Here is a 57,671-nt window from a genome sequence, read left to right as displayed (position 1 = left end):
GATCCTGTCCATCACCTCTACTGACTCCTCATGGCAGATTACGGGGGTGTGGGCTGCTGGGAACCACCGTGCGTTGGCCGTCTCCTCAACCACCGCGGGGGCGGGCACATACATCGGTCTGTGGGACGAGGAGCAGCCAGGCCCGGCGACCTGGCTGCACGCGCCCTCAACAGTCATTATCGGTTCTGCCGGCGCCACCCGCTTCGCCTGGGGCTCCGGGTCCGACGGACAGGAGGCCGACATGTACGCCGTCGCCTGGGACGGAACGGATCTAGTCGGGCTCGGCGAGGCGATCGGCTACTCTCGGCCAACACTGTCTCCCGATGGCGCCACCGTCCTGGTTCCGGCTAGCGACGGCATGACCGCGGCCAGCTGGACGGTCGCGTCGTTCTGACTGCAATCGGGAAATCGGCGCCGTCGATAAGGCCCGGGGCGAACCGACCCCGGGCCTAATCGACGATACGGGTCAGCGCCGACCGATGCCCACGTAGGTGAAGCCGGCGTCCTTCCAGGCCTCACGCGGCAGCGCGTTGCGGCCGTCAATGACAATGCGCCGGGCCACCAGCTCGGCCGCCTTGGAGGGGGCGAAGGCGGTGAACTGCTTCCACTCGGTGCCCAGCACGACCAAGTCGGCGTCCTTCAACGCCTCCTCGATGCTGCCGGCGATCTCGTAGGGCAGGCCATCGCGGTCGGCCAGGATCGGGCCTGCCGCCGGATCCATGACCACCACGGAGGCGGACAGGCCGACGAACTCCTGAGCCAGGTCGAGTGCGGGGGAGTTGCGCATGTCATCGCTGTCCGGCTTGAAGGCCGCGCCGAGGATCGCCACCCGCTTCCCTTCCAGCTCCTCGCCCAGCAGACGGCGGGCGGTGTCCACCACGGAGTGGCGCACGGCGTCGTTGACCTTGTCCACTTCGGCGAGGAAACCGAGCGCCTGACCGACGCCCAGCTCATTTGCACGTGCCTGGAAGGCGCGGATGTCCTTGGGCAGGCAGCCTCCGCCGAAGCCGATGCCGGCCCGCAGGAACCGCTTGCCGATGCGGTCGTCCAGGCCGATGGCTCCGGCCAGAGCGGTCACGTCGGCGCCTGCGGCGTCACAGATCTGCGCCATGGCGTTGATGAAGGAGATCTTGGTGGCCAGGAAGGCATTGGCGGAGATCTTCACCAGCTCCGCCGTCTGGTAGTCCATCACCAGCCGGGGCTTACCCGCCTCGATGATGGGGCGGTACAGCTCATCCAGGACCGCCTGGGCATCCGCCGCGGCCTGCTCATCGTCCGGCAGCCCGTAGACCATGCGGTCGGGGTCCAGGGTGTCCTTGACGGCGAAGCCCTCCCGCAGGAACTCGGGGTTCCACACCAGGGTGACGCCGGTGGGGGCGATCTGCTCGGCCAGGCGGGCGGCTGTGCCGACCGGCACGGTCGACTTGCCGGCGACGACCTCCACGCCGTCGGTGCACTGGCCCAGGTGCGGCAGCATGCCCGCGACGGCCGCATCCACGTAGGTGAGGTTGGCGGCACCGGTCTCCGACTGGGGGGTGCCCACGCCGATGAAGTGCACCTGCGCTCCGGCGATCGCCGCGTAGTCGGTGGTGAACGTCAAGCGGCCCGACTCGACGTTACGGCGCAGGATCTCCTCGAAGTCGGGCTCGAAGAAGGGCGCCCTGCCCTGGGACAGCCGCTCGACCTTGTGGGCGTCAACATCGACCCCCACCACCGTGTGGCCGAGCTCGGCCATCGACGCCGCGTGCACGGCGCCCAGGTACCCACAACCAATTACGGAAAGACGCATGCGGGCAGGCTAGCGGACGAGCGTCCGTTTTGGCAGCATGTCGGGGCGAGAGCGTGGTCCCACTTTCTGTCAGTTGGCCACACTCGCGGGGCCTGAGTCACGTTTGTGTGGCTGTGGCGACGTGACGAGTCGTGAACCCCTATGGTGAGCCAGTGCAACATGCAAAGCGTTGGAACAGCACCCCGGACGGTGGAGCTGACGCCGAATCACCGCTGCCGGTGGTCGGCACCGCAGGAACCACGGGGATTCAGCGGCTGGTGGTTGTGGGCTTCATCCTGTGTGCGGCGGGTCGCGCATTGCTGATACCGCTGTTCGGAAGCGTTGATGAGGTCAACCACCTCGATTACGCCTTCCAGCTGTGGCACGGTCAGTGGCCCGACTTCTTCGAAGGCCCGGTCATTCCGGGGGCCGGTCCCAAGACTCCGCTTTCGGTGCAGGCAGTTTCACAGCACCCGCCGCTCTTCTACCTGATCATGGCGCCTTTCGCGGGTCCGCTGACAGACTCCTTCGGAGTGCTCGTCGCGGGCCTCGCCGCTAGGGCGGTAAACGTGCTCCTGGGCGCTGCGGCGGTCGCAATGATCGGCTATGCCGCGCGCGTCGCCTTCCCCAAGAATCGCCTGCTCGCCCCGGTTGCGACGCTGATCGCGGCAACATGCTGCTCGATGCTGGGGGTTGCGGGAGCCGTGTACAACGACACGCTGGCGACTGCGCTGACGGCCGCCTGCATAGCGCTCACCTTCCAGTTCATCCGCTCTGGTCCTTCGCGGCGTCGCTGGATACTGCTAGCCGTGGTCTGCTGTGCGGCGCTGCTGACCCGACTGTCGTTGATGGTGGTGGTTGCCGTCTGCATGGCTGCGGTCGTCGCGGAGGGAATTGCGCGGGGAGCTGGTCGAGACCGCTGGGGGCGATGGACTTCGCTGGCCAACGCCGTCCTTGTGGGCGCATTGGTAGCGCTGTCGTCCGGCTGGTTCTACCTGCGCAACCTGCACCTGACCGGGACGATCACCGGTGGGCACCCGGAATGGGCGGCCGAGCACTTCAACACCGTTGCGGTCTCGGTCGGTGAGCTTGCCATGCGCCCCGAGACTTGGCAGAGACTGCTGTCGCTGTTCGTTCCGGTTCCCGCTCTGGGGCGGGTCGGCCTGCTGCTGATACTGGTGCCCGCTGCCTGCGGGCTCGGGGCAGGCGTACTGGCGATTGCCCGCAAACAGGTGACGAAGGCGGACATCGTCGTGGTTGGTCTGCTCGGCGTCGAGGCGGTCCTCATCGTGGCGATGCAGCTGAAGTACTCGGCCGGCGGTGGCGGCCTGCACCCGCGTTATCTGCTGCCGACGCTGCTTACGCTCGCGGTCGTGATGGCCGGCGGCCTGACGTGTTCACGCCGTCTGGCTGGAGTCGCCACCGGTGCCTGGCTCGCCGCATGGGCGGTGTTCTTTGTGCGCTGGTGGTGGCAGCAGGCGCAGCAGTTCTCGGCCAGTCCGGACGGAGGATTCCCGGCGTGGCCGGTGCCCGCGACGGTGCTGTTGTGCGCGGGGCTCGTGGTATGGACAGGAGCCGTGATCCGTATCGGCGGGCTAGGGCGATTCCGCAGCAGTACCACCGGGAAGTGATGTCCTGACGACGCCGCTGCGGGGCGCCGGTCACCACTTGGGTGACCGGCGCCCCGCAGCGAACGGTCACAGCTCGATGGTCGGCACGTAGGCGTCCAGGCGCTCCATGGAATTGGCCGGGGTGAAGCCGGTGGCCTCGATCTTGCTCAGGTCCAGGGCGCTCTTAAGCGGGCGGGGGGCGATGCCCTCCTGACCGGCGTAGTACTCGGCGGTGGATACCGGCGTGACCTCGTCGGCGCTGTGACCCACCAGCTCGAACACCCGCTTGGCGACGTCGCACCAGGAGACCACCGGCCCCTCGCCGGAGAGGTTGTAGGTGCCGAACTCGGCGCCGGTGCGCAGCAGGTGGATGATGCCGGCGGCCAGGTCCGTGGTGAAGGTGAGCCGGCCGGTCTGGTCGTCCACCACCTTCGGGGTGATCCCGCGCGCGGCCAGGGAGGCCATGGTCTTGGCGAAGTTCTTGCCGTCGCCCACGACCCAGGAGGTGCGCACCAGGTAGTGGTTGGGAGCGGCCTCGACGGCGGCGTCTCCGCCCGCCTTGGACTGGCCGTACACGCCCAGCGGGCTGGGGGCCTCTGCCTCCGTGTGAGGCTCAACCGTGCCGTCGAAGGTGTACTCGCTGGAGATGTGCACCAGGATGAGCCCGTGGCGGGCCGCCTCCCGGGCCAGGTTGGCCGGGCCGGTCGCATTGGCCCGCCAGGACAGGCGCCGGCCCTCGGCGGTCTCGGCGCCGTCGACGTTCGTCCAGGCGGCCGCGTTGATGATGATGTCGTAGGCGGACCAGTCCCAGGCGGCCATCGCGTCGGCGTCGGAGATGTCCACCTCCGGCAGGTCCACTCCGACGGGGGAGTAGCCGGCCTCGGGCAGCTGCTTCATCAGCTCGCGGCCGAGCTGACCCTTGCAACCGGTCACCAGCACGCGTGTCCCCGGCGCTGCGGAGGGGGCGGCGTCATCTTCGGCGGGGAAGGGGACGACGTCGGCCAGGCGCGGGTGGGCACGGTCCTTGTCGGACTGGATCGCCTGATCCAGCGGAATCGGCCACGGCACCGCGACGGTCTCGTCGGCGAGGTTGAGGAAGGTGTACTGGGCGTCGGGCGACCAGTGGTCGTTGACCAGGTAGGTGTAGGCGGTGTTCGGCTCCAGGGTCTGGTAGGCGTTGCCCACCCCCTTGGGGACGAACACGGCCACCGAGGGGTCGATCTCGGTGGTGTACACGGTGCCGAAGGACGGCCCCTCGCGCAGGTCCACCCAGGCGCCGAAGACGCGCCCGGTGGCTACCGACACGTACTTGTCCCACGGCTCGGCATGGATGCCGCGGGTCACCCCGACCTCGTCGTTGAAGGAGATGTTGTTCTGCACCGGCCCGAAGTCCGGCAGTCCCAGCGCCGTCATCTTCTCCCGCTGCCAGTTCTCCTTGAACCAGCCGCGGTTGTCGCCGTGCACGCTCAGGTCGATGCGCAGGAAGCCGGGGATCGGGGTGGTGTCAATGCCGAGCGGCTTGAGCAGTTCGATGCCGTCGGCGTCGGGAGCGGTGGGCGTGTCTGCGGTGTCGGTCATGGGACTCCATTTCGATTCGTGAGGATGCGGGTGGACGAGTGCGTCGGTATGGAATGGCGGAGCCGGGCGCACGACCCCACCGACTCCGGGTCAGCGGCGTCCGCGCTCGAGCAGATCGAGCAGGTACTGGCCGTAGCCGGACTTCACCAGGGGCTCGGCGCGCTCGCGCAGGCCGTCGTCGTCAATGAAGCCCATGCGCCAGGCGACCTCCTCCGGGCAGCCGATGTTCAGACCCTGTCGGTGCTGGACGGTGCGCACGAAGCTGGTCGCGTCTGCCAGGGAGTCGAAGGTGCCGGTGTCCAGCCAGGCGGTCCCGCGGGGGAGTACCTCCACGGTGAGGCGGCCGGCCTCCAGGTAGGTGCGGTTGACGTCGGTGATCTCGTACTCGCCGCGTGCCGAGGGCTTGAGATTCTTGGCGATCTCCACCACGTCGTTGTCGTAGAAGTACAGGCCCGGCACGGCATAGTCGGACTTGGGGTGGGCGGGCTTCTCCTCAATGGACATGGCCTTGAAGTCGGAGTCGAACTCCACCACGCCGTAGGCGGTCGGATCGGCTACCTGGTAGGCGTAGACGACGCCGCCGTCGGGGCTGGTGTGGCGGCGCAGGCGCGTGCCCATGCCGGGGCCGTAGAAGATGTTGTCGCCCAGCACCAGGGCGGCCGCCTGGTCGCCGATGAAGTCCGCGCCCAGCACGAAGGCCTGCGCCAGGCCGTTGGGAACCTCCTGCACCGTGTAGGACAGGCTCACGCCCAACTGGGAGCCATCGCCCAGCAGCCGGTGGAAGCTGGCCGCGTCATGCGGGGTGGTGATGACCAGGACGTCCTGGATGCCCGCGAGCATGAGCGTGCTCAGCGGGTAGTAGATCATAGGCTTGTCGTACACCGGCACCAGCTGCTTGGAGGTGCCCAGGGTGATGGGATTCAGTCGCGTGCCGGAGCCGCCGGCCAGGATGATGCCTCGCATGGGCACAGTCTGGCCCATCCACGGACCATTTTGCTGCATATGGGGTGGATGGGTTTTCGTGAATCCGCCCGGCGTGCCGATTCGCGGCCGCCTTGTCAGCTACCGTTGGCGCCCATGGAACGTCTTGACGGTGCGCGGCAGCGCTACGACTGGGGCTCGCCCGAGGCCATCCCCGAGTTCCTCGGCGTCGAGGCGGACGGCGAGCCGTGGGCCGAGCAGTGGTTCGGAGCTCACCCGGCCGGCCCAACCGGTGCCGGTGGCCGTACCCTCGCCGCGCTGATCGACTCCGATCCGCAGCGTCTGCTCGGCGAGGACGTGGTGCGGCGCTTCGGCCCCAGGCTGCCCTTCCTGCTGAAGCTCATCGCTCCCGCCCGGGTACTGTCCCTGCAGGTGCACCCCTCGCTGGAGCAGGCCGTCGAGGGGTACGAGCTTGAGAACGAGGCCGGTGTTCCCCTGGACAGCCCGGTGCGCAATTACAAGGACACCAACCACAAGCCGGAGATGGTGCTCGCACTCACCCACTTCGAGGCGGTTGCCGGCTTCCGGGCGCCCAGGCGGGCGGCTGAGATGCTGGCCGACCTGCACTCCCCGCTGGCGCGCCGCATGCGCCGCACCCTGAGGCTGAACCCGACCCGCTTCGGAATCCGGCAGGTGTTCACCGACCTCGTCTCCGCCTCCACTCGCCCGGATGCGGAGGAGATCGCCGCACTGGTGGCCGAGATAGATGACCGGCTTACCTCCGGCGCCTCCCCCTCGCGGCGGGTGGACGCCAACGTCATCAGCATGTGGCGATCATTCCCCGGCGACCCGGGCGTGGCCGCAGCCCTGCTGCTCAACCCCGTCACGCTGCGGCCGGGCGAGGCCCTGTTCGTGCCCGCGGGCTCCGTACACGCCTACGTAACCGGCATCGGAATCGAGGTGATGGCCTCCTCCGACAATGTGCTGCGCGCCGGGCTGACCACCAAGCACGTGGACGTGCCGGAGATGCTGGCCTGCGTGGACTACGTGGCGGCGCCGCCGGTGCGGCCCGCGCCCGAGTACCTGTCCCGCGCCACCCGCGCCTACTACGTGCCCGTGGACGACTTCGAGCTGCTGATGACCACCGTGGTTCCCGCGGACGGGCGCGTGCAGGTGCCCGGCCGCGGACCGCGAATCGTGTTGGCGACCGAGGGGAACACGACGATCACCACCCCCGCCGGGCAGGCGCGGCTGACCCGTGGACAGGCGTTGTTCATTGGCGCCGATGAGCGCACTCTTGCCGTCGAGGGCGAGGGCACGGTGGTCCAGGCGGACGTGCCCTAGTCGGCGTTGGCTCGGGCATCCCGTTGCACGCGGGAGCACCAGCGCAGAAATCTGAGCGAGCCGCTGCTTCCGCATGATTCCAAGGAAGAACTGCAGTTGACCGGGTTTGTCCCGACGGCTCCAGCGTGTCACTCTCTCCGGCAGAGCGGATTCTCCCCCTGGTGCGCACCGCGGCCCTGCCCGGAAAGTGCGTAGCCCTCTTCGGCGAAGCGGATTCGGTCGACGGTGAGCCGACCCGTCCTGCGTAAGCGCCGCGGTCGCCGCGGACGCTGTACGACCGTGGGACATTGCACGACCTTTGCATACTTGGCTCTCTTCAGGACGACCGGCTGGGCCATCCGCGCCACTTCTACCGATCTGGGCACGTAACTTCTACCGATCTCGGCGGTTTTTCTACCGATCTCGGTGATGGCGGGAACGGGCTAATGCGGCTCGCCGCACTCCTGGCGGGCGGCCGCCTGGACGAGGTCGGCGTCCGCGTCGGGGGAGACAAGCACCGCGGTCTGGCCGGCCTGCCACGCGGTGAGCACACCGCGCAGCGCCTCCAGGCCGGTGCGGGCCCGCACCAGCGCGGCGCGGTGGCCTGCCCCAGCTGTCGGCGCGCGCTCAGCAGTGCCGGGCGCATCGACCGGGTCGGCCAACTCGCCCAGGCCGGCGACGAGCGCCGCACGCGACACCTCCGTCGGCGTCCCAGCGCTCCCGGCTGGGTCAAGCCGAATCGCCGCGCGGGTGCTCTCGACCGGTTGGGCGGGGAAGGCGTCCGCGCGGGACATGACCTCGGCGACGCCGTCCAGCACCAGTGGCGGCAGCGTCCCGGGCCAATGCCTGGCCAGCGGCTCGCGCGGCACCAGCACCTGCAGCTCCGCATCTGCGGCCAGGCCGGTCGGTGTGAATGCCACCGATACGTCCGCGGGAGCGGCGAGGGCTGTTGGGGCTCCGGAAGTGGTGCCGGGATGAGGCGCGGCAGCGGGTTGGGGTGCAGCGCCGGCCGTCCCGTCGATGTCGTCCCCGGATCGTGCTGCGGCGGTGGGGTGGGCGGAGGTGAAGGTGACCGCCCCGCCGGCGAGCCAAGCCCCGCAGCACCAGGTCACTGTCCGCCAGTGCACGCCGAGGTCCAGGTGCACGAGCAGCCCCGCGGGGTCGGCGGTGGGAGCCTCCTCGGTGAGCAGGTTGGCGATCTTGCACTGCCACATGTGCAGCACATGGCCGGTCAGCTCCACGCGCTCGCCGGGCGCGTACCACACCAGCCACGGACGGCTCGCGTCGGCGGCGGATGGAAGCAAGTCGGCGAGCGAATCTGCGACGGGGCTGGTCACGGTCCGATCCAAGCAGAGGAGCACCCCTCGGAGCCAGTGCACAGAGACTTCACAGGCGATTGTCATGAAGATGTCGGGGCGGTTGCGCTGCTGCGTTCGTCTTCCCCGTGGCGAGCCGCGCCCCTGCGGGCGAAAGTGGTGGTAGGCGGGAGCGTGTCGGTGTCGGCCAAGGGGCCGTCGCAATTGAGTGAATATCCCGCACCCGGCTTGACTCGCGGCGGCTCACACCCGTGTAATTCTACGTAACCATCGTCCGTATCCTGAAGGGAAGCCATCGTGTGGAACATCCTCGGCGAAGGGCCGCTCGAGCGGTCCGACGACGCCGACGACGAGGCGCTCCTCCTTCTGCTCAGCGATGACGATCCCGACGAGGGCCCCCTGGCCTGGCAGGAGCGCGCGCTGTGCGCTCAGACCGACCCGGAGGCCTTCTTCCCTGAGAAGGGCGGCTCCACCCGCGAAGCCAAGCGTGTGTGCGCCTCCTGTGAAGTCCGTGAGGAATGCCTGGAGTACGCTCTGGCCAACGACGAGCGTTTCGGGATTTGGGGAGGACTGTCTGAGCGTGAGCGCCGCAAGCTAAAACGGCGCGCTGTATGAGCCAGGCCGGAGGCGCCGGACTGCAGTATTCATCTCTCGGCGGGACCCTCGCGGTACTCGTCTCTGCCGGGGTCACCCCCTACTTGCCCAAGACGCTTCGGGCGGTGGCGGGGCAGACCGTCGCCCCGGACGTCCTACTGATCGTGGACGTCGCCTCGCGCAACAACGGGCTCGGCGACGGCACTCCGATCGAGGAGGCGGCGGTCGACTCCGGCGCCGACGCGGTCACGGCCGTGCGGGTGGTGCACGTGCCCGACGCGAGCGGTTTCGGCGACGCCGTTAAACGCGGCCTGGCCAAGTATGCCGAGCTCGTCGCCAGGGGCAACCGCAAGCGCCGCCGCGGCGACGCCGGATCGCGGCACACGGGTCAGGCGCTCGCCTCCACGACTGCCTCCGGGCAGCTGACCGGCCCCACCGGCGCCATGTCGCCCATCTCCGAGACCGAGGCCCGCCGGGTCGCGCCTGCGACGGCTCCCGGCGCCGAGCCCGCCGGAGACTCCTGGATCTGGCTGCTGCACGATGACTCCGCCCCCGAGCCGGGCTGCCTGGAGGCGCTGCTGACAGCCGTCCGCTCGGCCCGCTCGGTCGCCCTGGCCGGCCCCAAGCAGGTCGACTGGGACAACCCGCGCGAACTGCTGGAGGTCGGGCTGCGCACCACCGCGTCCGCCCGGCGCGCCAACGACGTCGTCGAGGGCGAGGTCGACCAGGGGCAGCACGACGACCGGTCGGACATGCTCGCCGTCGGTACCGCCGGGGCGCTGATCGACCGCGCTGTGTGGGACGAGGTCGACGGCATCTCGCCCGCATTCCCGATCTTCGACGACGGTCTGGAGCTGTCCCGGGCCGTGCGCCTCGCCGGGCACCGCGTGGTTGTCGTCCCCGACGCCGTCCTCCGCCACCGCCGCGCCGGCTACCTCGGTCTGCGACCCGCTCAACACGCCCACACGCGGCACAACATCGGCCATGGTCGGGACGCTGACGGGACGGCCGACGCCGTACTGGCGGCCGTGGTCCGCGATCCCGACCCGGACCGCTCCTTCCGCGCCCGGCGCATCGCCCAGTTGACCGCATGGGCGACCTTCTCCGCCCGCCCGGTGCCGCTGCTGCTGACCTGGATCGTCCTGCTCGGCGTGGCCCGCGGCGCCTGGCGGCTGCTGACCAAGGCCCCCGCGCTGGCCGGCGACGAGCTGGCCGCCGCCCTCGCAGTGGCCCGCCGCGGCACCGACATTCGCCGCGGCCGCAAGCGTCTGGCCGCGCACCAGAGCCTGCGTCGCTCCGTGCTGGCCGAGCTCTACGTCAGTGCCGCCGACATCCGGGCCGTCCGCCGCGACCGCCGGCGGCAGGAGCGTGAGCGCGCCGCCCGTGAGGCCGCCCGCAGCGAACTGGAGCTGCGCGAGCTCGCCGCCCTGACCCGACGGCGCCGCATCACCCTGGCCGCCACGCTGATCGCCATGGCCGCCGTGGCCGCCGTCGGCCTCTCCCAGGTCCTGGTCGCCCGCACGGTGACCGGCGGCGCTCTGCCGGGCCTAGGAGCGAACTGGCGTGAGCTGTGGGACGCCGCCTGGTCCACCTGGGCCGTCTCCGGCGACGGCTATCCCGCCGCACTGAACCCGCTGCTGGCCATGCTGGCCCTGCCCGTGGCGGTCGGCTCCTGGATTGGGGCCGACGGCGACGCCCTGGTACACCTCCTGGTGATCCTGGCCATTCCGCTCGGTGCGCTCGGCGCCTGGTACGCCGCCGGCACCATCACCCGCCGCAATCCCCTGCGCGCCTGGGCGGCCTGCGTGTGGGCGCTGGCTCCAACGCTCCTGCTCGCCATCGGGCAGGGGCGGCTGACCGCCATCATCGTCCACCTGGCACTGCCGTGGGCGCTGACGGCGCTCGCACGCGCCGTGGGGGCGGATCGGCGCGACGTGGTCCTGTCCGGGATGGTCGGGGCGCACCACACCACTCAGCAGGAGCGTGACGAGCTCGACCGCCTGGCCTCTGCCCGCATCGAGGAGCTGGCCGAGCTCGCCGACCCCGTCGCCGACACGGATGGGGATGCGGACGACGCCGCTGAGCCCGCCGAGACGACCGCGGCAGCGGCATCGGAGGACGATGCGATTCCCGTGGGCTCCGACGCCGCCGCGGATGCGGCCATGCTCGATCCCGACGCCCCCATCCTGAATTCCTCCGAGGCGCACGCCCCCGACACCTCCGCGCCCTCGCCGGAGGCCGAGAACCTCGAGCCCCCCGAGGCCCCCGCCGTCCGCTCGGAGGCCGACGAAGGCTCCGCACCCGTGCTCCCGCAGTCGCCGGAGAAGTACGGTCCCGGATCGCCGACCGCCGCCGCGGTGGCCGGGCTGCTGTTCAGCCTCATCGTGGCCGCCGCTCCCGCAACCGCCGCGCCGGTAGTGCTCGGCCTGATCCTGCTGGGAGTGTGCATGCGGCGCAGTACGCGGCGCCTGCTGCTCACGCTGATGCCGGTGGTGGCCACCGCCGCCCCGGCCTGGTGGCGCGCCCTGCGCCTGGCCCAGGCCGGCGCCGCGGCGGACGCCGTGCGCTACCTGCTCACCGACACCGGCCTGCCCGTCGCCGTCGCCCCGCCCAGCACCATCGAGACGTTCCTGGGCATGCCCGTAGACGTCGAGTCCCTGATCGCCGACCCGCGCCTCGCGCTGGCGGCCAAGGCCCTGCTCGCCATCGTCCCCGCGGCCGCGGTCTGCGGCCTGCTGACCGGCGGGCGCCGCGGCAACCGGGCCCGCGCCGGCCTCCTGATGGCACTCGGCGGCCTGGGCCTCGCCGCCTGCGCCACGCGTGTCATCACCGCCGTCGGCACCCAAGCCGACGGATCCGGCTCCCTCACCGTCACCGCCTGGGCCGGCACCGGTGCTTCCGTCGCCCTGGCCGGCCTGCTGACCGCCGCACTGGCCGCCGGCGACGCCGCCTACACGGCCCTTCCCACCGGCGCCGTCGGCTGGCGGCATTGGGCGCGCGTCGGCACGGTCGGCGTCACCGTCATCGCCATCGTCGCGCCCCTGGGCGTCGGCGGCGCCTGGGCCCTGGCCGCCCGCGGCTCCACCGGCACCGGCGCCGACGCCCTCGGCATGGCCCTGCGCCCCGCCGGCAGCCAGATACCCGTGATCGCCGCCGAGGTCCAGTCCTCCGACGCCGCCGGACGCGTGCTGGTCCTGTCCGCCACCGACACCGGGCTGCGTGCGCGCATCTGGCGCGGCGACGGCGTGCAACTCGCCGACGTGACCCCCGACGTGCTGGCCGCGCAGCTCGCCGCGCGCGTTCCCGCCGCCACGGCCGTCGGCTCCCCGGGCGCATCCGACCCGACCACGGCGTTCGCCACCGCCCTGATGGACCCGGCCGACGCCGAGCTGGCCGACCTGGTGGTGCGCGCCGCCGCCGGTCAGGACGAGGACGTCGCCGACGCCCTGGCCGCCCACGGCATCGCCGTCGTCCTGCTCACCGACGCCGCCGGTGACGACCTGACCGCCTCCACCCGTGCCGGCCTGGAGGCCACCCCGGGGCTGGAGCAGCTCGCCCGCACCGACTCCGGCACGTCCTGGCGCGTGTCCCCGGACCGCGCCGCCGAATCCGCCCGCGCCACTCTCGTCGCCGTCGACGGCACTGGCACCACCATCCCCGCCGACGCCACCGGCAGAACCGTCATCCGCACCACGCTGGCGGCCTCCTCCGGCCGACGCATCCTCGTGCTCGCCGAGCGCAGCGATGGAGCCTGGCGGGCCACGCTCAACGGCGAGGCGCTGGATGCCACCACCGTCACCGACGCCGCCGGCCGTTGGCGCACGGCCTTCGTCGTTCCCGCTGACGGCGGCGAACTCGTGGTCACCCACGGCACCGTCGCGGGCGCCGTCGCCGCCCGCGGAATTCAGGTGGTTTGGATCCTCACCGCCCTGATCGCCCTGCCCCTGCGCCGCAGGAGGAGCACCACATGACTCTGTCCCGTCGCAAGCTGCTCGCCCTCGTCGGCCGCGTCGCCTCCGCGCTCCTGGTCCTGGCCGCGCTGCTCGCCCTGACCTGGTGGGGGACGGGCGCGCCCCCGGCCACGGAGCGGGATGTCGGCGCCACCGCCATCCCCGCGCCCGTAGCCGATGTCGTCTATGCCTGCCCCGCCGCGCCGAACAACACCATCGGCGGCGTCGACCTCGACGAGGCGACCACGACCACCACCATCACCGCCCTTGATGCCGACTCCACGCTCACCTACGGCTCCGCCGAACTCGATGGCACGACCACGTTGGAGACGGCCGCAGGCGGCGTCCTCACCGTGGTGGCACCCGGCCGCGAGCCGACCGGCGCCGTCGGCGTGGTCACGGCTCTGACCGCGGGCGGCGACCTGCGCGGGCTGACCGCCGCGCCCTGCACCGCGCCCGCCTCCGTCGCCTGGATCGTCGGCGGCTCGGCCGCCGTGGGCTCCTCCGCCGAGCTGCGGCTGACCAACCCCGGTGTCACCACGGTCACCGCCACCATCCACCTGTACGGCTCCACCGGCGAACTCACCCTGCCCTCCTCCGGCCAGGTGTCGGTGAGTGCAGGCGAGACCACCGCCGTGCTGCTGGAGGCTGCCGGGGCGCTGGACGACCGCCTGGCTCTGAGCGTGGAGGTGGACGGCGGCTCGCTCATCCCCGTCCTGGTCACCGAGTCCCTGGACGGCGAGACTCCCGCGGGCGTAGACACGCTCACCGCCGGCGCCGCCCCCGCCACGGAGCTGACCATCCCCGGCGTGGTGCTCGTGGACGCCGCCGACCAGGGGGAGGCAGAGGCCGACGGTGCCGCCTCCTCCGACGCGCCCGCGGTGCGCGTGGTCAACCCCGCCGCCGCCCCCGCCACCGTCTCGATCTCTCTGGTCGGCGCCGACGGCGAGGAGGAACTGCCGGGCGCTACCGCCGTGACCGTCGACCCGGGCGCCGTCTTCGACATCTCCCTGGCGGGTGTGGCCCCCGGCGCCTATGCCGTGCACGTCACCTCCGATACGGCCGTCGGCGCCGCCGCCAAACTCGTGCGCAGCGCGGGGGAGTACCCCGAGCGCTCCGGCGCCCTCGCCCATGACACCGCCTGGGTGCAGGCCACCGCCGCCGACGCCACCAAGGGCGCCGTCCTGGCCCTGCCCCGCGAGAACGGCTTGGAGACCTCCGTGGTGCTGACCAATACCGGCGCGGACGCGGCCACCGTGGTACTCACCGCGGCCGCCGGAGAGTGGACCGAGGAGATCACCGTCCCCGCCGCTACCACGCTCACCCCCGAGGTCCCGGAGGACGTCTCCGGGCTGATCATCAGCGGTCCCGGCGACCAGCAGGTGGCGGCGGCCGCGGTCGTCACCGCCGAGGTCAAGGGCGACGTGCCGGGCACGCTCATCTCCGTGATCCCGACCGTGCCCGACGCCGCCGCTCAGGGAGCCCTCGACCTGCTGCTGCAATGACGCGGGCGGCGCCACCGGGACCTGCTGGGGCCGGTGGCGCCACGGGACTGGACTGCGCCCCGCTCGGCCGTCCGCCGCGTCGGGGCCGCGTCCTGGGCGGCTCGTCCGCACCCCCGGCGGGTGGATCGTCTAGAGTGGAGGCGTGGCTCGGCCCTCACATCTGCCCCCGGCGCGCATACCCGCCTCCCCACGTCGCCGCGATCGCCATGGGCGCGGGCTGCGAGGGCCACTGCTGCCGCCCAACCTGCCCGCCTGGCGCACCCGGGCCGAGCGCTTCGACGCCATGGTCATCGGCGCCGCGGACGCCTTGGCCCGGCGGCATCCGGAGATCGCCCAGATGCAGTTCGCCGTCGAGGAGGTGCCGCCCTCGGACCCCGCCCCGTGGGAGAACGGCGTCGTGCTCGGGCGCGGATTCGCCGCCGAGCCGCGTGCCGGGCTGCCCGCCCGCATCGTGCTGTACCGCCGCCCCATCACCTCCCGCGCCGCTGACGACGCCGAGCTGGCCGAGCTCGTGCGCCGCGTGGTGGTGGAACAGGTGGCCCTCATGCTCGGCCGCCGCCCGGAGGAGATCGATCCCGACAGCTGAGCCGACGCCGGTTCCCGGCGCGCCTCGCCGCGACGCCATGGCTCCCGCATCCGCCGGTCGGCCCGCGGTAGCCTGCGGGTGTGAGAAGAGTCCGACACTGCCGCAGGCCCGGCTGTGAGAACCCGGCCGTCGCCACCTTGACGAGCGTGTACGCCGACTCCACCATCGTGCTCGGCCCCCTGGCCACTCAGGCGCAGCCCGAGGCCTACGACCTGTGCGAGAAGCACGTTGAGTCCTTCACCGCACCGCGCGGCTGGCAGGTCATTCGACTCGCCACCGACTTCCGGCCCGCCCCGCCCTCCGAGGACGACCTGACCGCCCTGGCCGACGCCGTCCGGGAGGCGTCTCGGACTCCACGACCCAAACCGCAGCCGGCCGAGCACGCCGGCCGGCCCACCGGCCTGCTGCCCGCCTCCCTGACGGCCCCCCTGCCGGACCACCTGACCGGCCTGGGCGACGGCGAGATCGCCCGCCGCGGTCACCTGCGCGTGCTGCGCGGGGACAAGCCGGAGGACTAGCGCGCTCCGGCCGGCCGCCTCCGGTTCGGACACCACCGGGGCGCTGACGCGCAGCGACGGCGAGTGCGGTCAACGCGATGGCGTGCCCGTGGGTGCGGCCACCTCGTGCGGCGGGGTCTGCAGGGTGCTGCGGGCCTCGTCCTCCAGGCGCCGGTCCCGCAGCTCGAGCATGAACTCGCGGTCGCGGCGGGCCGCCAGCATTGCCGCCAGGAAGCGCTCCGGATGCGTGTGCGGTGGTGGAGGCGGCGCCACATAGGGCTCCGCCTGCGCGGCCAGTTGCGTGGCCAGGCGCGCACGTGCCTGCGGCTGCATGGAGGAGGCCCGCTGCAGAAAGGTGCGCACCACCAGCGCCAAGTGCCCGGGCAGGGCACGCAGATCGGCGTCGGCTGCCCAGGCGGCCAGCTCCGGCGGCATGAGGATCGGTGGGGCGTCGGCGACGCCGTTGCGGTCGCGCACCGCGTAGGTGCCCGCCAGCAGGTCGCCCAGGCGCTTGCCTCTGCGCGTCACCACGCAGGCGGCCACCGCCGGAACCCCCGCAAGCAACCAGATCTCGAGGACCCCTACCAGCACCCGCACCAGGCTGTGCCGCAGCCGCACCGCCCCGCCGTCGTCGCGGACGATGCGTGAGCCGGTCACCATCCGGCCGGCCGAGCGTCCCCGGGACAGCACCTCGACCGCCAGCGGCACCCCCACCAGCCAGCCCAGGAGTACCAGGGAGAACAGCACTATCACCAGGGCCTCGGAGGGGTTGTCGACGATCCGGTCGCCCACCACGGCGGCCGTTATCAGCGTGATAGCCAGTCCCATCCCGTACAGCGCATAGTCGATCAGCCCCGACAGGATGCGGGCTCCGGGGGATGCCGGCAGCACCTCCAGGGCCACGGCCTCCCCGGTGACCATCAGCTCCGGTGTCATCATCCGCTCGGACGAGGCGGCAACCCCATTCACCATGTCAGACTCCCCTCGTGGATATTGACGCCTATGCCGCCGCGCACCGCGACCAGTGGGATCGCCTGGACCGGCTCACATCCCGACGTCGGCTCACCGGCGCCGAGGCGGACGAACTGGTAACCCTTTACCGGGCCACCGCCGGGCACTTCTCGCGCATCCGCACCGGCGCTCCCGACCCGGCGCTGCTGGCCGAGCTGTCCACCCTGGTAGCGGCGGCTCGCGGCCGCATCACCGGGACTCGCGAGGCGCGCATCAGTGACGTGCGGCGCTTCTGGCTGGCAAGCGTCCCCGCGGCCCTGTATCGGCTGCGCTGGTGGACGGTGGCGGTGACCGCGGCGGAGGTGGTGATCGCCGTCGTCGTGGGCGTGTGGACGCTGCGCAGCCCCGAGGCCATGGCGGCCCTCGGCTCGCAGAGCGAGCTCGACACCTACGCGCAGGAGTCCTTCGAGGCGTACTACTCCAACTTCGCCGCCGGCGAGTTCGCCGGCTACGTGTGGACGAACAACGCCCGCATCGCCGCGCTGTGCGTGGCCGGCGGCATCACCGGCGTGCTCCCCGCCTACATGCTGTTCGCCAACGCCGTGAGCATCGGGCAGGCGGGCGCCATCATGGCAGACCATCACCTGCTGGGCCAGTTCTTCGCCCTCATCACCCCGCACGGGCTGCTGGAGCTGACCTGCGTCTTCGTCGCCGGCGGCGCGGGCCTGAAGCTGTTCTGGACCCTGCTCGCCCCCGGGGGCAGGTCGCGGGGAGCAGCCCTCGCAGCCGAGGGCCGCTCCCTGATCACTGTGGCGGCGGGCCTGACGGCGGCGCTCGCGGTCTCCGGATTCATTGAGGCCTTCGTCACCCCGGCGCCGCTGCCGTGGCCGCTCAAGGGGCTGATCGGAGCGCTGGCCCTGGCCGTGTTCTGGGCGTACACGCTGCTGCCGGGGCGTCGCGCCGTACTGGCCGGACACACCGGAGACCTGGAGGCGGATGAGGCCGGCGCCGTCCAGGTCGAGGTCGGCTGACCGGGGGCCACCGGCCGCGGCGGCAACGGCGAGCGCGGATCCGGCCCGCGCAGCCTCCCAGGGCGACCCGACGACCCCGGCCGCTCGCCCGGGCGTGGGCGGGGCACACGCACTGGTACGCATCACAGCCTCCCCGCGGCCTTGAGCGCCAGGTAGGCATCGGCCAGCGCGGGGGCCAGGGCGCCGGGCGGGGCCTCCACCACCTCCACGCCGGCGCGGCGCAGGCGTTGACGTACCGCATCCAGCTCCACCAGGTCGCGCTCGGCGGCGGCCGCCGTGTAGACGCTCTCGGCGTCGTCGCGCCGGGAGCGCAGCTGCTCCAGGCCGGGGTCGGTGGCCGAGGCCACCACCACCGTGTGCTTGCGCGCCATGGTCGCCAAGGCCCGCAGCATGGCGGCGTTCGCCCCCGACCCGTCCAGCCCGGTCAGCACGACCACGAATGAGTGCTGGGACAGGGACGCCTCCACCGTCGCCGCGACCAGGGTCCAATCCGTCTCCACCAGCGCCGGTTGCAGCGGGGCGAAGGCGTCCGCCAGGGCTCCCAGCAGGGCCGCCCCGGACACGCCTCGCACCTGCGCCCGGGTATCCACGTCCATCGCGACGGCGTCAACCCGGTCGCCCGCCCTCGAGGCCAGCGCCGCCATCAGCAGCATCGCCTCGATCTGGGCGTCCAGCCGCGGGGCGTCGTCGAGCCGCGCCGCCGCCATTCGCCCGGTGTCCACGATCATGAGCACCCGCCGGTCCCGCTCCGGCCGCCAGGTGCGCACCACCACTTCTCCGCGCCGCGCGGTCGAGCGCCAATCGATGGAACGCACGTCATCGCCGACCACGTACTCACGCAGGGAGTCGAACTCGGTGCCGGCCCCGTGCACCATCACGGCGCTGCGTCCGTCCATCTCCCGCAGACGGGCCAGACGGCTGGGCAGGTGTCGGCGGGAGGCGAACCGGGGCAGTACGCGCAGCCTGGCGGGCGCGTCCAGCGAAGCCTGCCGTCCGGCCAGCCCGAGCGGCCCGCGCACCCGCACCGTGATCAGGTCCGCCATGCGGTCCCCGCGGCGGGTGGGGGTCAGCGCGGTGCGCGCCCGGCGTTGACGCCCGGCCGGGATCACCAGGCTCCTTCGCTCCTGCGAGGCGCCGGCCGACGGCGTCCAGGCGTCACGTACCAGCACCGACATGCTGCGGCTGGTGGTGTTGAACAGAGTCAGTGTCTCAGTGACGGTCTCGCCCAGGCGGACCGACCGGGGCACCGCCCGCGTGGCGCGCAGGCCTCGGGGCGAGGGCGCCGCCGCCACGTCCACGGCCACCAGCGCGGCCACCAGGGCCGTCCACGCCAGGACAGTGGCCGGACGGGGCACGAGGAACACGAGTACGACCCCGGCGGCGAGCAGCCAGACGGAGCGCATGGTCAGGTACACGGGCGCCTCCTACCAGTGGCCGGCTACCGCGGCACCGGTACCGAGCGCAGGGCGCCGTTGATCACGGACTCGGTGGACACGCCCTCCAGCTCCGCCTCGGCGCGCAGCTGGATGCGGTGGCGCAGCGTCGGCAGGGCGAGTGCCTTGACGTCGTCGGGGGTGACGAAGCCGCGCCCCGACAACCAGGCCCAGGCCTTCGCCGTCGCCAGCAGCGCCGTCGCCCCGCGCGGGGAAACACCCAGGGACACCGACGGGGAGGTACGGGTGGCCCGCACCAGGTCGACGATGTAGGCGAGCACCTCCGAAGAGGCGTCGACGGTGCGCACCTGCTCGCGGGCGGTCGCCAGGTCGCCCGGGGAGGCGACGGCCTGCAGGCCGGCTCCGGGCAGGTCGCGGGGGTTGAAGCCGGTGGAGTGGCGGGACAGGACCTCGATCTCCTCGCCGCGTTCTGGCAGCGGCAGAATGAGCTTGAGCAGGAAGCGGTCCAACTGCGCCTCCGGCAGCGGATAGGTGCCCTCGTACTCGACCGGGTTCTGGGTCGCCACCACCATGAACGGATCCGGCAGCGCCCGCGGGTCGCCATCGACCGACACCTGGTGCTCCTCCATGGCCTCCAGCAGGGCGGCCTGCGTCTTGGGCGGCGTGCGGTTGATCTCGTCGGCCAGCAGCAGGTTGGTGAACACCGGGCCCTCGCGGAAGGAGAACTCGGCGGTGCGCGCGTCGTAAATCAGCGAGCCGGTCACGTCGCCGGGCATCAGGTCGGGGGTGAACTGCAGCCGCTTGGTGTCCACGTCCAGGGAGGTCGCCAGCGAGCGCACCAGCAGCGTCTTGGCGACTCCGGGCACGCCCTCCAGCAGCACATGGCCGCCGGCGAGCATGGCGATCACCAGCCCGGTGACGGCCGGATCCTGACCGACCACCGCCTTGGCCACCTCCGCGCGCACCGCCCGCAGGCGCGCGCGTGGATCGGTGCCGCCGGACGTCGTGGTCGGCGGCGCCGCGGCGGCCGCCGGGACCGCACCGTAATCGTGGGCGCCGCCGGTGGGCAGCGCCGTGGTCGGCACCTCGCGCTCGTCGACGTGACGCGGCTCGTTGTGGGGGACGGGGGGAGTGGTCATCGCTGATGGACCTCGCTCTCGAGTTGTTCCAGACGTACGGCCAGGTCCGCCAGGGCATGGTCGTCGGTGGGGGTGGGCCCGTACAGGGCATGGTCGATTTCGGCGACGGGCCAGCCGCTGGCGCGGGCCGCCGCCTGGATGAGTTCGCCCCGGCCGGCCGGGGGCCCCAGTCCGAGGCTGCGGCCGAGCCGGAGGGCGGTGCCCGCCCGCAGCGCCTGGGCGGCGCGCTCGCGATCCCCGGCCCTGCGGTACAGCCGGCCCCGCCCGATGGCGGTCTCGGTGGCCCGCACCACCACCGGCAGATCCTCCGACACGAGCCGTCCGAAGCGGCGCCCGCGCACGAGCGCCAAGGCAGTCACGACGACGACGCCCAGGAACAGCAGCACCGGCAGCCACGGCGGCAGCATGGGGGTATCCCAGACCGTCTGCGAGACCGCCTGTGAGGCGTCGAACCAGACCAGCTGCTGGTGGTGTCCCAGCGCGCGGATCGCCAGCGCCGCGTTGCCGGCGGTGGTGAGGTTGGCGTTGGTGACGATGCGGGGGTCTGCGATCACCCGCAGCGTCCCCCCGCCTGTGAGGGGGGCGGTGGCGTAGGCGTAGGCGTCCTCGCCCACCGGGAAGCAGCCGACGGCCTCCTCGGCCCCGTCGAGGGAGACGGACCCGGCCGATCCGGCCAGCGAGGCGGCGGCCACGGCGTCGGGGTCGGTGCACGCCGGCTCCAGGGAGGCGTCGGCTCCCGCGGAGGCGCCGGTGGAGGTGATGTCGGCCAGCCGGTCGAGGTCCTGGTAGAGGGTCCCCAGCACCACCACGTCTGCTCCCGCCCGGGCCAGCTGCGAGCGGGCGTAGTCGGACAGGTCGCCCACATTGAGCACGACGACGGTGGCGCCGTCCGCGGCGGCGCTGATGGCCGCGTCGGCCGAGCTGACGCTGGTGACGTTCACGCCCTGGTCGCGCAGCAGTGCGGCCAGCGCCTGGGCGCCGTCGGAGTGAGGGTTGTCGATGGCGTAGGGCACCTTGGAGGACTGCGGACTCGTCCACAAGGTGGCCAGGGCTACCAGCAGGAGCAGCGCCCCGGCGGCCAGGAAGGGGCGCCAGCTGCGCAACCGCTCGCCCGGAGTGGCGCCAACGACCTGGCCGGGCCGGGACTCGGGCCGGGCGGCGGGGGACGGCGTCGTAGTGGTGGGTGAGCTCATGCGGGCACCTGCCCTGTCGGCACCGGCGGAGCGAGGGGTGCGCGGGCCACCCGGTCGGCGAACTCACGCATCCAGGCGTCCTGAGCGGGGGCGGAGACGACCCGCCCGTAGCGGACCGCGTCGAACAGGCGGGCGGCCTCGTCCATCTGGGCGGCGAGCTCGCCCAGCGGGCGGGCAGCCAGCAACGCCGCCTCGTGCGCGGTCATGCCCGGATAGTCCTCAATGACGCCGCGCTCGTCGAGCATGCGGACGATCGCCCGGAACCGCTCGACGACGGCGGTCGTCCAGTCTCCCTGTCCTGCCGCGGCATCGGCGGCGCGGGTCAGGGCGGCGGCGTCACGATCGTCCTCGAACAGGGCAGTACCGGTGCGGGTGACGCGTCGTGCCCAGGTGACGCGGGCGAACAGCACCACCAGTGCGGTGAGCAGGGCGAGAGCCAGCACCACCACGATCAGGACGGACAGCCAGGCCGGTGCCCCGGGCACGGCCGCGCGCGGGTCCAGGTGCTCAACCAGCCATTGCCAGATACGCTCCCAAAGGCCGGCGGCCTGGTGGTAGACGGGCTTGGCCAGCTCCTCCTCGGCCGCGCGGCGGGCCTGGTCGGCGTCGGGCGTGGCCGGGACGTCCCGGGGCGCGGGCGCCCGGAGGCGGCCGCAGGCGTACAGGCCGAGGGCGGCTGCGGGGACTGGCGTAGGGGTCATGGCGTCTCGATGGGCGTGGTTGTCATCAAACGCCGGCGGAGCGGCGCAGCTCGACGTCCAGGCCCTCCTGGCGCATGCGCAGGTCGATGTAGAGCAGGGCGCGCGCTGCCGCGGAGAACGGCAGGATCACCGCGCTGAGCAGAGACGACAAGAACATCGTGAGCGCCGTCAGCAGCGCGGAGGTGGAGGCGCCGGTGACGAACAGCGAGCCGGCGCCGGAGATGAGGCCGATGGGCATCGCGAGGACGTAGGACACGGCGGTGACGAGCAGCTCGACCAGCAGCAGCAGTCCCAGGGTCCGCCAGAAGCCGGTACGGGTCAGTTGCCAGGAGCGGCGGATGCCCTCCCACACGCCGACGTTCTCCAGGATCAGTGCGGCGCCGGATACGGACAGACGCACCCACAGGAAGGCCGCGGCGACCACGCCCAGGAGGAGGAACAGGAAGCCCAGTGGTAGCAGCAGCACGATTCCGCTGCTACCGCCCTCCTCGGCGACGGCCATGAACAACCAGGCCAGGAGCAGTGCCACCCCCAGGATGACCAGGGCGGCTGCGATGCAGGTGATCAGGCCGATCAGGATGGACTGGCCGATCAGCGCCCATATGCGTGGCCTGGTGCGCTCCCACACCTCGGTGGGGGTGGCGATGCGCCCCAGTACCGAGCGGGAGACGGTCACGATCAGCAGGCCGGTGAGAACAGCGGTGGCCAGCGCCGTGGCGGCCGCCGTCACGAGCGAGGAGGTGAAGGTGCCGCCGAGTAGGGACAGGGAGTCGCCGAAGACCTCGTACTCGGAGACCGAGGGGTCGTAGTCGTAGTAGTAGCTGGTGGAGCTGAGGTTGGAGACGAACGCATTCATCGAGATGAAGGTCGCCAGCGCGGAGACCAGGCCGGCTGCGCCCATTACCAGCAGCGCCGGCAGGAACATGGCGCGTGGGTTGGCCCGCAGGGACTCGAAGGCGCCGGTGATGATCTCGGTGATGCTCAGCGGCCGCAGGGGGATGATGCCGGGCTTGGGGGCGACGAAGAAGCCGGCGGGGCCCGGGGGATAGGCGCCCGCCTGCTGGGCGTAGTGAGAGTACTGGGGGCCGGCGGTGTAGCCCTGGTCCTGAGGGGCCTGCTGGCCGTAGGCGGGCTGCCCCGACTGGGGGGCGTAGGCGCCGTACTGGGGAGCGGGTGCCGGTCCCGGCTGCGGGATCCGCCCGGATGCGGGGGAGTGGCTTGAGGGATCGCCCCCGGAGGGGGACTGCCAACCGGTGTTGTCGCTGCTCATGGGCATACTGTTTCACGCCGTCGGCGCCGGTGCTCTCCCCCCTGAGGAGGAGAAGTGCCCGCGAGTCTCTCGTCTCGCCGAGGCTGTGCAGCTGTCGGGCCCGGGTCCGGCTGTGCGGCTGCATCGGTGCGGACACGCCCGGAAGACGCGCGCCACTGAAGTGAATTCGACTTGGGCGCAGGCGTGTGACGCGTCCCTCGGGGTGGGGGCGAGGCCCGGTTTGAGGGCCGGAAATACCGCCTCCCCTTGAGCTTACGATGACCTTAATTGTGTATGATGAAGGTCACGGTGTGGCATGTAGGTGCCATTAGCGACTGGCTTACGTGTCAAGATAGGCGCCATGCGCACTCGCATTCTGGTCGTTGACGATGACACTGCCCTGGCCGAGATGATCGGCATCATGCTAGAGGCGGAGGATTACACTCCGTCCTTCTGCGCCGACGGCGCGAAGGCTCTTGAGGCCTTCCGTGAGACCGATCCGGACCTGGTCCTGCTGGACCTCATGCTCCCGGGCATCGATGGTGTGGAGATCTGCAAGCTCATCCGCGCCGAGTCCGACGTGCCGATCATCATGCTCACCGCGCGCACGGACACCCAGGACGTCGTCGCCGGGCTCGAGGCCGGTGCCGACGACTACGTCACCAAGCCCTTCAAGTCCAAGGAGCTGCTGGCCCGCGTGCGCACCCGCCTGCGCCGCAACATTGACGCCAACGGCGCCGAGCACGTGCGCGCCGGAGACCTGGACATCGACGTTTCCGGCCACCAGGTTCACCGTGGCGACACCGTTATCAACCTCACTCCGCTGGAGTTCGACCTGCTCGTCACCCTCGCTCGCACTCCCTGGAAGGTGTTCACCCGCGAGGAGCTGCTGGAGCAGGTCTGGGGCTACCAGCACGCCGCCGACACCCGCCTGGTCAACGTCCACGTGCAGCGTCTGCGCGCCAAGATCGAGAAGGACCCCGAGCATCCCAGCATCGTGGTCACCGTGCGCGGCGTCGGTTACCGTGCCGGTGACGGCAAGTGACTGCGGGCGCGGTGACGCCTGAGTCCCGCCCCCTTCGCAGCCCGAGTCTCGCAACCGACTGACCGTGGACACCCACAGCTCGGGCCGGAATGCGGGACGTCACGGCGTGCCGTCCCCATTGCGGGCGGCACGCCGTTCGCTTGGCACCTCCATGGTGCTGTTCGCGACCATCGCCGGGGTGGTGCTCATCGCCGTGCTGCTCGTGGCCATCACCATCACCATTCGCAACGACGTCTTCGCCGAGCGGCGGGCTGCCATCCTGGCCGATGCCCGCCAGCGGACGGCCGCTGCCCAGTCGGCCTTCGATGCCGCCACTGTCAACACGGCTGATGACCTGACTACCACCGCGCAGGCGCAGCTCGCCACCATCAACGACTCCTTCGTGGGCGCGGGCGGTGTGGGCGTGATCCTGCGCCGCGCCGACGGCGAGACCTCCACCACCATCATCAACGACCTGGCCACCGATGCGGATCTGGGCACACTGATAACTGACGGCCTGGTGGCCCAGATTGACGCGGGCGAGGTCGGTACGCAGTACTCCCAGTCCGTGGGCATCCCCGACGGCGACGGCGGTACCGCCCCGGGGCTCGTGGTCGGCTCCCGCATCAACCTGCCGCTGGCCGGCGGCTACAACCTGTTCCTGGTCTACACGCTGGCGCCCGAGCAGCACGTCATCGACCTGGCCACCCGGGCGATCATCATTGCCGGGGCCGGCTTCCTGCTGCTGCTCATCCTCGGCCTGTGGGCACTGACCTCGCGCGTACTGTTCCCGATCCGGCGCGCCTCCCTGGCCGCACAGCGGCTGGCCGCCGGTCACTTGAACGAGCGGTTGCCGGTGTCCGGGGACAACGAGATCGCCACCCTGTCCCGCTCCTTCAACAACATGGCCGACTCCCTGGAGGCGCAGATCCAGGCCTGGGAGAACCTGTCAAAGGTGGAGAAGCTGTTCGTCTCCGACGTCTCCCACGAGCTGCGCACGCCCCTGGCCTCCATCCGCCTGGCCGCGGAGCAGATCTGGCAGGCGCGCGACGAGATCCAAGACCCCTTCGCCACCCGCAGCCTGGAGATCCTCATGCGCGAGATCGACCGCTTCGAGCAGATGCTGTCGGATCTGCTGGAGATCTCCCGCATCGACTCCGGCCGGGTACAGCTGCGCGCCGCCGAGACGGACATAACCGCCACCCTGCGCGGTGTCCTCGACCTGGTCGCCGTCCACGTGGAGGCCTCCGGCTCGCAGATCCGCCTGCACGTCCCCGAGGCGCCCGTCGTCGCCGAGGTGGATGTGGCCCGGGTGGAGCGCATCCTGCGCAACCTCATCGTCAACGCACTGGAGCACGCCGAGGGCTCACCCATCGACATCACGGTCGCCGCCAGCGACGACGCCGTGGCAGTGCGTGTACGCGATCACGGGGTGGGTATGAGCCCGGACGTGGTCAAGAAGGTCTTCGACCGCTTCTACCGCGCCGACCCCTCCCGCAAGCGCACCCTGGGCGGGACCGGGCTGGGGCTGTCCATCTCCTTGGAGGACGCCGTCCTGCACGGGGGCACGCTCGCCGCCTGGGGCTGGCCCGCGGACGGCGCCTCCTTCCTGCTGACGCTGCCGCGGCACCTCGGCGCCGACGCCGGCCCCGGCAGCTTCGCCAAACCCGGCCCGCTGGACGTCGTACCCGAGGACGCCCCACCCGTTTCCCGCGTCGGCGCCCGCAGCACGGAGCCCGTGGACGCCGCGCCGACGCCCCCGGCGCTGACTCCCTCGCCGGCCTCCCGCCGTTCCGACGTCGACCGTGATCTCGAGCAGGAGGAGGTCGCCGCGCCCGCGGCCGGAGAGGCGGAGACCGCCGCGCGCGTCTCCGCCATCGGCCCGGGCGAGGGGCCCACGGTCCCCACCCCCGAGGACGTGGACGCCTACAAGCAGCAGGAGGAGGCCCCCCGGTGAGCGGATCCGCATCAGCCGCTCCCGTTCGGCCTCCCCGCGCTCCAGAGCTGCCGCGCCGCCGAGTGCTTGCGGCCCTGGTGCTCGGCAGCGGCACCCTTGCCGCCTGCACCGCCCTGCCCACCTCTGGGGACGTCACCGAGTCGGACGACTCGGGCGCCGCGGACGAGCAGCTCGTCCAGACCGCGGCCGGTCCGGCCGAGGGCGCCGCCCCGGACGAGATCGTCACCGGATTCCTGCGTGCCTGCGCCGCCGGGCTGTTCGACGACTTCACCACTGCGCGCGCCTTCCTCACCGCTGCCGCCTCCGCCTCCTGGCAGCCCACCGCGACGGTAGGCGTCTATGACGGCTCGACCGCGCCGGTCATCACACTCGTCGACAGCGAGGTGACGGTTGCGGTCGACCTGATCGGCGTGGTCGATTCCGTCGGCGTGTTCACCGGCGCCGCCGAGCCCGACCACGCCTGCCGCTACACGCTGACCGCCGACGACTCGGGACAATGGCGCATAGCCGAGCTGCCCGCCGGAATGCTCCTGTCCGACGGCGACCTGACCGCGGGATTCGGCTCCGCACCACTGTTCTTCCTGACCCCAGACCGCTCCCGCCTGGTCCCGGAACTGCGCTGGCTGCCCCGCCACGAGTTCCCCCGCCGGCTGATTGAGGCGCTGCTGGGCGGGCCGTCGGCCTGGCTCGCGGCGGGCGTAACCACTGCGGTGCCCGAGGGCACCGCGGTGGGGGACGACGGCGTCGTCGTCGAGGACGGCACCGCCGGCGTGGACCTGACCGGTATGGGAGACCTCGGCGCGCTGGATGAGACGCAGCTGGGACTCCTGGTGGCTCAGATCCGGGCGACCCTGGTGGAAGCGGCCGACCTTACTCAGGCGCGGAGCGTCACCGTGCGCGTCTACGGGGAGGAGCTCGGCGCTCCGGCCGCTCTGCCCGCCGTCGATACTCCCCCCGGGGCGGTGGTGGGGATGTGTGCGGGCGCCGTGGTGCAGGGCACCACCTCTACCCGCGCCACACTGGTGGCGGCGCAGACCCTGGGCGGCGACGCCGCCTCTCATCCCGCGCTCGGGGCAGACGGAACCGTGTACGCGCTGAGCCGGTCGAGCCTGCTGCGCGTGCCGCCAGGCCGGAACGTGGCCGACGTCATCTTGTCGGTGGGTGAGGCCGACGCCGACTCGGATTCCGACTCCGTCGAACTGCTGCCCCCGATCGCCGATCGGCACCAGTGGGTGTGGACCGGAGCCGAGGGCGGGCTCCTGGCCGTTGACGAGCGCGGTCGGCGTGCCGGGCTCGAGGCCCGGTGGTTGGAGGGCCGGAAGGTGGGGGCCTTCGACCTGTCCGCCGAGTCCACTCGCATTGTGGTGCGCCACCGCGCAGGTGATGAGCAGACCGACGAGCGCGTGAGCGTGGCCGCCATCGTCCGCGACGACGGCACTCCCACCGGGCTGGGCGATCCCCTGGACCTGCCCGCCGCGGTCGGCGCTCGCACCGAGGCGGTCGTCTGGTACGACCCCCTGAGCGTTGCCGTCCTGCCCGCCGGTGACGGGCAGGAGGCGTCGGGCATTCTGCGGGTCCCCGTCGGTGGGCCACTGGCCACGTCCATCACCTCACCGGCGGCGGTCGCCGTCACCGCAGACCGGGCCACCGGCGCGGTCCAGCTGACCGACTCCGCGGGCCGCATCTGGCAGCACAGCGGCGCCGCCTGGCGCGTGAGTGCCACCGACGTGACAGACATTGCCTACCCACTGCCATGAGCGGCCACCAGCATCGGGCGGACCCTAGCTGATTGAGCGACCGCTCCTGCGGATCCGAAACTGCTGAGTGCCCCGCGTGCGGAGACCGCACGCGGGGCACTCGCGTCACTGAGCCGACCGTGGGCAGGATCAGTCGCCAGTAGTCACCTGAGCGTTCAGGCGGATCACGCCGTAGGTCCATCCGTGCCGGTGGTAGACGGCGCAGGGCTGCATGGTGGACTTCTCAATGAACAGGTAGAAGGGGTGGCCGACCAGTTCCATCTGGTACAGCGCCTCGTCCACCGTCATCGGCACCGCCTCGTGGAGCTTCTGGCGCACGACCACCGGGGAGTCTCCCAGCTGGGACTCCACCGCGACGCCCGGCTCGGTGGGGGCGGACGGGGAGTCCTCGATGGGCAGGTCGCCGGTGTCCGGCAGCTGCGGCTCCTCGGCGGGGGCCGGCGCGACGGACTCGGGGAGCTCGACGATGTGGCGGCGGTGGTTCTTCTTCCGGTCCCTGGCCCGGCGCAAACGCTCGGTCAGCTTCCCCATGGCGATGTCGAAGGCGGCGAAGCGGTCGGAGGAGCTGGCCTCGGCCCGGATCACCGGGCCCTTGGAGATGACGGTGATCTCCGCACGCTCGGCGGTGTCCGCCTGACGCGGGTTGCGCTCGTGGGTGATCTCGACCTCGACTCGTTGGACACGCGGGTCGAACTGCTCGACCTTAGCGGCCTTCTCCTCGACGTAGTCCCGCAGACGGGAGCTGATCTCCGCGTTGCGGCCGACGACGGTGATGTCCATGGTGAAACCTCTTTCTGAGTCCAAGTGATCCTTGTGAGGGGATCGGGCTGGGGGAACACCCGCCGCACCTTGCGGCGAGCTTCGGAGTGGTAGCCACCTCCTCGTGTGCTGCCGGCGGAAAACCGGGGCGCGGCGCCTGCCTCGGGCGCTGCGCACTGCCGTGTGTGTTACGACACATAACCTACACCATTTCCCGGGGTCTCACGTACACCGCGCCGCCGGGGAGGGGCCGCCACAGCAACCGGTCTCGACGGTTACTTCGACCGGTCTCGCCGTGTTGGTGGTGCCGGTTCCGGTGTGTTGCCGGTGGAGGCGGGGGACGGGCGGGGGAGCGCCGGCCCGCCGGGGACGGACACCCGGCGGCCACGGGCCGGTGGCGGCGCGGCGGCCACCACCAAGGCGCCGCCGACGACGGCCCCGGCCTGCCGCAGTGCTCGCGCGCAGGCGCCCAGCGTGGCCCCGGTGGTCACCACGTCGTCCACCAGTACGACCCCCATGCCCTCCACCCGTGCCACCACCCGCGGCGGCACCGAGCGGTTGGCCCGCCGCTGGGCGGCCGACCGGCCCGCCTGGCGCGCGCCGCCCGCACCGGCGCGACGTCGCAGCACATCCGCGCTCGCCACCGTCACCGGATGCTCCTGCCCGACGGCGACCACGTCACCCCAGCCGGCGGCCAGACCACGGGCGACGGCGTCGGCCAGGTCCGCCGCCACCAGTCGGCCCCGCAGGCGGCGGCCCAGCCCGGACGGTGCCGGAACCACCAGCAGGCTGCCACTAGCTACGGCCGCTGCCACCACCTCGTCAGGCAGAGCGGCCGCCAGGTGGTGTCCCGTGTGCCGCCCCGCCCGGGACATCACTCCGTTCAGGTCCTCCCGCGCCCCGTTCTTCCAGCTCAGCACCAGTGAGCGCATCGGACCGGTGTAGGCGGCCAGCGCCCACACCGTCAGCTCTCCGGCGGCGTCGGCGTGCTCCACCCGGTGCGGCGCCGCGTCGAGCAGCGCCGCGCAGTCCTCGCACAGGGCCACGTCCCAGCGGCCGCAGCCGGCACAGGCCAGCGGCAGGCCCACGTGGACGGCGTCGGCGAGCACGCCGGGGAGCAGGCGAACCATGTGACCAGTCTGCGGCGTCGGCTCGCTCCGGCTCCCGCCGCGGGGCCCCCTGTCCACAGGCTCGCACGGGGGCCGTCTTCGCGGGCGGTTGTGGATAGCGGCGGATCGCCGCTCAGCGGTAAGCGATAGTCCGGGCGGCCGCGGCCCGATGGCATACGATGGCGGCGTCCGCGCCCGGTCCGACCGGGCGCGGGGCCCGTCTGCTGCAGGCGCCGCACCACGGCGGGCTCCCATCAGCTACCAGGGGAGAGACCAGCGTGTCGATTGTCGACCGGATCCTTCGCATCGGTGAGGGGCGGACCCTCAGGAGGCTTGACGCCCTCGCCACCCAGGTCGAGGCCCTCGCGGAGGACTACAAGGAGTTCACCGACGCCGAGCTGCACGAGCAGACCGCGGAGTTCAAGCAGCGGTACGCCGACGGGGAGACCCTCGACGAGCTCCTCCCCGAGGCCTTCGCCACCGTCGTGGAGGCCGCCGACCGCGTGCTCGGGCAGCGTCCCTACCACGTGCAGATCATGGGCGGCGCCGCCCTGCACCAGGGCAACATCGCCGAGATGAAGACCGGTGAGGGCAAGACCCTGGTGGCAACCATGCCCTCCTACCTGCGGGCCCTGACCGGCAAGGGCGTGCACGTGGTCACCGTCAACGACTACCTGGCCGAGTACCAGTCCGACCTCATGGGGCGGGTGCACCGCTTCCTGGGGCTGACCACGGGCTGCGTGCTGGCCACGCAGCGGCCCGCCGAGCGGCGCAAGCAGTACCAGTGCGACATCACCTACGGCACCAACAATGAGTTCGGCTTCGACTACCTGCGCGACAACATGGCCCAGCGTCCCGAGGACCTGGTACAGCGCGGGCACGCCTTCGTGATCGTCGACGAGGTCGACTCGATCCTCATCGACGAGGCCCGCACCCCGCTGATCATCTCCGGCCCCGCCACCGGGGACGTCAACAAGTGGTACAAGGAGTTCGCCAAGCTCGCGCAGCGGCTGCGCGCCGGCCGCGACTACGAGGTCGACGAGAAGAAGCGCACCGTCGGCGTGCTCGCCCCCGGCATCGAGCGGGTGGAGGACTACCTGGGCATCGACAACCTCTACGAGTCCGAGAACACCCCCCTGATCGGCTTCCTGAACAACGCCATCAAGGCCAAGGAGCTGTTCCACCTGGACAAGGACTACATCGTGCGCGACGGCGAGGTCCTCATCGTCGACGAGCACACCGGCCGGGTCCTGCCCGGGCGCCGCTACAACGAGGGCATGCACCAGGCCATTGAGGCCAAGGAGCGGGTGGACATCAAGGCCGAGAACCAGACCCTGGCCACGATCACGCTGCAGAACTACTTCCGCCTCTACCCCGAGGGGTCCCGGGCCGGCATGACCGGTACCGCCGAGACCGAGGCCGCCGAGTTCGCCGGCACCTACGGCATCGGCGTGGTCCCCATCCCCACCAACAAGCCCATGATCCGCGTGGACCAGCCGGACCTGGTCTACACCAATGTGGCCGCCAAGCTGGCCGCCGTCGTCGACGACATCGCCGAGCGCCACGAGCTCGGCCAGCCCGTCCTGGTGGGCACCACCAGCGTGGAGAAGTCCGAGCGGCTCTCCCGGCTGCTGGATGAGCGCGGCATTCCCCACGAGGTCCTCAACGCCAAGCAGCACGCCCGCGAGGCCGCGGTGGTCGCACTGGCCGGGCGCAAGGGCGCCGTCACCGTGGCCACCAACATGGCCGGCCGCGGCACCGACATCATGCTCGGCGGCAACGCCGAGCACATCGCGGTGACCGCCCTGAAGGAGGCGGGCCTGGATCCGGAGGAGAACGCCGAGGAGTACGAGAAGGCCTGGCCCAAGGCGCTCGCGGCCGCTCAGGAGGCATGCGCCGCGGAGCACGACGATGTGGTGGAGCTCGGCGGCCTGTACGTGCTGGGCACCGAGCGGCACGAGTCCCGCCGCATCGACAACCAGCTGCGCGGGCGCTCGGGCCGCCAGGGAGACCCGGGCGAGTCCCGCTTCTACCTGTCCATGGAGGACGACCTGATGCGCATGTTCGCCTCCGGCGCCGCCCAGCGCATCATGAACTCCGGCGCCTACCCCGACGACGTGCCGATCGAGTCGAAGATGGTCACCCGGGCCATCGCCTCCGCACAGCGGCAGGTCGAGTCGCGCAACTACGAGATCCGCAAGAACGTCCTGAAGTACGACGACGTCATGACCGAGCAGCGCGAGAAGGTCTACTCCGAGCGCCGCCGTGTGCTGGATGGGGAGGACCTGGAGCCGCAGCTGGCCGCCTTCCGCGCCCAGGCGGTCGGCACCATCGTGTCCGCCCGGACCCAGGAGGGCCGCCCCGACGAGTGGGATCTGGACGCCCTGTGGGACGACCTCGCCCACGTCTACCCGGTCAGCGTCACCCAGGAGGACCTGATCGACGAGGTCGGCGGCCGCGACCTGCTGTCCGCCGAGCGGCTGTCCGCCGAGCTCGCCGACGACGCCGCCGTCGCCTACGAGGAGGCCGAACGGCGCCTGAGTGACAACCCCATCGCCCGCGCCCAGCTGGGGGAGGAGCCCATGCGCGCCCTGGAGCGGCGCGTACTGCTCGCCGTCGTGGACAAGCGCTGGCGCGAGCACCTGTATGAGATGGACTATCTCAAGGAGGGCATCGGCCTGCGCGCCATGGCCCAGCGCGACCCCCTGGTGGAGTACGCCAACGAGGGGGCCCATATGTTCAAGGCCATGATGGAGGGCATCCGCGAGGAGACCGTCGAGCAGGTCTTCGCCAACGCCGCCCGCTTCGACGCCGCGGCCGCCCGCGCCGCCGAGCAGGCCGAGGCCGAGCGCGCGGGTGACGGTGTGGCGGCGGCCGGTGCCCGCAAGCGGGAGGCCGCCCGTGGCTCCGTCCTGGGCAACACCGGCCAGGAGCCCATGAACCAGCGCATCACTTATACGGCCCCCGCGGAGGACGGCACCGCCACGGCCACCCCCGCTCCGGCGGCGCAGGGCCGGGTCACTGCCAAGGCGGCGGCCTCTGGCGCCGCTGCCGGCGCGGGCGCCGGCGGTGCGGGCCACTCCGCGCCGTCGGGCGGCAACCGCAAGCAGCGCCGAGCCGCCGCCAAGAAGCGCCGCAAGTAGCCTCAGGCGATTTCCAGGGCGGCCAGCAGCCACCGGCCCCGGAAGGCCTCCAGGCGGGCGGCGGCCGCCCGTACGCGGGCGCCGTCGTCCAGCAGGATCGTCACCTCGCAGGTGCCGTGGCTGGGAGGCTGGGCGTGCACCGAGCGCGGGCGCAGGCGCGTCGGCGCGCACCCCAGGAGCCGCCGGGCCAGGCCCGCCCGCCGGGCGAGTGCCTCGAACAGCTCCGGCGTCGTCCAGCGGGCGAGGTGATCGGCGCGCCGCTGTCCGGACAGCACCTCTGCGGCGGCAGTCACGACGACGGCGGCGAAGCGCGCCGGATCCGGCAGGTCGGCCGCAGCGGCGGACAGTGCGGGCGCGCGTGCGCCGGTCTCCTCCAGGGCGGGGCGGAAGCGCAGCCGATCCCAGTCCCGGGGACGCTGAGCGCCCTCCAGGCTCGGGTGGGGGACCACCGTGCCTGCGGCCGTGCCCGTCGCCAGGCGGAGGCCGGGTGCGGGGCGTGTGGGCGGCGTCGGGCCGGTGCGGCGCCGGATTCGTGCGGCTTGGCGGTCGAGCGCCTGAGTGGTCGCTGCCGCGCGGAGCTGCGGTGTGCGCTGTGCGGCGGAAGTTGCCGTAGTGCGGGCCGGGGCGGCGGGGGCGGCTAGGGCGGACATGGCGTTTCTCCTGCGAGGGGACGGTCGAGCGGCGTTGCTCGTACTGGGTGGACGGGGCGCTTACGAATCGGGCTGGTCGGAGAAGTCGGGAACGGCCAGGGAAGTGCCGGGGTGGATGAGCCCGGGGTCGGTGCCGATCGCGTCGGCATTGGCCCGGTACAGCCGGGGCCAGGCCTCTGCCACCTGCGCCGCCGAGGCCTCGGGTCCCAGCAGTGCGGCGGTGATGGACCACAGGGACTCGCCGGCCGCCACCGTGTGGGAGTCGGAGGAGCGCGGGGCGGCTGCTGCCTGCTCGGGTGCGGCGGAGTCGGGCGGGGAACCGGGGTCCGCCGGTGCGGTGGCGGTGGGCTGCCAGCCCAGGTCGTCGGTGCCCGGCCCGGACTCCTCGACCGCCACTGCCGGGGAGGTGGCGATACCGGCGATGAGAGCGCCGGCGGCGATTCGCCGCACCAGGGGAGCGCCCCAGCGGTGCAGCAGCCGGGCGGCGGCGCGGGCGCCGTGGCCGGGCGGGATGTCGGGGTCGGCCGCGCGGCGGGCGCCGCTGCAGGCCGCGAATGCCAGGAGCACGGACAGCAGGTGCCACAGGGTGCCGACGGCACCCGTGGCGCAGGCGATGACGGTTATGGCTGCGGAGAGCTGGGTGGTGCCCCAACCGGCGGGTGGCAGTTCCAGCAGGCAGCGGCCGCTCGTCACGGCTGCGCTCACCAGCACCGGGACCAGGGTGGCGCAGGCCAGGCCGACCACGCCCAGGGCCGCATGCCCTCGCGCCGTCCATGCCGACAGGCCCCTCCACGTTGCTGCATCCATGACTCACTCCATCGCCGTTGACCATGTTTGATGATGGTAGATCATCATAGAGTCTGTGCGATGTGTCAAGAGCTTCTTTGCTGGCAGTGTCTCGGGGTGCGGCTGGCCATGTCCGGACGCGGGTGGCAACAGCCGCCGCAGGCGGGTGCCTGCGGCGGCTGCGGGTTGAGCGAGGTGCGTTGAGGTGCCTCTGAGGGCGCCAGTCGATCAGGCGCGGTGGCGGCCGCCCCGGTTGCGCGCGGACGTGCTGGTGGCGGCGGCCGCATCGGGTGGTGGCGGAGGCGGAGGCGGCGGTGCCGGTGCAGCGGCTTCCGCCGTGCTCAGCGTGACGGTGGGGCCGGTGCCGGTGGCCTTCGGGGCAGCGGCCTTCCGTGCGCTCGGCGGGCGCTGACGGTCAGAACCGAGCAGCGTGGTCAGGCGGCGCAGGCGCGCGCCCCGGGCGGCGCGTCCGGCTCTTGCCGCGGCCTCGGAGCGCGGGTCGATGCGGTCGACCAGGTCGGCCAGTGCCCGCCCCAACGGCGATGCCGGGGCGGCCTCCAGCACGCTGCGCCCCTCCATGAGGCAACGGTCCGCCGTCGCCGCGTCCTCGGGCAGCACGGTCACCTCCTCCACACCGCCGAAGCGGGCGAGTGCCTCGCGTACCGCGCGCTGCGGGGACGGCCCGGCGGCCGATGCGCGTACCCGGTTGACCACCACCTCGACGCGTCCGGCGGGCCGCATCTGCCCCTCCGGGTCGTCCATTAGCTGCAGCAGGCGTCGCACGCCGATCGGGTCTCCGGCGCCGACGATCACCGCCACGTCGGCGTTCCGCAGCAGGTCAGCGGTCATGGCGCCACGGCCCGGTTCCAGGGTGAAGTCGTCCACGGCGTCGTCGACCGGCCCGCCGGCCACGTCCACCACCGTCCAGGCGGCCGCCCGCCGACACTGCTCCCACACCTCCGGCATGGCGGCCGGCGGCAGCTCGCGCCACCGTCCGGGGCGGCCCAGACCGGTCAGCAGACGCCGATCCGCGCTGATCGGGATGAGGATGCGGTCCAAGGACTCGGTGTCCAGGCGGCCGCGGGAAGCCAGGCGCGCAGCCGTGGCCAGGGCGGAGGAGTCCTCCGGCAGACCGAGCAGCTGGGTCAGGCAGGGCGCCTGAATGTCGGCGTCGACCAGGATGGTGCTGCCACTGAGTCCGGCGGCCAGTGCCGCGGCGACGGTGGAGCGCCCCGGCGCGCCCTGTGGCCCCCACACCACCAACAGGCCGCCGCGGGGGCGGCCTTCGCTGCCCGCGGTGTCCGCCGTTCCGGTCGCAGCCGGGAGTGGCGGCGGACCGGGCGCGGCAGCCGCCTCGAACTCTGCCCACAGGTCGGTGCTGCCCGCCCGTGGGGCCGAGCCGGAGGCCGTCGGCACAGAGGCGGAGGGGCGGCGGGGCTCTTCCAGGCCCCGGGCGATGGCCTGCAGGCGCGTGCGCACCGCGGCCGGAGGCGAGGCGACGGACTCCAGCGGCCAACCCGTTGCCGCCCAGCGCTCGCGCTCGGCGTCGGGCGTGAGCAGCACTCCTAGGACGCCGGCGCGGAGCAGTCGATCCAGGATGGTGCGGTCGAGCTCGTCGAAGGCGGTGTCGACGACGGCGAGCGTCGCCAGGCCGGCCATGGCGGCGCTGAGCAGTTCGGCGGCGTCCGCGCAGCGGCGCACCACCTTCAGGCCCGATCCGGGGGCGTCGAGGGCGCGCAGGATCGCGGCGTCGTCGCCGGACAGGGCGAGCAGAACGCCCTGCGGGCCGGTTGCGGCGGAGGCCGGCTGCTGGTTGTCCATCACTGTCCCTGCCCGGTGGGGACGAGCACGAGGGGGCCGCCCCCGCCGACGGCGGTGAGCACATCGGCGACCGTCTCCTCGGGCACAAGCACCTCCACCTGCACGCTGGTGCCGCCGACGAGGCTCGTGCCCGCCTCGCCCACGGATGCGATCAGCAGTCCGCGTGCGACCACCTCGGCGCTGCCGGCGTCCTGGACGGTCGCCTGGGGCGCGGGCAGCACCCACAGGTCGACGATGTCGCCGGCGCTCGTGTCCGCGGGCAAGCCGGAGGCGACGTCGAGCACCACGGAGCGCAGCGCCACGTCGGCCGCCCGGCCGACCGCTCCGGAGGGCAGCAGCTCGCCCGCCTGGAGGGAGCGGGTGGCGACGGCGTCATCGGGAAGCTCTCCGGCCGCCACATACACGGCGGTTCCGGGGTGGGAGTCGACGAGCGAGAGCACCCCGGCGGCGGTCAGGTCGGTGCCGGGGGCGACGTCGTGGGAGAGCACGTAGATCTGTTCGGTGTCCGCGGCCGCATTGACGGCCCAGGCTCCCAGTGCCACTGCCGCCCCGATCAGCGCCAGCCCGCCCGCCAGGCGAGGGTCCTTCCAGGTGGGGCGGCGCAGGCGGGTGCGTGGCGTCCGGGCGGCTGCGGCGGAGTCGGGGGCACTTCGTTGTGCGGAACTCACGGGATCCTCCTCGATCATGTGCGTTGCCGTTGAATATTACAAGAATATCGTTGGTTATCCACAAGTATGTTCGAGTATGGCGTATACGGCAAGATGATGAGATCATGGTGCCATGCCGGACAAGTTTCTGACCATCGCAGAAGTAGCCGATCACCTGCAGCTCTCCGCCCAGGGGGTGCGGTCCCTGATCCAGTCCGGGGAGCTCCCCGCGATTCAGGTCGGGGCGCGCCACCTGTGGCGGGTGCCGGAGAGCGCCTTCGACGAGTACGTGGAGCGCCAGTTGGCAGCGACCCGCCAGATGGTGGCGGCCGGAGCGGCGAGGGCGCCTCGGGGCACGGAGGCGTAGCCCCGGGGCGTTGGGCGCCGCCGGCGGACGGGCTCAGCGGCTGCGGACCACCTCGATCGCAGACAGCGCGATGGTGACCGTTGCTGAGGTGCGTGCGGAGGCGGCGCCGTCGCGGACGACGTCGATGTAGTCGGCGCCCACGCGGGCGAGTCGACCGGTGACCTCACCGGCCGCGAAGACCACGCGTACCCGCGTGCCCGCGCGGGCCAGCTCCCGCAGCAGGGCCTGAATGCCGGGACGGCGTCCGGTGGGGGCGGGTGCCGGACCCGGCAGGGGCGACGCCAGCGTGATGGCGGGCATTGGTACGAGCGACTGCATCCCCCCGCCCTCGTCCAGCAGTACGAAGCTGTTCTCGGCCCGGTTGACGACGCCGTCCACGGCCGCCCCGCCGCGCGTGCGCAGGTGCACGCCACGGCCCGCGGCAGCGCGCAGCCGGTCCGCCAGGTGCAGGCCGGCGATCTCCGCCTCGGCGAGGTCGGCGGCCTCGGCGGTGAGGTCGGCGCGCCGCTCCGCCTCGAAGCGGCTTTCCAGGTCGGCCAGCAGACTGTCCCAGTTCATACCCGCAGCACATCACAACGGCGGCGCGAGGCCAAGGGGCAGGGGCGCGTGCGCCGCCGTTTCGGGGCAGACTTGGCTCATGCGTGTATATCTTCCCGCCACCGCCGCCGACCTGGCCGCCGCAGAGATCAGCCCCCGCACCGCCCACGCCGCCACGGCCGCGCTGGCCGCCGTGTTCCCCGAGGAGGATCAGGAGGGCCTGGAGGTCTCCGCGAGCCTGTGCGCCGCCGACGCCTCCCTGATGCGGCTGGCCGCGCCCGGCGCGGAGACGGAGGCAGACCGGCGCGTGGTCATAGCCGCCGATGTTGATGACGCCCAGGTGCGTCAGCTGCCCGTGGCCGACGACGTCCTGCCCGGGACGGTGGAGGTGACGGCACCGGTGTCGTGGGATGCGGTCGCGGCGCTGCTGGTGGACGAGGCGGAGGCGGAGCCGGATGTGCGCGCCGCCCGCACCGGGGACGAGGCCGCCTTCGAGCGGGCCGCCGAGGCGGACCTGCTGTGGTACGACGTCTCCGAGCGCGGGGCGCTGGCCGAGGAACTGGCCGCCACCCCGCGAGACCAGCATTAGTGACGCGGTGAGGAGAGTGGGTGAGGAGAGTGCCGGCTGGGCAATCCTCCACTCAGGAGGCGATTACACGGAGCCCGGACCCCTTGGGTGAGCGGGTGACCTCGATGCGGTCGGCCACCTGCCGGCGCAGTTCCTCCACGTGGGAGACGATCCCGACCGTGCGGCCGCCGGTCTGAAGTCGCCCCAGTTCGGCCAGTACGTTCTGTAGGGTCTCGGAGTCCAGCGAGCCGAAGCCCTCATCAATGAACAGCGTCTCCATGGTCACTCCGCCCGATTCGGCCGTGACCACGTCGGCCAGGGCCAGGGCAAGGGAGAGTGACACGTAGAAGGTCTCCCCGCCGGACAGCGTCTTGGGGCCGCGTACACCGGAGTCGGAGAAGCGGTCGATGACGCCGAGCCCCAGCCCGCGGTCGGTGCGGCTCCTGGCGCCGGCCTCGTCGTCAACATGGACGAGCTCGTAGCGGCCGGCGGACATCTGGGAAAGCCGGTGGTTGGCGAAGACGAGCACCTCCTTGAAGCGCTCCAGCAGAACCCAGGTGGCCAGCGGGGTGGCGGAGTCGTTGTTGCCGGAGGCCACGGCGACGACCTCCCATAGTGCGGTGGAGTCCTTGACCGCGGCGGTGAGGGCGTTGGCTGCGTCCTGGACTCCGCCGACGGCCTCCTGCACGTGGGCCAGGCGGGCACGGGCCTGTTCCCGCGCCTCCATTGCCGCGTGGTAGGCGGAGTCGGCTGCCGCCAGCCGCTGGCGCGCGCCCTCGACGTCGGCGGTCTCCTCGCCCGTGAGCGTGGCGATTGACGCGTCCTCGGTCAGGCCGTGCCGGACCCGCTCGCGTCGGGCTGCTGCCTCAGCGACCTTGGCCTCCAGGTCCGCCAGCTCGGTGCCGGGCAGGAAGGCCGCCTGAGCCTGCGCGGCGGAGATGAAGCCCGCCTGCGTGACGGCGTCGACCAGCTCGGTATGGTCTTGTGTGGTGGCCCGGGCGGCATCGGCGGCCCGGGTTAGGATGCCTGCCAGTTGTCCGGCGGCGTCGGCGGCGTCGCCCAGGGCGCGCATGTGCTCGGCGACGGAGTCGTACCCGGCCTGCTCGGTGCGGCAGCGCTCCCGGTCCCGGGCTAGGGCCTCAACCTGGGAGGCCAGCTGGGCGCGCCCCTGGGCGAGCTTGGTCCGCTGCTGTTCGAGCTGTTCGCGCAGCTGCTCGGTGGCGCGGGTGAACTCGGCCAGCTGGGACTCCAACTCCGGCAGCGGTGCTGCGGCCTGCTGCGCGGTATCGAGTTCGCTCTGCGCGGCTTCCAGGGCCTGGGCGAGCTCGGACGTGGGGGCCTGTCCGGCGGCGGTGCGGGCCGTGGCCTGTTCGGCGGCGAGCGCCTCGTGGGTCTTGACCTGCGCCGCCAGCCGGGCGTCGGCCTGGCGCTGCGCCGCCTCAGCGGCCTCGACGTCCGTGCGGGAGATGGTCCCCTGGCCGGGGACGGCGGGGGCGGGATGCTCGGTCGATCCGCATACCGGGCAGGGCTGCCCGGCGACGAGCTCGGTGACGATTGAGCCGGCCGTGGCGCTGATCCAGGCCTCTCGCCGCTGTGAGACGAGCTGGTTGGCTTCCCGCGCGGCGGCGGTGGCGGCCTCGACGGCGTCATGCGCGGCGGCGATCTGGCCGTCCAGTGCATCAGCGCGTTGGGATGCCCGGAGACGCTCGGCGCAGGCGTCTCTCTGCACGCGCAGCTCCGGCAGCCCGGCCTGCGCGGCGCGGGCGGCGGCCAGCGACTCCTCCAGGTTCTCCCGCTGCCGGGGGCGCTGCGCCAGTTGGGCGGCTGCGCCCTCCGCCTCCGCCTGCTCGGCGGCTAGGCGCTCCCGTGCCGCTTCAGCCTCCTGCGCGCGTGCGGCTAGCCCGTCCTCCAGCTCTGCAACGGCGCTGAGCGTCCCCGCCCGGGTGCGCAGGGCGTGGCCGCGGGCGGTGATGGCGCGGGCTGCCTGCGTGAGGGCCTCCAGAACCGTGTGCACCGCGGCGGCATCCGGGACGTCGGGACTGGGGGCGTCGGCGTTTGGAAGCAGTGGAGCGAGTTCATCCAGCGATGAGCGCGCCGACTCGTACTCGGAGGCAGGGGGCCGGTCCTCTTCCAGTGCTTCGACGGCCCGCGCGTGCGCGGCGAGGGCTGACCGGGCGGCGTCCTGCGCGCGGGTCAGTACGGGGATGACGATGGCGGCCCTGCGGGCCGCGTCTGCACGGGCGGCGTCGGCGGCGTCCTGGGCGGCGCGGGCGTCGAGTTGCTGCTGCTCGGCCACCAGGCGCGCGCGCCGATCCAGACGCTCCTGCAGCGCCATGGCGGCGTTGACGGCGTCGGCTGCCTCCTGGCGTGCGGCACCGGCCGCTTCCAGGGCCTGCTGCGCCGGTTCGGCCGCTGCTCGCGCTGCCTGGAGGGCGGCGTCCCCGATCGCTGTGATGGCCTCGGCGTCGGGCACGCGGGCGGACACGAGTGCCTCCAGCTGCGCGGCGGGGGCGTCGTCGCCCGTGGCGGGTGCGGGGGAGTCGGCGTCGGGAAGCAGCGGGGCCAGGATCTCGGCGCGGGCGCGCAGGGTCTGGCGGACCGACTCCGCCTGCTGCTCCAGGGCGCGGCCGCGTGCGCGCAGCGCCTCCTGCATGCGATCGAAGACGGCGGTGCCGAACACGTCGCGCAGGAGCAGGCGGCGCTGCTTGGACTCCGCCCGCAGGAACTGGGCGAACTTCCCCTGGGGCAGGATGACGGTCTGGGTGAACTGATCGCGGTTCAGCCCCACGATGCGCTTGATCTCTTCGGCGGCTTCGTCGATGCGGGTGATCGGTTCTGTGGTGGGGCGGCCGTCTGGGGCGGAAAGCCGCCACAGCTTGACCGTGGCGTTCTGCTTGGTGGTGCCGGAGCCGCGCCGCTTGAGGCGCATGTACTCGGGGGTGCGCAGGATGCGGTAGACGCCGGCGGAGGTGGAGAAGACGAGCTCGACCTCACTGGGGTCGGTGGATTCCACCAGGGTGGAGCGGATGCGCTGCCTGGAGGACCCGTCGGTGTCGGCCACCTCTCCGTAGAGTGCGAAGACGATGGCGTCGATGATGGTGGTCTTGCCCGATCCGGTGGGACCGGTCAGCAGGAAGCGGCCGGAGTCGGTGAAGCGGTCGAAGTCGATGGTCTCGGTGCCGGGGAAGGGCCCCACCCCGGTCATGGTCAGGCGGTGCAGGCGCATCAGCGCTCCTCCTTGAGCTGGGTCTCGGCGCGGGCGGTGTCGTAGGCCTCGGCCATGATGGCCCGTTGGGCCGGGGTGGGGGAGTGCCCGAGCATTTCGGTCAGGAAGCGCTCGGCCACGTCCACCGGGTCCGAGGCGCGGGTGACGGTGATGGCCTCGCGCTCGGCCCGCTCGGGGCGGGTGTGGGAGAAGGCGAGCAGGTTGGGGAAGCGTTCCTTGAGCTGCGCCATGGCGCCAGGGGGCATGGGGCCGCTCAGTTCGATGCGCACCCAGTCGGCGGAGTGGGCGGAGTTGGCGGGGGCGAGCAGCTCCTCCAGCGTGCCGCGCAGCGTGGTGGGCCGGTAGGGGGTGGGCGTGGGGATGCGCTCCATGCGGGTCACGCCGGAGGAGTCCAGCTCCAGCAGGACCGAGGACTTGGCGGCATCGGCCTCGGGGAAGGAGAAGGGCAGCGGGCTGCCGGAGTAGACCAGGCGCGGGTGGGTGGTGCGCATGCCTGGCGGGGATGCGCTCGCGGCCGTGCCAGCGGCTTCGGCTTGGACGGCTGGCGCACGCAGTTCCTGTGGGCGGTGCAGGTGGCCGAGCGCCACGTAGTCCAGGCCGCCGGAGGCGGCGGCCAGCGGCGAGCCGCCGAGCGTGGCGAACACGCCGGCCGGGACCGAGTCGACCCCGCCGACGCGGATGTCCCGCTCGGAGTCGGGGCTGGCCTGCCCGCCGACGACGAAGGCATGGGCCATGGCCAGTGCGGGCACCCGGGCGGAGCCTGCGGCACGTCGGGAGGCAAGATCCCGGGACACCAGCCGCAGCGCCGCGGAGACCACGGCCTCATGGCTGCGCGGCAGCGGGGCGGGGCCGTCTGCGGGTGGGTCCGCGGCTGCATCGGCAGGCTCAGCGGCTGCTACGGAGCCGGTGGGGGAGCTGCCGTCGGGCAGTGCTTCCGCTCCGGCCGCCTCCCCGAGGCGCTTGGCGAGCAGGTGGGGCAGGGTCTCGCGGGCGGCGTCTGGGTCCAGGTAGGGCAGGGCGTAGACGTACAGGCCGGGGCCGCCGTCGGCGTCGGGGATGATGATTGGGCGGTCCACGTCCGCCACGCGCACGCGCAGGTCCAGGCCCTCGCGCAGCAGGGAGGCGGCGAAGCCGAGCCGCTGCGCGGAGTCGTGGTTGCCGGGGGTGAGCACTACACGCGTGCGGTCGGCCAGGCGGCACAGGGTGTCATCCAGCAGGCGTACGGCGGCGGTGGGCGGGATGGCGCGGTCGTAGACGTCACCGGAGACGACGACGGCGTCCACGCGCTCGGCCTCGACCACCTCGATCAGGTGCGCGGCGAAGGTGGCCTGGGCGTCATCGAGCACCCGGCCGTGGAAGGTGCGCCCGAGGTGCCAGTCGGAGGTGTGGAGGATCCGCATGCCCGCAGCCTCTCACAGGCCTCCGACACGAATTCCAGGGGCTTAGCGGGCGGCGGCCAGGCGGCGCATGCCTTGCCGTCAGTAAGCGGGCACGTCGTGGTCGGCCAACAGGCCCCCACTGTCAGCCTGTGGCAGTGAGCTGGGAGACCCGGCCGCGGGAAATGCCCATAATGGCGGCGGTGTCGGAGACGGACAGGCCTTCGGCACGCAGGGCGAGGGCGGCCTCTCGCCAGGCGGTGGCGGCCTCCTCCTGCAGTGCCTTGGCGCGGGCGGCGGTCTCTTTGGCGGCGCGAACCTGGGCGAGGGAGTCGACTTCGGGGACAATGTCGATCTCCCAGCTGGAGTGGTCGGTGGTTTCGTCGACGGTATCGAGGTAATCGACGACCTGCTGGCGTGCCCGGTCAAGGTGGGTCACCTGGGTGTGGTGGTCGTCGTCGAGCTCAAGCTCCCAGCCACCCGACCATCGGGTCGCAGTCACCGTAAGGCTCCGGTTCATGCCTTGCTCCTCTCAATTGCGCGCAGTGCGTCGCGGGTCACTTTCGGCGAGACCTCCGGTGTGCGGGTGATCACGACGGTCACTGAGCCGCAGCGCCAGACTTCGTGGTCACCTTTACCGCGACGCGCCGTGAAACCCGCCTGGACAAGCATGCGCGCCAGGTCCCGGTACTTCATGGGCTTCGTCATTAGAGTTTACCGTCAGTAATCGCATCCCGTCTAGGTGGACTAAACGGGCGGGTCTGGGCGTCATCGAGCACCCGGCCGTGGAAGGTGCGCCCGAGGTGCCAGTCGGAGGTGTGGAGGATCCGCATGCCCGCAGCCTCTCACAGCCCTCCGACACGAATTCCAGGGGCTTAGCCGGTAGCGCCCAGGAAGCGGGTGGGGATCATGGGTCTGTTGAGGAGGAACCGTCCTTAGCCAGGAGCCTCGCCATGTCTTCCAGTCGGCCTGCCGCCTCGTAGGCGCTGGCGAGGACGTGGCGGGTGGTCAGGGTGTTGGGATGGTCGGGTCCTAGGATGCGCAGGCTGTCCTGCAGGACCTGCTCGTACAGGTCGATGGCCTCGGCGATGCGCCCCGCCGCCTGGTAGGTGTAGGCGAGGTTGTGGCGGGTGATCAGGGTGTCGGGATGGTCGGGCCCCAGGATGCGCGCCTGGACGCCTGTTGTTGCCTCCAGGGACAGCGCTTCCTGTGGTGCTCCGAGCTCGGACGCCTGCTGGAGCGTATCGGACAGCAAATCGCCAACGCTTGAAATACAAAAAAGTTCGCGTGAGTATTTCTGGTAGGTGATGGCTCGCAGTTGTGTGGCTCGGTCCAGCACTTCGCGACGACGTTTCTGTGTATCGTTCTGTGGGATCGTGTCGAAGTCGATTGCAGTCAGTACTGCCGCTGCCGCAAGCATCTCCTTCTCTTGATCTTCACTGCGTGTTTCCCTGAACACCTGCCCTTGTAGGCGGTGAATTGTGATTGCGGCACCGTCATCAGAGACCTGGCAGATCGACGAGTTGCGGAGTTCGGCGAGCGCTTTGCGTGCTTCGCCCGCATCTCCTGCGACCGCCGAAAGCCAACGTGTGGGTACTCCAGATGCGGAGAGCAGCGCTAGGGCTCCCAGCTGGTCGCGGGCTATCTCGGCCCGTGGCACTGAGGCGGCGGAGATCCGCTCGAGCACTCCTTCGATCGCCATCCACAACGCGAAGGCGACTCCCTCGGGGTAGAGGTCTCCGTCGAGCTTAGGCACAGCGTCCTCAAGCTTGGCCTGGCTCAGGCGAAGCAGGTACTCGCCCAAGGACCAGCCTTCGTATTTGATGGAGGCGGCCGCCTGTGAGATCGCCAGCGGAAGATCTCCGAGATGCTCCGCAATCGCGTCGGCCGCCGATTGATCATCCTGTCCCGTATTGGATATAAGATACCCAACCGATTCTGACCTGGTGAACTCGGAAATGTCGATCTGTTCCCATCCCTGCCCGTCCCAGCCGAAGTGCAGGGTGGTGGTAGCGAGCACGTGCATTCCTTGGCCCCGCGGCACCGCATCGCGCAGATCGTCAAGGCGCTCAACATTGTCCAGGATTATGAGGCGGTCAGAGGGCTCAGCGGAGGCGAGTGCGTTGAGACAGCGCCGTGCAAGAACCTCAGGGGTTAAATCCTCACCGGTTGGCACTCCCAGAGACAGACCTAACTCCGACAGTCCTGCCAGCACCGACTCACGGGACTGGGAATTAATCCAGGCGACAAGCTGCCAGTCCTGCTTCTCGCAGTGCCGCGCGAGAGCTGCTGCGAGCTGGGACTTGCCGCATCCGCGCATACCCACCAGAACCGTGCGCTCAGCTGACTGCGTGACCACCGAGTCTAGGAGCCGAGTGAATTGGGATCGTTTTACAAACCCGTCGGCGACGGTCGGGCGCGCGCCGAAGCGAAGCGGTCCACGGGGCAGGGAAATCGCAGCCGACTGCACGGCCGCGCGGATGTCATCGAGTTTCGTCTGCGTCTTCTGGCTGTCGGCGAGGAGCTGGTGCTGCCCCTCCAGCAACTCCTCCTTACCGTCCAGTAGCTGTAGCAGGGCGCCGAGCGGGGACTTGGGGGAGGACGGTGCCAACAGGATGATCTCATCGGCGGTGGCTTCAACCAGGCGATCGAAGAACTCCTCAGCCTTCTCTTCGAGATCTGCCCTGTGCGCGCTGCCGCGCTGACGCAGCCTAGCTTTGAAACTCTCAGGGTTTCGTACCGCAGCCACAAAGACGCTCGGGTCGGCCTCTAACTCCTTAAGGAGAACCTCAACCGCGGTGACGGCACTGGCGAGTACGGCCGAGGAGATACCACGTGCCTGGATCGCAGGCTGCATGGCTTCTAGCTGCGAGCGCAGACGGGCCTCGATCCGCCGGCTCAGTGCTTTCTGCTCCTGATCCCGGCCCTTGAGCGCGTGCAGACGATCCCGCAACGTCGCGGCCTCGCCCACCACCGCTGCCGCACCCGCAAAGGGCAGACCCGAAACGGGTTCAGCGATTAACAGCAGCAGACGCGTAACACTCATAGCGACTGGCAGCAGGGAGGGGAGGTCAGCCATGACAAGACTGTAGGGCGGATGATCGAGGTGCGAAGCCGCCCGAGGTCACGCCTGGGAAACGGCCGTGCGGACTTCCGCACGGTGCAGCCTGCGGCGCTACTTGCGTCCGAAGAGCCCGCGCAGGAAGCCCGACGGCGTGGCGGACGAGGCGGGCTCGTCGTCGTGGCCCTGGCAGCGCTGCGACTTGGGCACGCCCGCCAGCGCCTGCTCAATGTGCTGTCCGCAGCCGGCCCAGGTGGGCTTGCCGCACTTCTTGCACGTCACCTTGCGACACATGATGTTCTCCTTGTTTTGGTTTTCGGTTGATCGGGTTGAAAGAAAGTGGCGATGCCCGGCGCGCCCGGGGCGCCTAGACCAGGGACAGGAAGATCTTCTCCAGCTCGTCCACGGTCGTCACCGGCGCGACCGTGCCGTCCGCCGCGGTTCCGGGCCCGCCGTCGTCGCCCTCCGGTGAGGCCTGCTCGGCGTCGACGCAGTTACGCATCGCGCTGGCGATAATGACGAATCCGGCCCGGTTCAGCGCGTGCGTGACGGCCGACAGCTGCGTGATCGTCTCCTTGCAGGACGCGCCGCGCTCGGCGGCGTCGATGACGGCGTCCAGCTGGCCGCGTGCCCGCTTGAGGCGGTTGACGATCCGCCGCTTCGTCTCCGGGTCGCACTCGAGGCCCGGGGCGGCCTGCGCCGTCGTCGCCGCGCCCTCCTGAGTCCTGGCCACGGCGATCACGCCCTCACCAGGTAGGAGTCGGCGTCGTCGCCCAGCCAGGCGCGCAGGGTGATCATGCCGCCCGTCTGGACCGAGGAGGCCAGCCCGTTGCCCACCAGAATGCGGTGGGCGATGTTCGCGCGCACCCCCACCTGGCAGATCACGCCGACGGGGCGTCCGGCAGCGGCCTGCCGCACCTCCTCGATGCGGGCACGCAGCTCGGTGTGCGGGATGTTGAGCGCGCCCGGAACCATGCCGCCAGCGACCTCGGCCCTCGTGCGCACGTCCAGCAGCAGGTGCGTCTGGCGGACCTGCTCCAGGTCGCGCACGTCCCACACGTCCACGGTGCCGTTAAGCACGTTCGCACCCAGCATCCCCGCCAGGTTCACCGGGTCCTTCGCCTGCCCGAAGGGCGGGGCATAGGCCAGGTCCAGGTCGATCAGGTCGGCAACGCCCAGGCCGGCGCGGATCGCCGTGGCCAGCACGTCAATGCGCTTGTCGACGCCGTCCCGGCCCACGCACTGGGCGCCCAGGAGCCGCCCGTCCGGGGCGAAGCTGACCGACAGGTGCAGCTGGCTGGCTCCGGGGAAGTAGCCGGCGTGCTGATTGGGGTGCAGGTGAATGGTCGTGTACTCGATGCCCGCCGCGTCCAGCGAATCGCGGTTCGCGCCGGTCATCGCCGCAGTCATCTCGCCAACACGGACGACGGCGGTGCCCAGGGGCGCGGGAATCGGCCGGGCGTGCTCGGGATCCATGATGAAGTCGGCCACCAGCCGCCCCGCGCGGTTCGCCGGGCCCGCCAGGGGGACGGGGCGGCGGGCCCCCGTGACGGGGTCGGTGGACACGGTGGCGTCACCGACGGCGTACACGTGCGGCAGGTTCGTGCGGCCGTGCTCGTCGACGACGATGGCCCCGCGCTCCAGCTCCAGGCCGGAGGCGGCGAAGGCGTCGGTGTCCGGGCGCACCCCCGTGGCCAGGACGATCATGTCGGCACGCACGCTCGTCCCGTCTGACAGGAGCACCTCGTCCGCGTCGGTGCCGTGGGTGATGGACTTCGCGGCCGTCCCCGTGCGCACGTCGATGCCCAGCCCGCGCAGCTCCTGGGTGATCGGGTAGGCGTGCTCGCGGTCCAGCGGCGGCAGCACGTGCTCGGCGAACTCGACGACGGTTGTGGCGATGCCGCGCTTAGCCAGGACCTCGGCCGCCTCAATGCCGATGAAGCCCGCGCCCAGGACGAGCGCCGATTCCACTCCCGCGTCGGCCTGCTCGCGCAGCCGGGCGGCGTCCTCGACGGTGCGCAGGGTGGATACGCGCGGCGAGTCCAGACCCTCGACCGGCGGGCGCGCGGCCTTCGCGCCGGGGGCCAGCACCAGGGCGTCGTAGCCGAGGCGCTGCTCGCCAGCGGCGGTGCGGACGATGACCTCCTGCGCCTCGGGGTCAATGCCGGTGACGTCGTGTCCGGTGCGCACATCCAGGTTGAGCCAGGCGCGCAGCCGCTCGGGGGTCTGCACCAGCAGGTCGTCCTGGTTCTCGATCTCGCCCCCGACGTAGTAGGGCAGGCCGCAGTTCGCGAAGGAGACATGCCGCCCGCGGTCTAGGACGATGATCTCGGCGTCCTCGCTCAGGCGGCGCGCGCGGGCGGCGCAGCTCATCCCGCCGGCGACGCCGCCGACGACGACCAGCCGTCGGGGGCGCCCGGAGCCGGTGGGGGAGGGGCGAGGGGCAGTGCTCGAGGCGGCGCCGTTGTCGGGGGTGGAACTGGATTCCGGCGAGGTGGTGGCTGGGGTCATCTTCATGCCTTTCGCGTGGTGGTGCCTCTACGGCGCTGTCGGTCGCCCGGCGCCGTCAGGGCGCACGTCCGGATAATACCCCGGGGGGTATCGATGAGGCCAATCCGACCCTCGACCTGCTTACGGGGTCCGATTCGTGTCGGTGGTGCCTGGCAGCATGGCTGACGTGAGCAAGAAGAAGCCTGGGCACGCCCTTGACCTATTGGCAGCAACCTGCCCCGAGCCATTCGGGCTGGCGCCGATGTCCGTAGCGTGCTCGCTCGTGGCTAGACCAGGCGATCATTCAAGTCCTATGAACCGCATATGGTTGAGCTCACAGCTTGCGGCGGATGCCTCGCTCACAGACACCACCAATTGAAGGAACAACAATCATGACTGAACTCACATTGGACGCCCTGCGGGACAAGCTCGCGGACCCGGAGTGGGCCGCGATCCGCGTGGAGGCCACCTACCAGCCCAGCGGTGGGCCGGGTGCGCGCGTGTACCCGCCGACGTTCCCCACCAACGGGGAGAAGTCTCCCTATCTGTTGGAGGAACGGCGCCGCGGTGAAGAGGTTCGCAAGGCAGTGCTGCTGGACCAGGTGCCCTCCCAGGCCAACCGCTGCGAGGAGGCCGAGGCGAGGGCCTGGCGTCAGGGCGCGGTGCGCATGCCCATGCTGCGAATGCGGTACGAAGGCGCGGCTAGTTTCGAGCTCATAGGTCTGGAAGCGCCCCACCGCGCCTTCGACGCATACTGGCGCGACTGCGAGCTTGACGGCGTCAAGTTCGACCGGACCGAGATCGGCAAGGCGATCCTGGCCGCATCACTGGCGGATGCAACGGCGCTGCTGGAATACGATCCCGCCACGCTCGTCTACGGAGGCTGGAACTCCCACCGCAAGGGGCGGCAGGCGAAGTTCCCGCGCCTGTACTCCAGCGAGATGATCGGCTGGGACCGGGTGGGGGGAGTGCGCAAGGCCGGGCGCATGGACCCCGCAAACCTCAGCGGATCGCGCAGCGGTGACGGCGATGACTGGACCTACTCGCCGGTGAGCGAGAAGAAGAAGGACGCCAAGCTCAGCGAGATCGGGCACGGCAATATCGCCCCGGGTGACGCTCACGGCGGCGTCACCATCAGCGAGGCGACCCGCACCGCCGTCCTCAGCCTCACTGCCACCCGCCGCGTTGGCTTCGGTTCCTTGGACCCTGAGGCTGCGGCTGCCGCTCGGGTGCTGCTTGTCGCACTCGGGCTCCTGGGCGACCGGCTGGCCTTCGGTGACGCGGGTCTGTGGCTGCGCAGCGGCTGCGACCTGGTCATGCAGACCGAGCAGCTGGAGTGGATCGGCCGCGGCGGCGTGGCGGAGTCATTCACGCTGTCCCCGAGCGAGGCGGTCCAGCTGTACGAGGACGCCCTGCAGGCGGCCCTGGACGCCGGGGTGCCGCTGCACCTGGAGACCGTGGAGCTGAAGCCCAACACTGCCTTGGGCAAGGCGATCGACTTCAGCCTTACCAAGGCCGAGTCCACGGGGGAGTGACATGACCCTCCGTCTTGACATCACGCTCCTGAGTGAGCGCTACGACGCCGGGGGAGGGGAGGACCCACGGGCCGCAGAATGGCCTCCCCACCCCGCCCGGGTCTTCGCCGCCCTGCGTTCGGTGGCGCAGGAGGATGAACTGGCGTCGCTAGCTGAGCTGGAGCGCCTGGAGCCGCCGCTGATACACGTGTCCCCCAACGCCGCGGTGGGTGAGCGGCGCACCCGGGGATACGTCGTAACAAACGTCCGCGCCAACAAGGGTGGGCACCAGACCCACCCCGCACGCACCGCCGGCTTCCGGCAGCGGACCGGCAGCCTGCCCGAGGACGCCCGTGTCCAGTTCGACTGGCCGGACGATGGGGCGCTGTCCGACGGCGTGGTCGCCGACTTGGATCATCTTGCTCGACGCGTGCCGTACCTCGGCCGCTCGACGTCTCCGGCAACACTCGCCTTCAGCCGAGTGGGGGACCCGACGCCGCTGCCCGGCCTGACCACCTACGAACCGACGAGGGAACGCAGCTCGCTGAGTATCCGCGTGCCCTATCCCGGCTACCTGGACGAGCTCAATGCGCTGTACCAGGAGGATCAGCCTGCATGGCAGGCCGCTGGCCCGCGCGCACGCCGCTTCTACCGTGAGGTTGGAACCGATGCCGATGAGGAGGTCCCTGCTGTGGACGAGTTCGTTTCCGCCTACCCGGACCTGGTCATTCTCAGGTTCGAGGAACTGCGGCCCTCCGGGCACCTGGTGTCCATCTTCACCGAGGCCCTGCGTCGCAAGGTCATGGGGCAGACGGAGGACCCGCTGCCGCCCGCACTGCACGGGCACGGCACCCCCGGACTGCCGCATGTGGCCTACCTGGGGTTGCCCTTCGTGGGCAACGAGCACGCCGACGGACAGCTGATGGCTCTGGCCGTCGCCATTCCGGGGTTGGAGTATGACGAACGCCTGCGAATCCTGCGCGGCATCCTCGGCGAGGATCCAGAACGGGAGATCTCGCTCCGGGTGTCCGGCTTCAGGCAGGAGTTCAAGCTCCGGTATGCGCCGGACGAGACGCGGCCCTTCACCACAACCATCGAGCGCTGGACCGGGCCGGCTCGCATGTGGGCGACGGCAACGCCACTGGTCCTGGACCGCTACCCGAAGGACCGCGACCTCCCCGCAGCGGTGGCCGAGTCCTTCGTCAACGCCGGCCTGCCGGAGCCGCGTCAGGTTGAAGTGAGCAAGGAGCCGATGATGTACGGGGCCGTGCGGCTGAGGCCACGGGAGCTGCCGAAGCGGTGTCAGCGTCGCCTGTACACGCATGCGCGTGTCACCTTCGACTGTCCCGTGCACGGGCCGATTCTGGCGGGTGCGGGGCGCTACTTCGGCGTCGGCCTGTTCGCACCCGAGTATGGGGAGGGATGGCGATGAACGTCACCGATTTCACGAAGTTCATGCAGGAGGTGCATGGGCATAAGCCATTCCCCTGGCAGTCCGCCGTGGTCGAGGAGGCTGTAGAAAGGGGGACGTGGCCCGCGCTCGTGGATGTGCCCACGGGCTTGGGCAAGACCTCCATGCTGGACGTGGCCGTGTTCCTCCTGGCACTGAGCGCCGGAGGCGAGGCCCCCGCTGGCCTGGGGCGGCGCCGCATCTTCCTGGTGGTGGACAGGCGCATCGTGGTCGACCAGGCCGAGGCGCACGGTAAGCACATTGCCGAGAAGCTGGAGAGCGCAACCGAAGGAACCGTGTTCGAGGTTGCCCGGCGACTACGGGGCCTGTTCGGCGCATCGCAGGGCGAGGCCGCACTGCGGGTGGTCAAGATGCGCGGAGGGGCGACCTGGGATGCCGCCTGGCTGCCGCGTCCCGACCTGCTCGCCATAATCACCGGCACCGTGGACCAGGTGGGCAGCCGCCTGTTCTTCCGCGGTTACGGGGTCAGGAAGGGGCGGCGCCCCATCGACGCCGCACTGGTGGGCACCGACTCGGTCATTATGATCGACGAGGCCCACCTGGCCCAGGCCTTCACCACTTCGCTGGCCTCCGCCCGTGAGGCCGACCGGACCAGCGGGCTGGGGCTGCCGGAGAGTTCGGTCATCCACCTGAGTGCAACGAGCGCGGAGAAGCCCGAGAAGAACTCCGATGCCTGGGAGGCCTTATTCGATGAGGACTCGCATCTACGGAATAAGACCGCCGCGCAGAGGCTGACCGCGCATAAGCGCCTGACGTTCGTCGGCTCCACGGAGAAGAAGATCGTTAAGGAGATGGCTGCCCAGGTATTGGACCTCTTCAAATACTCCGATGGCTCCTCCGATAAGCCCAAGGACCACCGGGTGCTGGTGGTGTGCAATACGGTCGCCCGCGCCCGGGAAGTGTATGAGGCACTGACCACAGGGAAGACGAGGCTGGACGGCGTCGAGGTGCTGCTGCTCATGGGCCGCTCGCGCCCGCTGGACCGCGAGGGGATTGCCGAGCGGGTTACCGAGCTGTTCGGCGCCGATCGGGAACCAGGTGACCACAAGGCGGTGCTGGTGGCCACCCAGACCATTGAGGTCGGCATCGACCTCGATGCCACGAGCATGGTCACCGAGACCGCCTCCTGGGACGCGCTGGTACAGCGTTTCGGCCGGGTCAACCGGCGGGGAGCATTTGGCGCTGCGGAAATCACGGTGGTGGAGGACGGAGCCAAGAAGCCTCCCGTATACGGGGACGCCAAGGTTGCGACGGCCGATTTCCTCTGCAAGGCAGCGCCGCAGGACGGCCTGGATGTGTCGCCCTTGGCACTGCGCCACCTGGAGGTGCCGGAAGGGCTGAGCGCGCCGCGGCCCCTGCTCCCGCTGCTGCTGCCCGCCCATCTGGACGCCTGGGCGAGGACGAATCCCGCTCCGGTGAACGATCCGCCGATCGACCCCTACCTGCACGGAATCGACAAGTCCACGCCTCCGGTCACCATTGCCTGGCGGGCAGGCTTGGTGATTAAGGACGGCAACGAAGACGGCGCGGACGCACTGAAGCTGCTGCCCGCAGATCATGCCGGGTCTGTCGTGGACGCTGTGCCGCTGCGGAGCGAGGAATGCGTGGAGGTGTCGCTCATGGCGGCACGCGCCTGGCTGCAACAGGGCAAGCCGGAGAACCTGGCCGATATCGATGACGACGATGGCTTCGATGACATCCCCTTCAAAGAAGGCGACAGCGACCGGCAGGTGCTGCGCCGTGGGGCGGACGGTGACTGGCGGCAGGCAGTGGCCAGTGAACTCCGCCCGGGAGACACGATTGTCGTTCCATGCGAGTACGGCGGCCTGGACCGCTTCGGCTGGAACCCCTCCAGCAAGGAGGCAGTTAAGGACATCTCCGAGCTCGCCTCCCTGCGACGCGGGCAGCCCATTCTGCGCCTGGACTCCGACCCAGGCACCCGACTGGGCCTGCCGCCTCTTGAGGGGCTGCGGGAACTGGTGGCCGACTGGCGGAATGCGGAGGAGCCGGAGGACCGTGACGCCTTTCAAGGCGCCCTCGTCGAGGCTGCACGCAGGTGGCTGGGCTCCTCCGGCGCCCCCGAGTATCCCTGGACACCGGAGGACATTGAGTGCTTGCAGAACGCTTTTGAGCACAGCGGTGCGTTCATCTCAACCAGTGCGGACCGGCGCCGTCGGAACAGGAGACGTGGGCCTTCCGACGATGGTTCGAGGGAACTGATTCCGGTGCTGCGGGGCACCGCTCCCGCAGACGACTGGAGGACCGTCGGCACGAGCGGAGACCGCTCGGGCGGCAACACCACGTCATCAGTGCCGTGGCGCGCCGTCGATGAGGAGGACACGGAAGGCAGCTCCATCCTCAACAGGCGGGTGACCCTGGCGGAGCATCTGGCGGCGGTGGGAGAACGTGCCGAGCAGATTGCCACCAACTTGGGGCTGCCGGAGGAGCTGCGGCGCGTCGTCGTCGACGCTGCCCGCTGGCACGACCTGGGCAAGGTGGACCTGCGCTTCCAGGCCATGCTGTTCGACGGGTCCCGAGTCGCTGCGGAGCTAGCGAGGGAGCCGCTGGCGAAGTCCGGCATGCCGCCCGGGGACCGAGACCGGTATCGACGCGCCCACCGACTCAGTGGCCTGCCTAGCGGCGCCAGGCACGAGGCCTGGTCCGAGGCGATCGTCGACGCCCACCTGGAGCGGCGCACCGAGCCCTACCCGGGTGACGCCGAGCTGCTCCGGCACCTCGTGGCCAGCCACCACGGCCGCGCCCGGCCTTTTCTACCGGCGGTTGATGACCAGGGGGATGGCGTCCTTCGCGCGGCGATTGGGGACATCAATGCCGAGGTTCCGCTGCCGGTCGAGTTGCATCTGGCCGACGCGGATCGATTCGCCCGGCTCAATGACCGTTACGGCCGGTGGGGCCTGGCGCTACTGGAGTCCGTGGTGCGCAGCGCCGACATGACCATTTCATCGGAGGGATCATGAGCCAAGTCAAGTTTCCTGCACTGATCGGCGAATCGCCGCTGGCCATTCTCGCCGCCATCGGCACATTTCGGCTGATCCATGACTTCGTCGACGACGACGCTCGCCTGTCCTGGGACCCGAACGACCGCGCCCCGGTGCTGCACTCGAGGCTGGCAACGGTTGACGCCGTCGTCGAGGAGCTCTCGGAAATCGTCGCCGAGATGCCCGAGGACGTGGTTGTGCCGGGAGCGCCGCCTAGCTTCCCGCGACAAAAGGTAGGCACAAAAGGGTCGGATCCAATGCGGGCCGAACAAGGGCGGCTGAACGGTCTCGCGGGATCTTTTTCTGAAGATGCTGCCCAAATCTCAACAGTGAGAGATTGGATTGCCAGCCTCCTAACGGATCTAGTGCATGATGATGAAGGGAAGTGTGCGATCAGCCAGTTCATGGCGCCTTCTGGGCAGCAGACGATGTTTTCAATGCTGAGAAAGCCTCTGTGTGTTGTGCAGACCGATCCTGAGCACCTATACCGGGCCCTCGTCGGTTGGCGAAGGGTGGAGGGTGTGACCGGAGAGTTCCTCGACCATCGAGCGGTTTGGAGCGCGGCAGAAGACCCCAACGGTGAGGCGCAGAAGATGCGTGGCGTTCCTGGTGCGACTTGGCTGGCGCTGATGTCTTATCCAGCCTGGACCACTACTGCGACCGGAAGTCATCCGCGTACCAGCGGTTGGCACGCGGTTGGGCGCCCTCCCGTGCAGGAGCTGCGGCTGCCGCTTTGGTGGGAACCGCTCGGGCCACGGGCAGTCAAAGCGCTTGTTGAGCATCCGGTCCTCGAAGGTAAGGGAGAGGAGAAGAGGCTGGATGCCGATGCCCTTCGCCTGCTGGGGATCTTCCACGTATGCCGTGCGCGCCGCCGCAAGGCAGAGCGCAGTAAATCCAAATCCGCGGGCGTATTGGTGCCGGTGTCATGAGCGTCGACACCATCAGGCCTGACCTGCCGGGACTGCCGGAGACGGTGCCCGCACGTATGCTGAACGAGTTCATCTACTGCCCGCGCCTGTTCCACCTGGAGTGGGTGCAGCAGCAATTCGCCACCAGCGACGACGTCGAGGAGGGCCTGTACCTGCACCGGGTCGTCGACCGGGAGACGGGGGACCTGCCGGACAAGTCCGAGGCGTGGAACGGGCGGGTCGCCAGATCCGTGTCGCTGTCCTCACCGAGGCTCGGGCTGGCCACCAGGCTGGACCTCGTGGAGGACGGCGGCGACGGGACCGTCGTCCCCGTCGACTACAAGAAGGGGCACCCCAACAAGGATGGCGGTGCTTGGCCCAGCGACCGCGTGCAGTCCCTGGTGCAGGCACTGCTGCTGCGCGAGGAGGGCTACGCCGTCGAGCGGGCCGAGATCTGGTACGCCGAGACCCGGCAGCGTGTCCACATCACCGTGGACGACGCGGCGCTGCGTGATGTCACGGACACCTTGACGCGTGCGTGGCGGGTGGCTTCCGACCCGTCGGCGCCCCCGCCACTGCGGGACAGCCCGAAGTGCGCCCGCTGCTCGCTGGTGGGCATCTGTCTGCCCGACGAGCTGGACGCTTTGCAAACGCCTCCGAAGCAGCGCAGACCGTTGAAGCGGTTGATGGCGCCGATTCTGGAAGGGCGTCCGGTCTATGTGACGCTGCAAGGCGCTGTGGTTGGCGTGCGAAGCGACCGGCTGGAGGTGCGCCTGTCTGGCGAGTTGAAGGCCAGCTACCGCCTGATAGACGTCAGTCAGGTGTGCGTCTTCGGGAACGTGACGGTGTCAGCGCAAGCTGTCAGGACTCTGCTTTCGCGGGACATCCCGGTGCTGTGGTTCAGCTACGGTGGCTGGTTCTCCGGCATTGCCGAAGGACTGCCGGCCAAGAACGTGGACCTGCGGATTGCGCAGTTCCGTGCCTCCGAGCAGCAGCAGCTTGAGATCGCGCGGCGGATGATCTCCGGAAAGATCCGGAACAGCCGCACGATGCTGCGCCGAAACGCGCGTGGCGAGATGCCCCGAGTCGGCGAGCAACTCAAGCAGCTAGCCATCCAGGCGATGCAGGCCGACTCCGCGCAGCAACTGCTCGGGATCGAGGGGACGGCTGCACGCCTGTACTTCGGGAGCTTCCCGGCCATGGTCGGGAAGAACTCACGCGTGGACGTCTCGGACTTCCAGGAGAACGGGCGCACCCGACGTCCGCCGAAGGATCCGCTCAACGCACTGCTGTCCTTCTGTTACACGCTGCTGGTAAAGGACCTGACTGTCACGCTCATGGGGATCGGCTTCGACCCCTACTACGGGATGTTCCACAAGCCTCGGTTCGGGCGCCCTGCGCTCGCGTTGGACCTGGCGGAGGAGTTTCGGTCCCTGGTGGCAGAGAGCGTGGCGCTGCAGGTGCTGAACAACGGCGAGGTCGGTCCGCAGGACTTTCAGAGTCGGGCCGGCGGATGCATGCTGGAGGCGAGCGGTCGCAAGGCCGTGCTCAGGGCGTACGAGCGACGGCTGGACCAGGAGATCACGCACCCGCAGTTCGGCTACAAGGCCAGCTACCGTCGCGTCATGGACATCCAGGCACGGGTGCTGGGCGCAGTCATGCTGGGGGAGCTGGATGACTACACGGCGATGGTGACTAGATGAGGACGAACCGACGCCGGTATCTCATCGCCTACGACATCCGCAAGCCCGGGCGGCTGCGCCGCATCTGCAAGCTGATGGAGGCCAACGGCGAACGGCTCCAGTACTCTGTGTTCATCTGCGACCTGAACCGGACCGAGCTGGTCCACCTAAGGGCTGACAGTGAGGAGATCATGAACCTAGACGAGGACTCGGTGGTGATCGTCGACCTCGGCGAACTGGGGGAGGACCGCTTCACGTTCGTCGGTCGGCGCGCGGGTCTGCCCACGCAGGGGGCCCAGATTGTGTAGCGAGCGCTCCGGTGCCGCTCCGATCCCCGGGGAGCGCTCGAAAGCGCGGTATGACGGGGTTTTCTGGTGGTCGGCGGCCGAGCTGGCGCGATTCACTTGCCCGTTTCTGTGGCAGCGCTCGCGAGACCGCGTAGAATCCTTGACCAGCCGCGGCAAAATCCGCGAGCTGTCTTCCCGGTCTTCATGGCCGGGCTCCATTGAGGCT

At 71.0% G+C, this 57,671-nt stretch carries 46 protein-coding genes (1 of these 46 only partly in view); 21 read left to right on the top strand and 25 right to left on the bottom strand.

Going from position 1 to position 57,671, the window contains the following annotated elements:
- Positions 1-394, top strand: partial view of a hypothetical protein gene (locus BLR49_RS01725; RefSeq protein ID WP_092532413.1) — the final stretch only. Its footprint begins 683 nt before the window's first position; only the last 394 of its 1,077 coding nucleotides appear in the window; its start codon lies beyond the left edge, outside the window; it ends in the stop codon at positions 392-394.
- A 72-nt stretch (positions 395-466) separates the two neighbouring features.
- Here BLR49_RS01725 and BLR49_RS01720 read toward each other — a convergent pair whose 3' ends face one another.
- Positions 467-1,789, bottom strand: coding sequence for a UDP-glucose dehydrogenase family protein (locus tag BLR49_RS01720; RefSeq protein WP_092532410.1), 1,323 nt, complete (start codon positions 1,787-1,789; stop codon positions 467-469).
- Positions 1,790-1,920: 131 nt separating this feature from the next.
- Between BLR49_RS01720 and BLR49_RS01715 the strand changes: the two genes are divergently transcribed.
- Positions 1,921-3,399 (top strand): DUF2142 domain-containing protein, encoded by a 1,479-nt coding sequence (locus tag BLR49_RS01715; RefSeq protein WP_143013666.1) that lies wholly within the window; start codon positions 1,921-1,923, stop codon positions 3,397-3,399.
- Positions 3,400-3,465: 66 nt separating this feature from the next.
- On the opposite strand, the gene BLR49_RS01710 is transcribed toward BLR49_RS01715, so the two are convergent.
- Together BLR49_RS01710 and rfbA are read right to left on the bottom strand one after the other, a co-directional pair.
- Positions 3,466-4,956: a sugar nucleotide-binding protein gene (locus BLR49_RS01710; protein WP_092532404.1), complete on the bottom strand. Its 1,491-nt coding sequence runs from the start codon at positions 4,954-4,956 to the stop codon at positions 3,466-3,468.
- 90 nt (positions 4,957-5,046) lie between these two features.
- The gene (gene rfbA, locus BLR49_RS01705; RefSeq protein WP_092532401.1) at positions 5,047-5,919 is read right to left on the bottom strand and encodes a glucose-1-phosphate thymidylyltransferase RfbA; all 873 of its coding nucleotides are present in this window, start codon (positions 5,917-5,919) and stop codon (positions 5,047-5,049) included.
- A 114-nt stretch (positions 5,920-6,033) separates the two neighbouring features.
- Here rfbA and manA point away from each other — a divergent pair, with 114 nt between their 5' ends.
- Positions 6,034-7,221 (top strand): mannose-6-phosphate isomerase, class I, encoded by a 1,188-nt coding sequence (gene manA / locus BLR49_RS01700; protein WP_092532397.1) that lies wholly within the window; start codon positions 6,034-6,036, stop codon positions 7,219-7,221.
- Between the two features lie 422 nt (positions 7,222-7,643).
- Here manA and BLR49_RS01695 read toward each other — a convergent pair whose 3' ends face one another.
- Entirely contained in the window at positions 7,644-8,537 is an 894-nt protein-coding gene (locus BLR49_RS01695; protein ID WP_092532394.1) for a TIGR03089 family protein, read from the bottom strand.
- Positions 8,538-8,882: 345 nt separating this feature from the next.
- Between BLR49_RS01695 and BLR49_RS01690 the strand changes: the two genes are divergently transcribed.
- From BLR49_RS01690 to BLR49_RS01670, 5 genes are all read left to right on the top strand, one after another.
- Positions 8,883-9,131: a WhiB family transcriptional regulator gene (locus BLR49_RS01690; RefSeq protein WP_425425746.1), complete on the top strand. Its 249-nt coding sequence runs from the start codon at positions 8,883-8,885 to the stop codon at positions 9,129-9,131.
- Positions 9,128-13,081, top strand: a complete 3,954-nt coding sequence (locus BLR49_RS13825; protein ID WP_092532388.1) for a glycosyltransferase family 2 protein — start codon at positions 9,128-9,130, stop codon at positions 13,079-13,081. The genes BLR49_RS01690 and BLR49_RS13825 overlap by 4 nt, the downstream gene beginning before the upstream one ends.
- Positions 13,078-14,565, top strand: coding sequence for a DUF5719 family protein (locus BLR49_RS01680; RefSeq protein WP_092532385.1), 1,488 nt, complete (start codon positions 13,078-13,080; stop codon positions 14,563-14,565). The genes BLR49_RS13825 and BLR49_RS01680 overlap by 4 nt, the downstream gene beginning before the upstream one ends.
- A gap of 142 nt (positions 14,566-14,707) precedes the next feature.
- Complete coding sequence (locus BLR49_RS01675; RefSeq protein ID WP_245690299.1) at positions 14,708-15,151, top strand: metallopeptidase family protein; 444 nt, start codon at positions 14,708-14,710, stop codon at positions 15,149-15,151.
- 80 nt (positions 15,152-15,231) lie between these two features.
- Positions 15,232-15,669 (top strand): DUF3499 domain-containing protein, encoded by a 438-nt coding sequence (locus BLR49_RS01670; protein WP_092532382.1) that lies wholly within the window; start codon positions 15,232-15,234, stop codon positions 15,667-15,669.
- A 69-nt stretch (positions 15,670-15,738) separates the two neighbouring features.
- Here BLR49_RS01670 and BLR49_RS01665 read toward each other — a convergent pair whose 3' ends face one another.
- Positions 15,739-16,620: an RDD family protein gene (locus BLR49_RS01665; protein ID WP_092532379.1), complete on the bottom strand. Its 882-nt coding sequence runs from the start codon at positions 16,618-16,620 to the stop codon at positions 15,739-15,741.
- Positions 16,621-16,634: 14 nt separating this feature from the next.
- Between BLR49_RS01665 and BLR49_RS01660 the strand changes: the two genes are divergently transcribed.
- Positions 16,635-17,630, top strand: coding sequence for a stage II sporulation protein M (locus tag BLR49_RS01660; protein ID WP_092532376.1), 996 nt, complete (start codon positions 16,635-16,637; stop codon positions 17,628-17,630).
- Positions 17,631-17,752: 122 nt separating this feature from the next.
- Here BLR49_RS01660 and BLR49_RS01655 read toward each other — a convergent pair whose 3' ends face one another.
- Genes BLR49_RS01655 through BLR49_RS01635 form a run of 5 tightly spaced genes read right to left on the bottom strand, consistent with a single transcriptional unit; the run spans position 17,753 to position 23,327 of the window.
- Entirely contained in the window at positions 17,753-19,045 is a 1,293-nt protein-coding gene (locus tag BLR49_RS01655) for a DUF58 domain-containing protein (RefSeq protein ID WP_092532373.1), read from the bottom strand.
- Between the two features lie 23 nt (positions 19,046-19,068).
- Positions 19,069-20,163: an AAA family ATPase gene (locus BLR49_RS01650; RefSeq protein ID WP_092532370.1), complete on the bottom strand. Its 1,095-nt coding sequence runs from the start codon at positions 20,161-20,163 to the stop codon at positions 19,069-19,071.
- Positions 20,160-21,356, bottom strand: coding sequence for a DUF4350 domain-containing protein (locus BLR49_RS01645; RefSeq protein ID WP_092532367.1), 1,197 nt, complete (start codon positions 21,354-21,356; stop codon positions 20,160-20,162). Before BLR49_RS01645 ends, BLR49_RS01650 begins: the two co-directional genes overlap by 4 nt.
- Positions 21,353-22,057 (bottom strand): DUF4129 domain-containing protein, encoded by a 705-nt coding sequence (locus BLR49_RS01640; RefSeq protein ID WP_092532364.1) that lies wholly within the window; start codon positions 22,055-22,057, stop codon positions 21,353-21,355. Before BLR49_RS01640 ends, BLR49_RS01645 begins: the two co-directional genes overlap by 4 nt.
- Positions 22,058-22,082: 25 nt before the next feature.
- Positions 22,083-23,327 (bottom strand): DUF7847 domain-containing protein, encoded by a 1,245-nt coding sequence (locus BLR49_RS01635; protein WP_176765730.1) that lies wholly within the window; start codon positions 23,325-23,327, stop codon positions 22,083-22,085.
- A 340-nt stretch (positions 23,328-23,667) separates the two neighbouring features.
- On the opposite strand from BLR49_RS01635, the gene mtrA reads away from it, so the two are divergent.
- The 3 genes from mtrA (at position 23,668) to BLR49_RS01620 (ending at position 28,044) form a co-directional block, all read left to right on the top strand.
- Positions 23,668-24,351, top strand: a complete 684-nt coding sequence (gene mtrA / locus BLR49_RS01630) for an MtrAB system response regulator MtrA (protein ID WP_092532358.1) — start codon at positions 23,668-23,670, stop codon at positions 24,349-24,351.
- 151 nt (positions 24,352-24,502) lie between these two features.
- Positions 24,503-26,287 (top strand): MtrAB system histidine kinase MtrB, encoded by a 1,785-nt coding sequence (gene mtrB / locus BLR49_RS01625; RefSeq protein WP_092532355.1) that lies wholly within the window; start codon positions 24,503-24,505, stop codon positions 26,285-26,287.
- Positions 26,284-28,044: an LpqB family beta-propeller domain-containing protein gene (locus BLR49_RS01620; RefSeq protein ID WP_245690297.1), complete on the top strand. Its 1,761-nt coding sequence runs from the start codon at positions 26,284-26,286 to the stop codon at positions 28,042-28,044. The genes mtrB and BLR49_RS01620 overlap by 4 nt, the downstream gene beginning before the upstream one ends.
- A gap of 129 nt (positions 28,045-28,173) precedes the next feature.
- On the opposite strand, the gene hpf is transcribed toward BLR49_RS01620, so the two are convergent.
- Together hpf and BLR49_RS01610 are read right to left on the bottom strand one after the other, a co-directional pair.
- Positions 28,174-28,824 carry a ribosome hibernation-promoting factor, HPF/YfiA family gene (gene hpf / locus BLR49_RS01615; protein ID WP_092532352.1) on the bottom strand — a complete coding sequence of 217 codons (651 nt, stop codon included), beginning with the start codon at positions 28,822-28,824 and terminating at the stop codon, positions 28,174-28,176.
- Between the two features lie 254 nt (positions 28,825-29,078).
- The gene (locus BLR49_RS01610) at positions 29,079-29,933 is read right to left on the bottom strand and encodes a phosphoribosyltransferase family protein (protein WP_092532349.1); all 855 of its coding nucleotides are present in this window, start codon (positions 29,931-29,933) and stop codon (positions 29,079-29,081) included.
- 257 nt (positions 29,934-30,190) lie between these two features.
- Here BLR49_RS01610 and secA point away from each other — a divergent pair, with 257 nt between their 5' ends.
- Entirely contained in the window at positions 30,191-33,055 is a 2,865-nt protein-coding gene (gene secA, locus BLR49_RS01605; RefSeq protein ID WP_092532346.1) for a preprotein translocase subunit SecA, read from the top strand.
- 2 nt (positions 33,056-33,057) lie between these two features.
- Here the strand turns inward: secA and BLR49_RS13525 are convergent, their stop codons facing one another.
- The 4 genes from BLR49_RS13525 to BLR49_RS01585 all read right to left on the bottom strand — a co-directional run bounded on the left by BLR49_RS13525 (position 33,058) and on the right by BLR49_RS01585 (position 36,980).
- Positions 33,058-33,705 carry an Rv3235 family protein gene (locus tag BLR49_RS13525; RefSeq protein WP_245690295.1) on the bottom strand — a complete coding sequence of 216 codons (648 nt, stop codon included), beginning with the start codon at positions 33,703-33,705 and terminating at the stop codon, positions 33,058-33,060.
- 60 nt (positions 33,706-33,765) lie between these two features.
- Entirely contained in the window at positions 33,766-34,512 is a 747-nt protein-coding gene (locus BLR49_RS13520) for a LysM peptidoglycan-binding domain-containing protein (RefSeq protein ID WP_143013665.1), read from the bottom strand.
- Positions 34,513-34,719: 207 nt separating this feature from the next.
- Positions 34,720-36,312 carry a CpaE/TadZ family protein gene (locus BLR49_RS01590; protein ID WP_092532340.1) on the bottom strand — a complete coding sequence of 531 codons (1,593 nt, stop codon included), beginning with the start codon at positions 36,310-36,312 and terminating at the stop codon, positions 34,720-34,722.
- A complete protein-coding gene (locus tag BLR49_RS01585) occupies positions 36,312-36,980 on the bottom strand; it encodes a hypothetical protein (protein WP_245690293.1) in 669 nt (222 codons plus the stop codon). The genes BLR49_RS01590 and BLR49_RS01585 overlap by 1 nt, the downstream gene beginning before the upstream one ends.
- Positions 36,981-37,092: 112 nt before the next feature.
- Here BLR49_RS01585 and BLR49_RS01580 point away from each other — a divergent pair, with 112 nt between their 5' ends.
- Positions 37,093-37,326: a helix-turn-helix domain-containing protein gene (locus BLR49_RS01580; protein WP_092532337.1), complete on the top strand. Its 234-nt coding sequence runs from the start codon at positions 37,093-37,095 to the stop codon at positions 37,324-37,326.
- 33 nt (positions 37,327-37,359) lie between these two features.
- Here the strand turns inward: BLR49_RS01580 and BLR49_RS01575 are convergent, their stop codons facing one another.
- Complete coding sequence (locus BLR49_RS01575) at positions 37,360-37,884, bottom strand: Fis family transcriptional regulator (protein WP_092532334.1); 525 nt, start codon at positions 37,882-37,884, stop codon at positions 37,360-37,362.
- A gap of 79 nt (positions 37,885-37,963) precedes the next feature.
- Here BLR49_RS01575 and BLR49_RS01570 point away from each other — a divergent pair, with 79 nt between their 5' ends.
- Positions 37,964-38,452: a DUF6912 family protein gene (locus tag BLR49_RS01570; protein WP_092532331.1), complete on the top strand. Its 489-nt coding sequence runs from the start codon at positions 37,964-37,966 to the stop codon at positions 38,450-38,452.
- A gap of 52 nt (positions 38,453-38,504) precedes the next feature.
- Here the strand turns inward: BLR49_RS01570 and BLR49_RS13820 are convergent, their stop codons facing one another.
- The 8 genes from BLR49_RS13820 to BLR49_RS01530 all read right to left on the bottom strand — a co-directional run bounded on the left by BLR49_RS13820 (position 38,505) and on the right by BLR49_RS01530 (position 48,611).
- On the bottom strand, positions 38,505-41,657 hold the full coding sequence (locus BLR49_RS13820) for an AAA family ATPase (RefSeq protein ID WP_092532328.1): 3,153 nt from the start codon (positions 41,655-41,657) through the stop codon (positions 38,505-38,507).
- Positions 41,657-43,057, bottom strand: a complete 1,401-nt coding sequence (locus tag BLR49_RS01560) for an exonuclease SbcCD subunit D (RefSeq protein ID WP_092532325.1) — start codon at positions 43,055-43,057, stop codon at positions 41,657-41,659. The genes BLR49_RS13820 and BLR49_RS01560 overlap by 1 nt, the downstream gene beginning before the upstream one ends.
- A 121-nt stretch (positions 43,058-43,178) precedes the next feature.
- Complete coding sequence (locus tag BLR49_RS01555; protein ID WP_092532322.1) at positions 43,179-43,553, bottom strand: helix-turn-helix domain-containing protein; 375 nt, start codon at positions 43,551-43,553, stop codon at positions 43,179-43,181.
- Positions 43,550-43,741 carry a type II toxin-antitoxin system HicA family toxin gene (locus BLR49_RS01550; protein WP_176765729.1) on the bottom strand — a complete coding sequence of 64 codons (192 nt, stop codon included), beginning with the start codon at positions 43,739-43,741 and terminating at the stop codon, positions 43,550-43,552. The genes BLR49_RS01555 and BLR49_RS01550 overlap by 4 nt, the downstream gene beginning before the upstream one ends.
- Before the next feature lie 199 nt (positions 43,742-43,940).
- A complete protein-coding gene (locus tag BLR49_RS01545) occupies positions 43,941-46,112 on the bottom strand; it encodes a tetratricopeptide repeat protein (RefSeq protein ID WP_092532319.1) in 2,172 nt (723 codons plus the stop codon).
- Between the two features lie 96 nt (positions 46,113-46,208).
- Positions 46,209-46,388 (bottom strand): hypothetical protein, encoded by a 180-nt coding sequence (locus tag BLR49_RS01540; RefSeq protein WP_092532316.1) that lies wholly within the window; start codon positions 46,386-46,388, stop codon positions 46,209-46,211.
- 73 nt (positions 46,389-46,461) lie between these two features.
- Positions 46,462-46,836, bottom strand: a complete 375-nt coding sequence (locus BLR49_RS01535; RefSeq protein WP_245690291.1) for a metal-sensitive transcriptional regulator — start codon at positions 46,834-46,836, stop codon at positions 46,462-46,464.
- Complete coding sequence (locus tag BLR49_RS01530) at positions 46,833-48,611, bottom strand: FAD-dependent oxidoreductase (RefSeq protein ID WP_281241789.1); 1,779 nt, start codon at positions 48,609-48,611, stop codon at positions 46,833-46,835. The genes BLR49_RS01535 and BLR49_RS01530 overlap by 4 nt, the downstream gene beginning before the upstream one ends.
- 365 nt (positions 48,612-48,976) lie before the next feature.
- On the opposite strand from BLR49_RS01530, the gene cas7g reads away from it, so the two are divergent.
- The 6 genes from cas7g to cas2 are packed head-to-tail and all read left to right on the top strand — an operon-like array spanning position 48,977 to position 57,466.
- On the top strand, positions 48,977-50,119 hold the full coding sequence (cas7g, locus tag BLR49_RS01525) for a type I-G CRISPR-associated RAMP protein Csb1/Cas7g (RefSeq protein ID WP_176765728.1): 1,143 nt from the start codon (positions 48,977-48,979) through the stop codon (positions 50,117-50,119).
- 1 nt (position 50,120) lies between these two features.
- On the top strand, positions 50,121-51,530 hold the full coding sequence (gene csb2 / locus BLR49_RS01520; RefSeq protein ID WP_092532307.1) for a type I-G CRISPR-associated protein Csb2: 1,410 nt from the start codon (positions 50,121-50,123) through the stop codon (positions 51,528-51,530).
- Complete coding sequence (gene cas3g / locus BLR49_RS01515; RefSeq protein WP_176765727.1) at positions 51,527-54,547, top strand: type I-G CRISPR-associated helicase/endonuclease Cas3g; 3,021 nt, start codon at positions 51,527-51,529, stop codon at positions 54,545-54,547. Before csb2 ends, cas3g begins: the two co-directional genes overlap by 4 nt.
- The gene (locus tag BLR49_RS12930) at positions 54,544-55,497 is read left to right on the top strand and encodes a type I-G CRISPR-associated protein, Cas3-extension family (RefSeq protein WP_143013664.1); all 954 of its coding nucleotides are present in this window, start codon (positions 54,544-54,546) and stop codon (positions 55,495-55,497) included. The genes cas3g and BLR49_RS12930 overlap by 4 nt, the downstream gene beginning before the upstream one ends.
- A complete protein-coding gene (gene cas4g/cas1g, locus BLR49_RS01510) occupies positions 55,494-57,179 on the top strand; it encodes a CRISPR-associated endonuclease Cas4g/Cas1g (RefSeq protein WP_218121278.1) in 1,686 nt (561 codons plus the stop codon). The genes BLR49_RS12930 and cas4g/cas1g overlap by 4 nt, the downstream gene beginning before the upstream one ends.
- Positions 57,176-57,466: a CRISPR-associated endonuclease Cas2 gene (cas2, locus tag BLR49_RS01505; protein ID WP_092532301.1), complete on the top strand. Its 291-nt coding sequence runs from the start codon at positions 57,176-57,178 to the stop codon at positions 57,464-57,466. Before cas4g/cas1g ends, cas2 begins: the two co-directional genes overlap by 4 nt.
- Positions 57,467-57,671 lie beyond the last annotated feature (205 nt).

This window comes from Actinomyces ruminicola (assembly GCF_900103885.1).
GTDB classification, from domain to species: Bacteria; Actinomycetota; Actinomycetes; order Actinomycetales; family Actinomycetaceae; genus Actinomyces; species Actinomyces ruminicola.
Note: the sequence above shows the minus strand (reverse complement) of the source record. Positions and strands in the feature narration are given on the sequence as shown.

Excerpts from the sequence above, each read along its gene's own strand:
- BLR49_RS01720 (WP_092532410.1), bottom strand. The coding sequence starts at position 1,789 with ATGCGTCTTTCCGTAATTGGTTGTGGGTACCTGGGCGCCGTGCACGCG.
- BLR49_RS01710 (WP_092532404.1), bottom strand. The coding sequence starts at position 4,956 with ATGACCGACACCGCAGACACGCCCACCGCTCCCGACGCCGACGGCATC.
- rfbA (WP_092532401.1), bottom strand. The coding sequence starts at position 5,919 with ATGCGAGGCATCATCCTGGCCGGCGGCTCCGGCACGCGACTGAATCCC.
- manA (WP_092532397.1), top strand. The coding sequence starts at position 6,034 with ATGGAACGTCTTGACGGTGCGCGGCAGCGCTACGACTGGGGCTCGCCC.
- BLR49_RS13825 (WP_092532388.1), top strand. The coding sequence starts at position 9,128 with ATGAGCCAGGCCGGAGGCGCCGGACTGCAGTATTCATCTCTCGGCGGG.
- BLR49_RS01680 (WP_092532385.1), top strand. The coding sequence starts at position 13,078 with ATGACTCTGTCCCGTCGCAAGCTGCTCGCCCTCGTCGGCCGCGTCGCC.
- BLR49_RS01665 (WP_092532379.1), bottom strand. The coding sequence starts at position 16,620 with ATGGTGAATGGGGTTGCCGCCTCGTCCGAGCGGATGATGACACCGGAG.
- BLR49_RS01650 (WP_092532370.1), bottom strand. The coding sequence starts at position 20,163 with ATGACCACTCCCCCCGTCCCCCACAACGAGCCGCGTCACGTCGACGAG.
- BLR49_RS01645 (WP_092532367.1), bottom strand. The coding sequence starts at position 21,356 with ATGAGCTCACCCACCACTACGACGCCGTCCCCCGCCGCCCGGCCCGAG.
- BLR49_RS01640 (WP_092532364.1), bottom strand. The coding sequence starts at position 22,057 with ATGACCCCTACGCCAGTCCCCGCAGCCGCCCTCGGCCTGTACGCCTGC.
- BLR49_RS01635 (WP_176765730.1), bottom strand. The coding sequence starts at position 23,327 with ATGAGCAGCGACAACACCGGTTGGCAGTCCCCCTCCGGGGGCGATCCC.
- mtrA (WP_092532358.1), top strand. The coding sequence starts at position 23,668 with ATGCGCACTCGCATTCTGGTCGTTGACGATGACACTGCCCTGGCCGAG.
- mtrB (WP_092532355.1), top strand. The coding sequence starts at position 24,503 with ATGGTGCTGTTCGCGACCATCGCCGGGGTGGTGCTCATCGCCGTGCTG.
- hpf (WP_092532352.1), bottom strand. The coding sequence starts at position 28,824 with ATGGACATCACCGTCGTCGGCCGCAACGCGGAGATCAGCTCCCGTCTG.
- BLR49_RS01610 (WP_092532349.1), bottom strand. The coding sequence starts at position 29,933 with ATGGTTCGCCTGCTCCCCGGCGTGCTCGCCGACGCCGTCCACGTGGGC.
- BLR49_RS13525 (WP_245690295.1), bottom strand. The coding sequence starts at position 33,705 with ATGTCCGCCCTAGCCGCCCCCGCCGCCCCGGCCCGCACTACGGCAACT.
- BLR49_RS13520 (WP_143013665.1), bottom strand. The coding sequence starts at position 34,512 with ATGGATGCAGCAACGTGGAGGGGCCTGTCGGCATGGACGGCGCGAGGG.
- BLR49_RS01590 (WP_092532340.1), bottom strand. The coding sequence starts at position 36,312 with ATGGACAACCAGCAGCCGGCCTCCGCCGCAACCGGCCCGCAGGGCGTT.
- BLR49_RS01580 (WP_092532337.1), top strand. The coding sequence starts at position 37,093 with ATGCCGGACAAGTTTCTGACCATCGCAGAAGTAGCCGATCACCTGCAG.
- BLR49_RS01575 (WP_092532334.1), bottom strand. The coding sequence starts at position 37,884 with ATGAACTGGGACAGTCTGCTGGCCGACCTGGAAAGCCGCTTCGAGGCG.
- BLR49_RS01570 (WP_092532331.1), top strand. The coding sequence starts at position 37,964 with ATGCGTGTATATCTTCCCGCCACCGCCGCCGACCTGGCCGCCGCAGAG.
- BLR49_RS13820 (WP_092532328.1), bottom strand. The coding sequence starts at position 41,657 with ATGCGCCTGCACCGCCTGACCATGACCGGGGTGGGGCCCTTCCCCGGC.
- BLR49_RS01560 (WP_092532325.1), bottom strand. The coding sequence starts at position 43,057 with ATGCGGATCCTCCACACCTCCGACTGGCACCTCGGGCGCACCTTCCAC.
- BLR49_RS01555 (WP_092532322.1), bottom strand. The coding sequence starts at position 43,553 with ATGAACCGGAGCCTTACGGTGACTGCGACCCGATGGTCGGGTGGCTGG.
- BLR49_RS01550 (WP_176765729.1), bottom strand. The coding sequence starts at position 43,741 with ATGACGAAGCCCATGAAGTACCGGGACCTGGCGCGCATGCTTGTCCAG.
- BLR49_RS01545 (WP_092532319.1), bottom strand. The coding sequence starts at position 46,112 with ATGGCTGACCTCCCCTCCCTGCTGCCAGTCGCTATGAGTGTTACGCGT.
- BLR49_RS01540 (WP_092532316.1), bottom strand. The coding sequence starts at position 46,388 with ATGTGTCGCAAGGTGACGTGCAAGAAGTGCGGCAAGCCCACCTGGGCC.
- BLR49_RS01530 (WP_281241789.1), bottom strand. The coding sequence starts at position 48,611 with ATGAAGATGACCCCAGCCACCACCTCGCCGGAATCCAGTTCCACCCCC.
- cas7g (WP_176765728.1), top strand. The coding sequence starts at position 48,977 with ATGACTGAACTCACATTGGACGCCCTGCGGGACAAGCTCGCGGACCCG.
- csb2 (WP_092532307.1), top strand. The coding sequence starts at position 50,121 with ATGACCCTCCGTCTTGACATCACGCTCCTGAGTGAGCGCTACGACGCC.
- cas3g (WP_176765727.1), top strand. The coding sequence starts at position 51,527 with ATGAACGTCACCGATTTCACGAAGTTCATGCAGGAGGTGCATGGGCAT.
- BLR49_RS12930 (WP_143013664.1), top strand. The coding sequence starts at position 54,544 with ATGAGCCAAGTCAAGTTTCCTGCACTGATCGGCGAATCGCCGCTGGCC.
- cas4g/cas1g (WP_218121278.1), top strand. The coding sequence starts at position 55,494 with ATGAGCGTCGACACCATCAGGCCTGACCTGCCGGGACTGCCGGAGACG.
- cas2 (WP_092532301.1), top strand. The coding sequence starts at position 57,176 with ATGAGGACGAACCGACGCCGGTATCTCATCGCCTACGACATCCGCAAG.